Annotated in this window: 45 protein-coding genes, 2 pseudogenes and 2 riboswitches (1 of these 49 running past the window's edge); of the genes and pseudogenes, 20 read left to right on the top strand and 27 right to left on the bottom strand. The window is 70.3% G+C overall.

Going from position 1 to position 57,671, the window contains the following annotated elements; all coding sequences use genetic code 11:
• The 3 genes from ACZ5WE_RS26515 to ACZ5WE_RS26505 all read right to left on the bottom strand — a co-directional run.
• A protein-coding gene (locus ACZ5WE_RS26515) for a coagulation factor 5/8 type domain-containing protein (RefSeq protein WP_467693147.1) crosses the window boundary here: on the bottom strand, window positions 1–1,253 show its 5' portion. It extends 532 nt beyond the left edge of the window; the window shows 1,253 of its 1,785 coding nt (coding positions 1–1,253); the start codon lies at window positions 1,251–1,253; its stop codon lies off the left edge, out of view.
• Window positions 1,254–1,454: 201 nt separating this feature from the next.
• Complete coding sequence (locus ACZ5WE_RS26510; RefSeq protein WP_467693149.1) at window positions 1,455–2,123, bottom strand: trimeric intracellular cation channel family protein; 669 nt, start codon at window positions 2,121–2,123, stop codon at window positions 1,455–1,457.
• A 75-nt stretch (window positions 2,124–2,198) separates the two neighbouring features.
• Window positions 2,199–2,537, bottom strand: coding sequence for a hypothetical protein (locus ACZ5WE_RS26505; protein ID WP_467693151.1), 339 nt, complete (start codon window positions 2,535–2,537; stop codon window positions 2,199–2,201).
• Between the two features lie 20 nt (window positions 2,538–2,557).
• Here ACZ5WE_RS26505 and ACZ5WE_RS26500 point away from each other — a divergent pair, with 20 nt between their 5' ends.
• Window positions 2,558–2,803 carry a zinc ribbon domain-containing protein gene (locus ACZ5WE_RS26500; protein WP_467693153.1) on the top strand — a complete coding sequence of 82 codons (246 nt, stop codon included), beginning with the start codon at window positions 2,558–2,560 and terminating at the stop codon, window positions 2,801–2,803.
• Between the two features lie 57 nt (window positions 2,804–2,860).
• Here the strand turns inward: ACZ5WE_RS26500 and ACZ5WE_RS26495 are convergent, their stop codons facing one another.
• The 8 genes from ACZ5WE_RS26495 to ACZ5WE_RS26460 all read right to left on the bottom strand — a co-directional run bounded on the left by ACZ5WE_RS26495 (window position 2,861) and on the right by ACZ5WE_RS26460 (window position 12,114).
• Window positions 2,861–4,069: an ABC transporter ATP-binding protein gene (locus ACZ5WE_RS26495; protein ID WP_467693155.1), complete on the bottom strand. Its 1,209-nt coding sequence runs from the start codon at window positions 4,067–4,069 to the stop codon at window positions 2,861–2,863.
• Between the two features lie 47 nt (window positions 4,070–4,116).
• The gene (locus ACZ5WE_RS26490) at window positions 4,117–5,214 is read right to left on the bottom strand and encodes an ABC transporter ATP-binding protein (protein WP_467693157.1); all 1,098 of its coding nucleotides are present in this window, start codon (window positions 5,212–5,214) and stop codon (window positions 4,117–4,119) included.
• Window positions 5,211–6,212, bottom strand: a complete 1,002-nt coding sequence (locus ACZ5WE_RS26485; protein ID WP_467693158.1) for an ABC transporter permease — start codon at window positions 6,210–6,212, stop codon at window positions 5,211–5,213. The genes ACZ5WE_RS26490 and ACZ5WE_RS26485 overlap by 4 nt, the downstream gene beginning before the upstream one ends.
• 132 nt (window positions 6,213–6,344) lie before the next feature.
• A complete protein-coding gene (locus tag ACZ5WE_RS26480) occupies window positions 6,345–8,114 on the bottom strand; it encodes an ABC transporter substrate-binding protein (protein ID WP_467693160.1) in 1,770 nt (589 codons plus the stop codon).
• A 101-nt stretch (window positions 8,115–8,215) separates the two neighbouring features.
• Window positions 8,216–9,220 (bottom strand): ABC transporter permease, encoded by a 1,005-nt coding sequence (locus tag ACZ5WE_RS26475; RefSeq protein WP_399396277.1) that lies wholly within the window; start codon window positions 9,218–9,220, stop codon window positions 8,216–8,218.
• 376 nt (window positions 9,221–9,596) lie between these two features.
• A complete protein-coding gene (locus ACZ5WE_RS26470; RefSeq protein WP_467693162.1) occupies window positions 9,597–10,370 on the bottom strand; it encodes an enhanced serine sensitivity protein SseB C-terminal domain-containing protein in 774 nt (257 codons plus the stop codon).
• Window positions 10,371–10,509: 139 nt separating this feature from the next.
• On the bottom strand, window positions 10,510–11,337 hold the full coding sequence (locus ACZ5WE_RS26465; RefSeq protein WP_467693164.1) for an enhanced serine sensitivity protein SseB: 828 nt from the start codon (window positions 11,335–11,337) through the stop codon (window positions 10,510–10,512).
• 102 nt (window positions 11,338–11,439) lie between these two features.
• Window positions 11,440–12,114, bottom strand: a complete 675-nt coding sequence (locus ACZ5WE_RS26460; protein WP_467693230.1) for an AAA family ATPase — start codon at window positions 12,112–12,114, stop codon at window positions 11,440–11,442.
• Window positions 12,115–12,268: 154 nt separating this feature from the next.
• Window positions 12,269–12,374: riboswitch (glycine riboswitch) on the top strand.
• Window positions 12,375–12,508, top strand: a riboswitch (glycine riboswitch).
• 35 nt (window positions 12,509–12,543) lie between these two features.
• Here ACZ5WE_RS26460 and gcvT point away from each other — a divergent pair.
• From gcvT to ACZ5WE_RS26440, 4 genes are all read left to right on the top strand, one after another.
• Entirely contained in the window at window positions 12,544–13,677 is a 1,134-nt protein-coding gene (gcvT, locus tag ACZ5WE_RS26455) for a glycine cleavage system aminomethyltransferase GcvT (protein ID WP_467693165.1), read from the top strand.
• A 58-nt stretch (window positions 13,678–13,735) separates the two neighbouring features.
• Window positions 13,736–14,113, top strand: a complete 378-nt coding sequence (gene gcvH / locus ACZ5WE_RS26450) for a glycine cleavage system protein GcvH (RefSeq protein ID WP_467693166.1) — start codon at window positions 13,736–13,738, stop codon at window positions 14,111–14,113.
• Window positions 14,114–14,136: 23 nt separating this feature from the next.
• On the top strand, window positions 14,137–15,399 hold the full coding sequence (gene glyA / locus ACZ5WE_RS26445; protein ID WP_399396283.1) for a serine hydroxymethyltransferase: 1,263 nt from the start codon (window positions 14,137–14,139) through the stop codon (window positions 15,397–15,399).
• Between the two features lie 191 nt (window positions 15,400–15,590).
• Entirely contained in the window at window positions 15,591–16,961 is a 1,371-nt protein-coding gene (locus tag ACZ5WE_RS26440; protein WP_467693232.1) for an L-serine ammonia-lyase, read from the top strand.
• Window positions 16,962–16,994: 33 nt separating this feature from the next.
• Here the strand turns inward: ACZ5WE_RS26440 and ACZ5WE_RS26435 are convergent, their stop codons facing one another.
• Window positions 16,995–17,657, bottom strand: a complete 663-nt coding sequence (locus ACZ5WE_RS26435) for an N-acetyltransferase (RefSeq protein ID WP_467693169.1) — start codon at window positions 17,655–17,657, stop codon at window positions 16,995–16,997.
• An 81-nt stretch (window positions 17,658–17,738) separates the two neighbouring features.
• Between ACZ5WE_RS26435 and ACZ5WE_RS26430 the strand changes: the two genes are divergently transcribed.
• Entirely contained in the window at window positions 17,739–17,969 is a 231-nt protein-coding gene (locus ACZ5WE_RS26430; protein ID WP_467693234.1) for an EF-hand domain-containing protein, read from the top strand.
• An 89-nt stretch (window positions 17,970–18,058) separates the two neighbouring features.
• Here ACZ5WE_RS26430 and ACZ5WE_RS26425 read toward each other — a convergent pair whose 3' ends face one another.
• Window positions 18,059–18,859 carry an ABC transporter ATP-binding protein gene (locus ACZ5WE_RS26425; protein WP_467693170.1) on the bottom strand — a complete coding sequence of 267 codons (801 nt, stop codon included), beginning with the start codon at window positions 18,857–18,859 and terminating at the stop codon, window positions 18,059–18,061.
• Window positions 18,856–20,562, bottom strand: coding sequence for a 2-isopropylmalate synthase (gene leuA / locus ACZ5WE_RS26420; RefSeq protein ID WP_467693172.1), 1,707 nt, complete (start codon window positions 20,560–20,562; stop codon window positions 18,856–18,858). Before leuA ends, ACZ5WE_RS26425 begins: the two co-directional genes overlap by 4 nt.
• A gap of 305 nt (window positions 20,563–20,867) precedes the next feature.
• Between leuA and ACZ5WE_RS26415 the strand changes: the two genes are divergently transcribed.
• Complete coding sequence (locus ACZ5WE_RS26415) at window positions 20,868–21,560, top strand: FadR/GntR family transcriptional regulator (RefSeq protein ID WP_467693174.1); 693 nt, start codon at window positions 20,868–20,870, stop codon at window positions 21,558–21,560.
• Window positions 21,561–21,582: 22 nt separating this feature from the next.
• On the opposite strand, the gene ACZ5WE_RS26410 is transcribed toward ACZ5WE_RS26415, so the two are convergent.
• Both ACZ5WE_RS26410 and ACZ5WE_RS26405 read right to left on the bottom strand, forming a co-directional pair.
• Window positions 21,583–22,710 carry a CU044_5270 family protein gene (locus ACZ5WE_RS26410; protein WP_467693176.1) on the bottom strand — a complete coding sequence of 376 codons (1,128 nt, stop codon included), beginning with the start codon at window positions 22,708–22,710 and terminating at the stop codon, window positions 21,583–21,585.
• On the bottom strand, window positions 22,707–23,384 hold the full coding sequence (locus ACZ5WE_RS26405) for an RNA polymerase sigma factor (RefSeq protein WP_467693178.1): 678 nt from the start codon (window positions 23,382–23,384) through the stop codon (window positions 22,707–22,709). Before ACZ5WE_RS26405 ends, ACZ5WE_RS26410 begins: the two co-directional genes overlap by 4 nt.
• A gap of 120 nt (window positions 23,385–23,504) precedes the next feature.
• Here ACZ5WE_RS26405 and ACZ5WE_RS26400 point away from each other — a divergent pair.
• A pseudogene (locus tag ACZ5WE_RS26400) lies at window positions 23,505–24,209 on the top strand (NADPH-dependent F420 reductase); the annotation flags it as partial.
• 29 nt (window positions 24,210–24,238) lie between these two features.
• On the opposite strand, the gene ACZ5WE_RS26395 reads toward ACZ5WE_RS26400, so the two are convergent.
• From ACZ5WE_RS26395 to ACZ5WE_RS26365, 7 genes are all read right to left on the bottom strand, one after another.
• The gene (locus ACZ5WE_RS26395; protein WP_467693180.1) at window positions 24,239–24,790 is read right to left on the bottom strand and encodes a glycoside hydrolase family 25 protein; all 552 of its coding nucleotides are present in this window, start codon (window positions 24,788–24,790) and stop codon (window positions 24,239–24,241) included.
• Window positions 24,791–24,876: 86 nt separating this feature from the next.
• Window positions 24,877–26,064, bottom strand: a complete 1,188-nt coding sequence (locus tag ACZ5WE_RS26390; protein ID WP_467693181.1) for a YncE family protein — start codon at window positions 26,062–26,064, stop codon at window positions 24,877–24,879.
• Window positions 26,061–26,843 (bottom strand): polysaccharide deacetylase family protein, encoded by a 783-nt coding sequence (locus tag ACZ5WE_RS26385; RefSeq protein WP_467693183.1) that lies wholly within the window; start codon window positions 26,841–26,843, stop codon window positions 26,061–26,063. The genes ACZ5WE_RS26390 and ACZ5WE_RS26385 overlap by 4 nt, the downstream gene beginning before the upstream one ends.
• 371 nt (window positions 26,844–27,214) lie before the next feature.
• Window positions 27,215–27,718, bottom strand: a complete 504-nt coding sequence (locus tag ACZ5WE_RS26380; RefSeq protein WP_467693185.1) for an ATP-binding protein — start codon at window positions 27,716–27,718, stop codon at window positions 27,215–27,217.
• Between the two features lie 287 nt (window positions 27,719–28,005).
• Complete coding sequence (locus ACZ5WE_RS26375) at window positions 28,006–28,776, bottom strand: enoyl-CoA hydratase/isomerase family protein (RefSeq protein ID WP_399396298.1); 771 nt, start codon at window positions 28,774–28,776, stop codon at window positions 28,006–28,008.
• Window positions 28,777–28,840: 64 nt separating this feature from the next.
• Entirely contained in the window at window positions 28,841–30,085 is a 1,245-nt protein-coding gene (locus tag ACZ5WE_RS26370; protein WP_467693187.1) for a L,D-transpeptidase, read from the bottom strand.
• Window positions 30,086–30,242: 157 nt separating this feature from the next.
• Entirely contained in the window at window positions 30,243–31,442 is a 1,200-nt protein-coding gene (locus ACZ5WE_RS26365) for a L,D-transpeptidase (RefSeq protein WP_467693189.1), read from the bottom strand.
• 221 nt (window positions 31,443–31,663) lie between these two features.
• On the opposite strand from ACZ5WE_RS26365, the gene glgX reads away from it, so the two are divergent.
• The 10 genes from glgX to ACZ5WE_RS26315 all read left to right on the top strand — a co-directional run bounded on the left by glgX (window position 31,664) and on the right by ACZ5WE_RS26315 (window position 50,371).
• Window positions 31,664–33,994 carry a glycogen debranching protein GlgX gene (glgX, locus tag ACZ5WE_RS26360; RefSeq protein WP_467693191.1) on the top strand — a complete coding sequence of 777 codons (2,331 nt, stop codon included), beginning with the start codon at window positions 31,664–31,666 and terminating at the stop codon, window positions 33,992–33,994.
• 76 nt (window positions 33,995–34,070) lie between these two features.
• The gene (locus tag ACZ5WE_RS26355; RefSeq protein ID WP_467693193.1) at window positions 34,071–35,024 is read left to right on the top strand and encodes a LysR family transcriptional regulator; all 954 of its coding nucleotides are present in this window, start codon (window positions 34,071–34,073) and stop codon (window positions 35,022–35,024) included.
• A gap of 172 nt (window positions 35,025–35,196) precedes the next feature.
• A complete protein-coding gene (locus tag ACZ5WE_RS26350; RefSeq protein WP_467693195.1) occupies window positions 35,197–36,558 on the top strand; it encodes an alpha-lytic protease prodomain-containing protein in 1,362 nt (453 codons plus the stop codon).
• 203 nt (window positions 36,559–36,761) lie between these two features.
• Window positions 36,762–38,654, top strand: a complete 1,893-nt coding sequence (locus tag ACZ5WE_RS26345) for an ABC transporter ATP-binding protein (protein WP_467693196.1) — start codon at window positions 36,762–36,764, stop codon at window positions 38,652–38,654.
• On the top strand, window positions 38,651–40,591 hold the full coding sequence (locus tag ACZ5WE_RS26340) for an ABC transporter ATP-binding protein (protein WP_467693198.1): 1,941 nt from the start codon (window positions 38,651–38,653) through the stop codon (window positions 40,589–40,591). The genes ACZ5WE_RS26345 and ACZ5WE_RS26340 overlap by 4 nt, the downstream gene beginning before the upstream one ends.
• Before the next feature lie 99 nt (window positions 40,592–40,690).
• Entirely contained in the window at window positions 40,691–41,002 is a 312-nt protein-coding gene (locus tag ACZ5WE_RS26335) for a trypco2 family protein (protein ID WP_467693200.1), read from the top strand.
• A 5-nt stretch (window positions 41,003–41,007) separates the two neighbouring features.
• The gene (locus ACZ5WE_RS26330) at window positions 41,008–45,201 is read left to right on the top strand and encodes a trypsin-like peptidase domain-containing protein (RefSeq protein ID WP_467693202.1); all 4,194 of its coding nucleotides are present in this window, start codon (window positions 41,008–41,010) and stop codon (window positions 45,199–45,201) included.
• A gap of 108 nt (window positions 45,202–45,309) precedes the next feature.
• A complete protein-coding gene (locus tag ACZ5WE_RS26325; RefSeq protein ID WP_467693204.1) occupies window positions 45,310–45,999 on the top strand; it encodes a DUF4232 domain-containing protein in 690 nt (229 codons plus the stop codon).
• Between the two features lie 367 nt (window positions 46,000–46,366).
• Window positions 46,367–48,424, top strand: a complete 2,058-nt coding sequence (locus ACZ5WE_RS26320) for a M4 family metallopeptidase (RefSeq protein ID WP_467693206.1) — start codon at window positions 46,367–46,369, stop codon at window positions 48,422–48,424.
• 312 nt (window positions 48,425–48,736) lie between these two features.
• Entirely contained in the window at window positions 48,737–50,371 is a 1,635-nt protein-coding gene (locus ACZ5WE_RS26315; protein WP_467693207.1) for a M4 family metallopeptidase, read from the top strand.
• 81 nt (window positions 50,372–50,452) lie between these two features.
• Here ACZ5WE_RS26315 and ACZ5WE_RS26310 read toward each other — a convergent pair whose 3' ends face one another.
• The 4 genes and pseudogenes from ACZ5WE_RS26310 to ACZ5WE_RS26295 form a co-directional block, all read right to left on the bottom strand.
• Complete coding sequence (locus tag ACZ5WE_RS26310) at window positions 50,453–50,755, bottom strand: hypothetical protein (RefSeq protein ID WP_467693235.1); 303 nt, start codon at window positions 50,753–50,755, stop codon at window positions 50,453–50,455.
• A gap of 55 nt (window positions 50,756–50,810) precedes the next feature.
• Window positions 50,811–51,278: pseudogene (locus ACZ5WE_RS26305) on the bottom strand (SUKH-3 domain-containing protein); the annotation flags it as partial.
• Window positions 51,279–51,411: 133 nt separating this feature from the next.
• Complete coding sequence (glgP, locus tag ACZ5WE_RS26300) at window positions 51,412–54,042, bottom strand: alpha-glucan family phosphorylase (protein WP_467693208.1); 2,631 nt, start codon at window positions 54,040–54,042, stop codon at window positions 51,412–51,414.
• A 129-nt stretch (window positions 54,043–54,171) separates the two neighbouring features.
• Window positions 54,172–54,618 (bottom strand): nuclear transport factor 2 family protein, encoded by a 447-nt coding sequence (locus ACZ5WE_RS26295; RefSeq protein WP_467693210.1) that lies wholly within the window; start codon window positions 54,616–54,618, stop codon window positions 54,172–54,174.
• A gap of 297 nt (window positions 54,619–54,915) precedes the next feature.
• Here ACZ5WE_RS26295 and ACZ5WE_RS26290 point away from each other — a divergent pair, with 297 nt between their 5' ends.
• Both ACZ5WE_RS26290 and ACZ5WE_RS26285 read left to right on the top strand, forming a co-directional pair.
• Window positions 54,916–56,130: a S8 family peptidase gene (locus tag ACZ5WE_RS26290; protein WP_467693211.1), complete on the top strand. Its 1,215-nt coding sequence runs from the start codon at window positions 54,916–54,918 to the stop codon at window positions 56,128–56,130.
• A gap of 327 nt (window positions 56,131–56,457) precedes the next feature.
• On the top strand, window positions 56,458–57,671 hold a 1,214-nt coding region (locus tag ACZ5WE_RS26285), incomplete at its 3' end, for a maltotransferase domain-containing protein (protein WP_467693213.1).

The following is a 57,671-nucleotide window of genomic DNA, read 5'->3' as shown; positions in this document are numbered from 1 at the left end:
GTCGCCTTGCCCACGGCCGCTCCCCCGACCCGGAAGTACACGTCGTGCAGCGAGGTCGGATTGGCGGCGTGGTCCGCGTCCGCGCCCTCGCCGCCGACCTCCATGAGCGTGTCCGAGTTCGTGGTGCCGGCGTCGAAGAGGACGCCCGCCACCTTCACACCGTCCACGTCGGCGACGGTCATCGCCGTCACCCCGCCGTCCGGGATGAAGGTGGCGAGCCCCAGGCCGAGTACGACGGTGTCGGGCCGCGTCACCTTCAGGGTCTCGTCGAGGTGGTAGACCCCGGGAGTCACCAGGAGGTTCTTGCCGTCCGCGAGCGCTCCGTTGATGTCGGCCGCGCTCGCCCCCGGCTTCACGATGTGGAAGTCGTCGATCGGCAGCGACTCACCGGCCGGGGCACCGCCGGACCAGCTGGTGCCGCTACTGTCCTTGCGCACACCGGGCACGAACACCTTGTAGGCGTCGCCCTCGTCGACGTACAGGAAAGGCTTCTCGCGCGACACGGGGGTCTGGTCGACCCTCGTATAGGGCGGGGTGGGGAAGTTCCCCTCGGGTGCGTTCTTCGCGCCGACGAAGACCATGTTCCAGTTGGAGCCCTGCCAGCCGCCCCAGTCGGTGTTGCGGGACAGCCACTGCTGCTGGGAGCCGGAGTTGACCTGTCCGTCGACCTTGGTGTCGGCGAGGAGTCCGCCACTGGACCAGCCGCCGTCGTCGAGCTGCAGATCACCCTTCAGGTGCATGCGCCGGTAGGGCGCTGCCTGCGAGACGGCCCAGCGGTCGGCGCCGGCGTTGGGCGTCACGGCGAGGTTCTCGGCGCCGCGCCAGAAGTTCTGGGTGGCATTGCCCTGGAACCAGTCGGCCTCGGCGTGCACCGCGCCCTTGATGTCCGTGTCGTCCGGGGAGAGGCCGAGCCCGGCGATCTGCGTGTAGAAGCCGATGTTCGCGTCGACGTCGTCGTACGTACCGGGCTTGAAGAGCAGCGCGCGCCGCTCGCCGCCGAACTGATTGGTCTCCTGTTGCTCGAAGACCTCGTCGAGGCGGCCCTGGATGGTGTCGTGCGACATGGACGGGTCGAAGACGTCGACGTTCGGGCCGAGGTCGGGGGCGTCGGCGGCCACGACCGCGGTGGTGCGCTTCGGCTTCGCGGAGTCCTGACCGGCGTCGGCGCTCTGGACGCCGACGAGCGCGAGGGTGCCCGCGGCGAGGGCGGCGGCGACGGGGAGAGACGCTATGAGCCGGTTTCTCTTCCTCATGGAGTGTTTCCTCATGAGCCTTCCAGACGTGGGGGGTGTGGGGGGGAGGGAAGGTTGGTCCAGACTTAATTCAGTGCTTGAGTTAACTCGTGAGGAAGTAACGCGTCAAGGGGTCAGGAGGGGCTGATGGTGTTCAACTAGTGAAAAAGTGCGAGCAGTTGGCGATACGGCAGCACCAGCGCGGCGGCACCAGCGCCACCCCTACGACACGTCCTCCACCTCCACCGCCGTCGACCGCCGATGCCAGGCTCGCGGCGCGCGCCAGTGGTAGCGCAGCGCGAGCAGCCGCAGGACGAAGGTCGTGATCACGGCGAGGGTGCTGGTGAAGGCGTTCACCAGGTCGTAGTTGATGCAGAGCGCGACCATCGCGGAGCCGACGATCGCCGGCACGGCGTACAGGTCGCGGTCCCAGCGCACCAGCGAGGGCACTTCGTTGGCGATGATGTCGCGCAGCACGCCGCCGCCCACCGCGGTGGCGAGCCCCAGGGCCGCCGACGCGGTGAGGCCGAGGCCGTACTCGTACGCCTTGGTTGTGCCGGTGACGCAGAAGAGGCCGAGGCCCGCGGCGTCGAAGACGTTCACCGCGAGTTGGGTGCGCTCCACCTCCGGGTGCAGGAAGAACACCAGGGCCGCGGCGAACAGCGGCGTGATGAAGTAGCCGAGGTCGACGAAGGCGGCGGGCGGCACCGCCCCGATGACCACGTCACGGAAGATCCCCCCGCCCAGGGCGGTGACCTCGGCGAGCACGACGATCCCGAAGACGTCGAAGTTCTTGCGTACGGCGAGCAGGGCGCCGGAGATCGCGAAGACGAAGATCCCGACGATGTCGAGCGCGTGCTGGACGGAGGGACTGAACAGATCCTGGATCACGCGACATTCTTACCTGCCCGCCGCCGCGGGCCTCGCCAGGGCGGCACTGCGCGGCAGCAGCGGCGCCGGAGGCGGCTACGTCGCCCCGACAAGGCGTTCGCCGCGTTCTTCCGTCGGGTCACGTCCGGTGAGGCGGCCGGGTATCCGCGTTTTCGCGGGGCGAACTGGTTCGACACGGTCGACTTTCCCCAGGACGGCGACGGATGCCGCTGGGATTCCACCCCACACGACCCGACCACCCGCGTCCGGATTCAGGGCGTAGGGCACGTGAAGGTCAACCAGCACCGGCCGGTGGTCGGCAAGGTCAAGACCATCAGCGTCGCCGACCTGCACCGCACGGTCCGCCGCCAGCGCCTGGACCACGCGCACAAGACCGCGCTTGACCTGGTGCGCACACACGACGTCATCGCGCACGGAGACCTCAAGATCCCAACATGGTCGAAGTCCCCGCCGCGCAGGCCGGACTCAACCGTTCGACCAACGATGCCGGTTGGAGGGTGTTCCCCACGCAACACCTCCCGCACCTGCCCCCCCCCTGCGGGCACATCGCCAAGGAGAACCGGCCCAGCCAGGAGGCCTTTCACTGCGTGTCGTGCGGCCACACCGCTCATGCGGACACGGTGGGCGCACTCAACGTTCTACGGGACGGGCTGGTCCGTCGCAAAGCCCAACCGGCCTAGCGAGAAGCCCCCTCCCCGCGGGAGGGGGCGGACTCACGAGTCGTCCCTTCGCGCAGGCTACTTGTCAGTTGACGCCTGACCCTTGGCTTCCGCTTCAGGCGCGTCCTTCGAGGCCTCGCCCTTCGCGACGGTCTTCTTCGGGGCCGCGGCCTCCTCGGCCGTCTCCTCCGCCTTGCTCACCACCGACACCACCTCGATCGCCTCCCGGGCGACCTGCAACAGCTTGGTGTCGCCCGGCTGCTGGTCCTCGGCGTTCTCCGGGTGGTGGCACGCCACCTGGTGGCCCGTGGCGAGGGGGATCAGCGGCGGCTCCGTCTTCGCGCAGATCTCCGTCGCCTTCCAGCAGCGCGTGTGGAAACGGCAGCCGGTGGGTGGGTCGATCGGCGAGGGGACGTCACCGCGCAGCAGGATGCGCTCGCTCTTGACGCCGCGCCGCTTGGGGTCGGGCACGGGCACGGCCGAGAGCAGCGCCTTGGTGTACGGGTGCATCGGCGTGGAGTAGAGGTCCTTGCGGTCCGCCAGCTCCACGATCTTGCCGAGGTACATCACCGCGATGCGGTCCGAGACGTGCCGGATGACCGAGAGGTCGTGCGCGATGATCACGTACGTGAGACCGAGCTCGTCCTGCAGGTCGTCCAGGAGGTTGACCACCTGTGCCTGGATGGAGACGTCCAGGGCGGAGACGGGCTCGTCGGCCACGACCAGCTTGGGCCGCAGGGCGAGCGCACGCGCGATGCCGATGCGCTGGCGCTGACCGCCGGAGAACTCGTGCGGGTAGCGGTTGTAGTGCTCGGGGCTGAGCCCCACGCGCTCCAGCATCTCCTGCACGTGCTTCTTCAGGCCGCCCTCGGGCTTGACGCCCTGCAGCTTGAACGGCGCACCGACGATCGTGCCGATGGTGTGCCGCGGGTTCAGCGACGAGTACGGGTCCTGGAAGATCATCTGCACGTCGCGGCGCAGCGGCCGCATCTTGCCGGTGTTCAGGTGCGTGATGTCCACGCCCTCGAACTCCACGCGCCCCGCGGTCGGTTCGAGCAGGCGGGTGATCAGACGGCCCATCGTCGACTTGCCGCAGCCGGACTCGCCCACGACGCCGAGCGTCTCACCGGGCCGCACGTCGAAGGAGAGTCCGTCCACGGCCTGCACGGCCGCCACCTGGCGCTGCAACAGCCCCTTCTTGATGGGGAAGTGCTTCACCAGGCCGTCGACCTTGAGCAGCGGCTCGCCGGACTCGGCCGAGCCCTTCGTCTGCGCAGGGATCGTCATCTCCTGGCCCTTCGCCTGATCTTTCGTGGCGTCTTTCGTGTCGTCTTTCACAGCTTCGGCGCAATCTCTTCGGTCCAGATCCGGGTGCGCTCGTCCTGCGACATGTGGCAGGCGGAGAAGTGACCCGGCGCCACCTCGCGCAGGTCGGGGCGCTCGCGGCGGGTGATCTGGTCCTTGGGGATGTCGGCGTAGGGGCAGCGCGGGTTGAAGGCGCAGCCCGTAGGCAGGTTGATCAGGCTGGGCGGGGAGCCCTTGACCGGCACGAGACGGTCCATCTCCTCGCGGTCGATGCGTGGCATCGACCCCAACAGGCCCCAGGTGTAGGGGTGCTGGGGCTCGTAGAAGACCTTCTCCGCGGTGCCGCGCTCGACGCAGCGCCCGCCGTACATCACGAGCAGCTCGTCCGCCATCTCGGCGACCACGCCCAGGTCGTGCGTGATCATGATGACCGCGGAGCCGAACTCCTTCTGCAGATCCCGGATGAGGTCGAGGATCTGCGCCTGGACGGTGACGTCGAGGGCGGTCGTCGGCTCGTCCGCGATGAGCAGCTCGGGGTTGTTCACCAGGGCCATCGCGATCATCGCGCGCTGGCGCATGCCGCCCGAGAACTCGTGCGGGTAGCTGTCGGCCCGCTTGTCCGGCTGGGGGATGCCCACCCGGTCGAGCATCTCGATGGCACGCTTGCGGGCGACCTTCTTGTCCACGTCGTGGTGGACCCGGTACGCCTCCATGATCTGCTTGCCGATGGTGTAGTACGGGTGCAGCGCGGACAGCGGGTCCTGGAAGATCATCGCCATGTCGCGGCCACGCAGCTTGCGCACCTGGTTGGGGTCCGCGGTGAGCAGCTCCGTGCCGTTCAGCCAGATCTCGCCGGAAAGGCGCGGCTTGCGGCTGCCGTACTGCCCTGCGGTGTGCAGGCCGAGGATGCCCAGCGAGGTGACCGACTTGCCGGAGCCGGACTCGCCCACGATGCCGAGGGTCTTGCCCTTCTCCAGCTGGAAGCTGAGCCCGTCGACGGACTTGACCAGGCCGTCGTCGGTCGGGAAGTGCACCTTCAGGTCGCGTACTTCGAGGAATGCGGTGGGAGCGACCGAGTCGGCGACGGGTTCTCCGACCGCCGCTCCGGTCTTGTGCAGTTCGGTCATCCCAGCCTCACTCGCGGGTCGATGACGGCGTACAGAAGGTCGACGACGAGGTTGGCCAGGGCGATCGCGAGCGATGCGCACAAGGTGACGCCGAGGATCACCGGCAGGTCCTTGTTGCTGATGGCCTTGACCGCCTCCAGGCCGAGTCCCGGCAGGTTGAAGGTGGATTCGGTGAGCACGGCGCCGCCCATGAGCACACCGAGGTCGAGCCCGAAGACCGTGAGGATCGGCGTCATGGCGGAGCGCAGCGCGTGCCGCCTGATGACGGTGGCCTCGCCGAGCCCCTTGGCGCGCGCGGTGCGGATGTAGTCCTCACCGAGCACTTCCAGCATGGTGGCGCGGGTGAGTCGCGCGTACATGGCGGCGTTGAGGAACGCGAGCACGATCCACGGAAGGATCAGCGTTTCAAACCAGATGTTGATCGGGTCGTCCGTGGTGAGGGTGTCCTCGATCTTCACCCAGCCGAGCGTGTGGACGAAGAGCCCCATCGCGATCATGCCGGTGAAGAAGACCGGCAGGGAGACGCCGCCGAGGGCGGTGATCATCGCGGAACGGTCCCAGATGGTGCCGCGCTTGAGCGCGGAGAGCACGCCGGTGGCGACACCGGCGACCAGCCACAGCACACAGGCACCGGCGGCGAGCGCCGCGGTGACGGGCAGGGCGTCCTTGAGGGTCTCCCAGACGGGCGCCTCGGTACGGAAGGAGTACCCGAAGCAGGGGGCCGGGCAGTGGGTCACGTCGGCCCCGTTGGCGTAGTCACGCCCCATCGGGATGCCCTTGACGAAGTCCCAGAACTGGACGAGCAGGGGGTCGTCCAGGCCCAGTTTGATCCGGATGCCCGCGAGCTGCTCGGCTCCGGACGACTTACCGGCGAAGAGGACGGCGATGTCCTGTCCCGCCCACTTGGGCAGCATGAAGAAGACGGTGAAGGTCGCGAGCAGTACGACCAGCACCATGACGACAACGGCGATCAGGCGCCGGATGAGATAAGCAAGCACTGTGCGCGGCCCGGCGGTGGCCGGGGCCCCCTTGTGAGGGGTCCCGGCCACCGCCCGGGGCCATCACCTGCCCTTCGGACTGGCGGGATTCGGCGGTGGGACTGCCTTGCGGCGGCTGCCTTGCGGCGGGGACTACTTCTTGTCGCTCACACCGAGCGAGACGTAGTCGTAGCGACCGCTGTACGCGGCGGACGAGTAGACGTTGGTCGCCCGCGAGGAACGCCAGCTGATGTTCTTCTCGTAGATGAAGGGCATCCAGTAGGCCTTGTCGACGATCTCGTGGGCCAGGTCGGTGTAGATCTCACCGGCCTTGTTGGGGTCGACCGTGCCGATCGCGTCGTCGAAGTACTTGTCGATCTTCGGCTCGTCGATCTGCGACTCGTTGTAGTTGCCGTTCTCGTTGATGAAACGGCTGTCGAACAGCGGCTGGGCGTAGCCCTGGCCGGTCGGGAAGTCAGGACCCCAGCCCGCCATCGTCATGCCGATGCCGCGCTTCTTCACCACCGAGGGAGAACCGGTGATGCTGGAGGAGTCCGCGCCGTCGATCTGGTCGACGTCGGCGTTGATGTTGACCTTCTTCAGCTGCTCCTGGAGCGCCGTGGCGGCGTCCACCTCGCCCGGCTGGTTGGTGCGCGCCGAGATCTTGGTCGAGAAGCCGTTCGGCTTGCCGCACTCCTTGAGCTGGGCCTTCGCCTTGGCGGCGTCCGGCTTGCCCTTGCGCTCCTTGATGCCGTACGGGTCGTAGTCGTCGTGACCCTTGATCGACTTCGGGAAGACGTTGGTCGCGATCTCACCGGCGGCGACCTCGCCACCACGGGTCTTCTGCAGGCTCGCGAAGTCCGTGGCGTAGAAGACGGCCTTGCGGCAGGCCTCGTTGTCGAACGGCTTCGTCTTGGTCACCAGGGCGACGTAACGGACGAAGTCCGTCTGCATGTTGTCGACGTTGCCCTTGTGGTCCTGAATGGCGGTGGTACGACCCGACTGGGTCATGCCGGTGCCGTTCATGTCGACGTCGTAGTCGCCTTCCATCAGGCGCTTGTCGTTCTCTTCGAGGTTCGCCGAGATGGTGACCGAGATCTTGTCCGGCAGGGCGGGACGGACCGGGTCGGACGACTTCTTCCAGTTCTTGTTGCGGACCAGCGTGATGCTCTTGCCCGCGCTGTAGTTCTGGAACTTGTACGGGCCGGAGGAGAACGGGCGCTGGGTGTACTTGGCGCCGGTGTCCTCGGACTGCTTGACCGGGGTGCCCGACGGCATCGCGAGCATCTGCTCGAAGTCGCCGTTCTTCTTGGGCAGCTTGAAGATGATGGTGTTGTCGTCCGGCGTCTCGACCGCCTTCAGACCGAGCTTGTCCTTCGACTTGTCCTCGTATGGGCCCTTGTACTCGCCCTTGGGGTCAAGCGTGGACTTCAGGTAGCCGGGACCACCGGTGATGACCTTGGTGGCCCAGATGCGCTCGATGCCGTACTTGATGTCCTTGGAGGTCAGCTTCGAGCCGTCCTCCCAGGTGAGGCCGTCACGCAGCTTGTACGTGTAGGTCTTGCCGTCGTCGCTGATCTTCGCTGTGGACTCGGCGAGGTCGGGGACGAGCTTGTTGGACGCGGCACCGGGCTTGGTGTCGTACGTGATCAGCGTGCGGGTGTAGAACCGCATGAAGTCCCACGTCATGCCGTAGTAGGCACGCTGCGGGTCGGCCGAGTCCAGGTCCTGCTTGGCGATGAACTTGAGCGTTCCGCCCTTCTTCGCCGACTTGTTCGCGACCTTGCCGATGGCCGCGTTGTAGCCGGCGCCCTTGCTGTCGTCGTCGTCGCTGCCGCCGCCGCACGCCGTGGTGGTCACCAGCGCCGCCACGACGAGGGCCGCGCCTGCGGTCAACCGTCGTTTAGAGGAACCTGTGGGCATTTCTCGCATCCTCCGAGATTCGCGGTCCTTGGCTTTGACTGCCTGAAGAACCATGGGAAGAGCCACCTGACGCTGCGGCAGGGGCAAGTCAGTGGAGCTGTTTACCGAGTTCCCTTGGGGTCCAGGGCGTCGCGCAGCCCGTCACCGAAGAGGTTGAAGGCAAGCACGGTCACGAAGATCGCCAGGCCGGGGAAGACCATGAACATCGGGTCGTGCTCGTACGTCGCCAGCGCGTCCCGGAGCATGCCGCCCCAGGAGGCGGTCGGCGGGCGTACACCCGCGCCGAGGAAGCTGAGCGCCGCTTCGGTGAGGATGTTGGTGGGGATCATGAGCGTCGCGTAGACGGTGATCGGCGCGACGAGGTTCGGCAGCAACTCACGGAAGAGGATGTGCCGTTGACCGCCACCGAGGCTGCGGGCCGCTTCGACGTACTCGCGTTCGCGCAGGCTGAGGGTCTGGCCCCGGACGATGCGCCCGACGTAGGGCCAGCCGAAGAAGCCGATCACCAGGATCAGTACGGCGATGCGGACGCCGCTGCCGGTCAGACCGAGCAGGTCGTCGGGGAGGACCGAGACCAGGGAGATCACGAAGAGCAGCTGCGGGAAGGCGAGCAGCACGTCCATGACCCGGCTGATCGTCGCGTCGACCCAGCCGCCGAAGTAACCGGCGATGATGCCGAAGAAGGTGCCGAGCACCACGGCCACCACCGCGGCGAGGAACGCCACGAGCAGGGAGATCCGGGCGCCGTAGACGATCCGGCTGAAGACGTCGCGGCCCTTGTTGGGCTCCACCCCGAAGAGGAAGTCCGAACTCATGCCGCCGAACGCGCCCTTGGGCAGGTTCGTGAGGTCTTCCAGCTCGTCCTGATGGAACTCGTTGGGCGGGTGGCCCAGCAGGGAGACGATCAGGGGCGCGAAGACGGCGACAAGGACCAGGACGAGCACGGTGATGCCGCCGGCCAGGGCGACCTTGTCCCGCTTCAGGCGGTTCCAGGCGATCTGCTTGAGGGACCGCCCCTCGACCTTCTTCACCCCTGCATCAGCTGCGGGAGCGACGTCCGCTGTCGGGTCCGCGTCCGCAGGTGTGTCATGCAATGGTGCCGTCATCGTGGCAGGGACCCCTCTCAACCGGTGGTGACCGGCCCGCACTTGCCGCTGTAGCGACGTGATCAGTCCGTCGTACACAGGGGCGAAGCGCCCCTGGTGCGGGAGTCTTCATCGGGGTCGCGATCTGTTACCAGACTTGTCGGGGAATGGATGCGCAACCGTGATGCTGATCGAGGTGTTCCGTTATCCGGACGCACGTGAACGAGGGGCGAACACGGGGCAGTTGGGTCGCAAGGTGCCACGGGAGCCCATAGACCCCCTCCGCCATCAGAACGGACATCGTGACGGTCAGGGCAGGTATACGAGCCGCGGTGGCCGGTTCAGGGCCCCGCCGGAAGGGGCCGCGGCGCTGCCTGAGTACTGGTTGAGCGCTGCTTCAGTACTGCGCGGGGTAGCCGTACCCGCCCGCGGGAGCCGGGGCCGGCTGGGCCTCGCGGTCGTAGAACGGGCGGGCGTTGGCGCGCAGCCACATGGCGACCGGGTCGTATCCGTCGGACATCGCGACGGTCGACACGGGCAGGCCGTCGGGGACGGCGGCGATCGACTGCTGCATCATCGTGCGCACCCCGTCGACCGAGGCCGGCGAGGTGTCGTACACATCGAGGCCGATGGCCAGGTACGGGGCGCCGAGCGCGGGCTGCACCCAGGCGCGGCGCAGTGAGCGGACGGCGGGGGTGCGGTGCGCGTTCTGCGTGAGCAGGGCGTAGAACTGGGGGATCTCGATGGCCGGCTCGGTGAGCCGGAGCGGTCCCGCGGGCAGCAGGTCGAGGCCCGACGCGATGCGCCGCAGGTCGAGCCAGGGGATGCCGACGCCACCGCCGGGGGCGTGGGGGTTGAGCCAGAGGCCGTAGTGGTCGGGGTAGAGGGTGCGGGAGATGTCGAGTCCGCTGACCACTTCGTACGAGCGGTTCCAGCCACTGGCGGAGAGCTCCTGGGCGGAGGTCACGCAGGGCGCGTACCCGAGGCCCTCGACCTCCATGTTCCCGTACTGGGCGTCGGGGGATCCGGCCTGGCCGTGCCAGAGCAGCATCCACACCTGGTCGGCGGCGAGCGCCCGCAGGAGCGCCTCGTAGGCGTCATAGCGCCCCGGCGTCACCTGGCGCAGCATGTGCTCGACCTGCCCGGCCGCAGCCGTGCCCGACGCACTCACCCTTAACCGCCCCTTCGCGATGACCCGATGACCCTACGACCCGCCGACCCGGCGGACCCGGGTCATGAAACCAGCTTAAGCGGCGATCCTGACGCCGACTTGACGTACGGCACCCTCACACACGGACCTGCACATGTCCTTACACCTGTCCGTGCCCGTGTCCGTGCCCGTGTCCGTGCCCGTGTCCGGGAGCCCGGCCGAAGAAGGGCCGCACCCGCTCGCGCATCCAGTCGCCGACCGGATCCTGGGCGACGTCCAGCAGCACCAGGTTCACCGGCCAGGCCACCGGGGCCCGGCCGAGCGCCCGCCCCACCGCCTCCATCGGCAGGTCGCGCGCGTCGCCCTCCCAGGAGGTCAGTTCGACGCCGATGAACAGCGCGGGCGCGTCGCCCTCGACGCTCGCCAGGCAGCGGCGGGCGCTCAGGACGACCCCGGTGGCCTCGAACTCGTGGGCGGCGGCGGACAGGAAGTCCACCGGGTCCTCCTGCCAGTCCGGTTCGAAGAGGCGTACGCGGCCGCCGCTCGCGGGGCCGTCCAGCGGGGTGCGCCCGGAGCGGCAGAGCTCGGCGACGGCGGGCGGCGGCAGGGGCACGCCGACCGTGCCGTCCGGGTTGACTGCGATGCCCAGCTGCGGGGGCAGGCCGCGCGCGAACTCCACGGCGGGCGCCACGGTGCAGCCCATCCGGCCGCCGGTGGCGTGCTGGAACTGCTGCTCGGAGCTGAAGACGGGGACGTAGGCCTGGCCTTCGATCTCCAGCGTGGGCAGGTCCAGGGTGCCGCTGTCCGGGGCGCCGCCGTTCGGCAGCGGGACCCAGACGTGGCTGCGGCCGAGCACCTCGACGATGCGGGCCCCCGCAGATGTGTGGGGTGCGTCGGGCGTGCCCAGGGATGCCGCGAGTACCTCTTCGAGTTCGTTGCCCGGCCATCCTCCGTAGGGATGGGCGTGTGCCTGCGCCGGAATGTCCATCTGTCCAACCCCTGCTCTGTCCCGCTCTGCCTGCGGCACGACCCTAACGTGGCGGACGGCTCGTGACGGACGGCTCACGGCGGGCGGCTCACGGCGGGCGGCTCAGCGTCCGAAGCCGATGCCCCGCAGCACCCCGGCCGCCGTCCGGTCGAGGAGCACGGCCGAGCCGCAGCCGCGCGGCAGGTCGCCCCGCTCGGCGGCGCCGACGAGTCGGCCGACCGTTCTGCGGTGCCGCGCGAAGGCGTACCGCGACACGCCGCGACCGCGCGAGAGCTGCCCCTCTATGGCGGTGTCCGGCGGCACGTCGAGCAGCAACAGGTGCAGGGTCGTGCCGCGCCGCGCGGCCTCGCGGGCCAGCCAGCGGCGCACCCAGGCCTGGGTACCGCAGTCGTGCACCACGACGCCCTCGCCGGAGCGCAGGGCTCTGCGCAGGCCCGCATAGTGCGCGAGGCGGACCAGGGGGCGGTACACCGCGTACGGCAGCAGGCTCGGCATGCGCCGGGCCCAGCGGTCGCGGGTGTCCTGCGAGTCGATGCGCGGGCCCGCGACGGCTCTGCGCATCAGCGTGGACTTGCCGCTGCCGGGCAGCCCGGAGACGACGATCAGATCGCCCTCGCCGAACGTGAGGCGGTGCGGGCTGTGACCGGTCCGCTGCCGCAGGTCGCGGACGACGGCCGCCGGCAGGGCGCCGCAGCCCTCCCTGGAGGGGGCGGCTGCCTGTTTGGGCAGGGCCACCCCTGTGTTGGTCGCGTAGACGCTCGTCCTGCGCACCGTGATCGGCCTCCCCATAGCTGGTCACGTACCTGCTTACCGCAGCTTCCCCGGCAAGTGTAAAGAGAAGGTAATGCGGCACAAGGGCATTACTGGACTGGCACTGCCCTGTGACGTAGGCGCGTGCAATGATGTGCGCGCAAACTCCATACAGGCCGTTTGAATCCGCGCGGGAGAGTTCCCGGCAGCCGTCGTACGACGCGCCGGGGCGCCGAAGGAGCAAGTCCCTCCCTTGAATCTCTCAGGCCCCGTACCGCGCGGGCGAGGCACATCTGAAAAGCGGGCCGCCTGTGCGGCTCCACCCAAGGTGCAAGTCATGACCCTCCCCCTGTACGAGCAGTACGGGACGTACGAGCGGGTCGTGGTGAACCTCTCAGGTTTCGATGACAGATGGGGAGGATCGACCTCGCCCGTCATGCCCTGGGAGTTCCACGAATGAGTACCGCCCCCCGTCTGACCGCACTCGATGCCGTGCATCGCGCGCTCGGCGCGACCATGACCGACTTCGCGGGCTGGGACATGCCGCTCCGCTACGGCAGCGAGCGCGACGAGCACATCGCCGTGCGCACGAAGGCCGGTCTCTTCGACCTCTCCCACATGGGCGAGATCACCGTGGCCGGCCCCGAGGCCGTGGACTTCCTGAACTTCGCGCTGGTCGGCAACATCGGCTCCATCGGTGTCGGCCGCGCCCGCTACACGATGATCTGTGCCGAGGACGGCGGCATCCTGGACGACCTGATCGTCTACCGGCTCGGCGAGACCGAGGCCCCCGAGTACATGGTGGTCGCCAACGCCTCGAACGCCCAGGTCGTGCTCGACGCGCTCACCGCCCGCGCCGACGGCTTCGACGCGGAGGTACGCGACGACCGCGACGCGTACGCCCTGCTCGCCGTCCAGGGTCCCGAGTCCCCCGGCATCCTCACATCACTCACGGACGCGGACCTGGACGGTCTGAAGTACTACGCGGGCCTGCCGGGCACGGTCGCGGGCGTGCCCGCGCTGATCGCCCGCACGGGCTACACCGGCGAGGACGGCTTCGAGCTGTTCGTCGCCCCCGGCGACGCCGAGAAGCTGTGGGGCGCGCTGATGGAGGCGGGCGAGCCCGTCGGCCTGGTCCCCGCCGGGCTCTCCTGCCGCGACACGCTCCGCCTTGAGGCGGGCATGCCGCTGTACGGGCACGAGCTGACCGCGGACCTGACGCCCTTCGACGCGGGCCTCGGCCGGGTCGTCAAGTTCGAGAAGACCTCGCAGTCCGACACCTTCGTGGGGCGCGCGGCGCTCGCGGCCGCCGCCGAGCGCGCCGAGGCCGCTCCCCCGCGGGGGCTGGTCGGCCTGATCGCCGAGGGCCGCCGCGTCCCGCGCGCGGGCTTCTCCGTGGTCGCCGACGGCAAGGTCATCGGCGAGGTCACCTCCGGCGCCCCGTCCCCGACGCTCGGCAAGCCGATCGCCATCGCGTACGTCGACGCGGCGCACGCGACCCCCGGTACCGAGGGTGTCGGCGTGGACATCCGGGGCACGCACGAGCCGTACGCGGTCGTGGCGCTGCCGTTCTACAAGCGCCAGAAGTGATACCCCGCACAACAGCGTCGTTCACCAGCACTCCCCCGCGTACAGGAGAATTCAGGTCATGAGCAACCCCCAGCAGCTGCGGTACAGCAAGGAGCACGAGTGGCTCTCGGCCACCGAGGACGGTGTGGCGACCGTCGGCATCACGGAGCACGCGGCCAACGCGCTCGGTGACGTCGTCTTCGCCCAGCTCCCCGAGGTCGGTGACACGGTGACCGCGGGCGAGTCCTGCGGCGAGCTGGAGTCGACCAAGTCGGTCAGCGACCTCTACGCCCCGGTGACCGGCGAGATCGTCGCCGCCAACCAGGACGTCGTCGAGGACCCGTCGCTGGTCAACTCCGCCCCGTTCGAGGGCGGTTGGCTGTTCAAGGTGCGCATCACGGATGAGCCGGACGACCTGCTCTCCGCCGATGAGTACACCGCCTTCACCGCCGGCTGACCCATACCGATAGGGATCGTGTGATGTCGCTTCTCAACACCCCTCTCCACGAGCTGGACCCGGACGTCGCCGCCGCCGTCGACGCCGAGCTCCACCGCCAGCAGTCCACCCTGGAAATGATCGCCTCGGAGAACTTCGCTCCGGTCGCCGTCATGGAGGCCCAGGGCACCGTCCTCACGAACAAGTACGCCGAGGGCTACCCCGGCCGCCGCTACTACGGCGGCTGCGAGCACGTGGACGTCACCGAGCAGATCGCGATCGACCGGATCAAGGACCTGTTCGGCGCCGAGTACGCCAACGTCCAGCCGCACTCCGGCGCCTCCGCCAACCAGGCCGCTCTCTTCGCGATCGCCAAGCCCGGCGACACGATCCTCGGCCTGGACCTGGCGCACGGCGGCCACCTCACGCACGGCATGCGCCTGAACTTCTCCGGCAAGCAGTTCAACGTGGTCGCCTACCACGTCGACGAGGCCGGCCTGGTGGACATGGCCGAGGTCGAGCGCCTGGCCAAGGAGAACAACCCGAAGGTCATCATCGCGGGCTGGTCGGCCTACCCGCGTCAGCTGGACTTCGCGGAGTTCCGCCGGATCGCCGACGAGGTCGGCGCGTACCTGTGGGTCGACATGGCGCACTTCGCCGGGCTCGTCGCGGCCGGTCTGCACCCGAACCCGGTGCCGTTCGCCGACGTGGTCACCTCCACCACGCACAAGACGCTCGGCGGCCCGCGCGGCGGCGTCATCCTGGCCCGCAGCAAGGAGTTCGCGAAGAAGCTGAACTCCGCGGTCTTCCCCGGCTTCCAGGGCGGCCCCCTGGAGCACGTGATCGCCGCCAAGGCCGTCTCCTTCAAGGTCGCGGCGAGCGAGGAGTTCAAGGAGCGCCAGCAGCGCACCCTGGACGGCGCCCGCATCCTGGCCGAGCGCCTGGTGCAGGACGACGCGAAGGCCGTCGGCGTGGACGTGCTGTCCGGCGGCACGGACGTGCACCTGGTCCTGGTGGACCTGCGCAACTCCGAGCTGGACGGCCAGCAGGCCGAGGACCGCCTCCACGAGGTCGGGATCACGGTCAACCGCAACGCGGTCCCGAACGACCCGCGCCCCCCGATGGTCACATCGGGCCTGCGGATCGGTACGCCCGCGCTCGCGACCCGTGGCTTCCAGGAGGACGACTTCCGCGAGGTCGCCGACGTCATCGCCGAGGCGCTGAAGCCGGGCGACGTCGACACGGAGTCGCTCAAGGCCCGCGTGTCGGCCTTGGCGGCCAAGCACCCGCTGTACCCCAACCTGTAGCGGTTTCGTACGCTTTCCTTCGTACGAAACTTCGGGGCACCGCGCACACTGGACAGTGAAGACAGTGAGTGCGGTGCCCCGGCTCATGCCCCGCGTTCGCGCATTACCCGCACAGCCAATCGCAGCTTTTCGTAGTTCTCTGCACCACCCCGGCAGACAACGGCGTCTACCAACCACCATTGGAGTTTCTCGTGGCCCTCTCGGTCTTCGACCTGTTCTCGATCGGCATCGGCCCGTCCAGCTCCCACACGGTCGGTCCCATGCGCGCCGCCCGCATCTTCGCGAGCCGCCTCAAGAACGAGGGCCTGATGGCCCACACCACCGCGATACGGGCCGAGCTCTACGGCTCGCTCGGCGCGACGGGCCACGGCCATGGCACCCCGAAGGCGGTTCTGCTCGGCCTGGAGGGCGAGTCCCCGCGCTCGGTCGACGTGGAGTTCGCCGACGACCGCGTCGAGCAGATCAAGAGCACCGGCCGCCTCAACCTGCTCGGCATGCACGAGATCGACTTCGACTTCGACGAGGACCTGGTCCTGCACCGCCGCAAGGCCCTGCCGTACCACGCCAACGGCATGACGATCTTCGCGTACGACCATGAGGGCGGCCTCGTCCTGGAGAAGACGTACTACTCCGTGGGCGGCGGCTTCGTGGTCGACGACGACGCCGTGGCCGGCGAGAACCCGATCGTGCCGGACGACACGGTCCTCAAACACCCCTTCCGCACCGGCGACGAGCTCCTGCGCCTGGCCGAGGAGACCGGCCTGTCCATCTCCGCGCTGATGCTGGAGAACGAGAAGGCATGGCGCACCGAGGAGGAGATCCGCTCGGGTCTGCTCGACATCTGGGGCGTCATGCAGTCCTGCGTCTCGCGCGGCATGTCCCGCGAGGGCATCCTGCCGGGCGGCCTCAAGGTCCGCCGCCGCGCGGCCAACTCCGCACGGCAGCTGCGTGCCGAGGGCGATCCGCTGGCACGCTCCATGGAGTGGATCACGCTGTACGCGATGGCGGTGAACGAGGAGAACGCCGCGGGCGGCCGGGTCGTGACCGCCCCGACGAACGGCGCCGCGGGCATCATCCCGGCGGTCCTGCACTACTACATGAACTTCATCCCCGGAGCCGACGAGGACGGCGTGGTCCGCTTCCTGCTCTCGGCCGGCGCGATCGGCATGCTCTTCAAGGAGAACGCCTCGATCTCCGGCGCCGAGGTCGGCTGCCAGGGCGAGGTCGGCTCCGCCTGCTCGATGGCGGCGGGCGCCCTCGCCGAGGTGCTCGGCGGCTCCCCCGAGCAGGTCGAGAACGCGGCCGAGATCGGCATGGAGCACAACCTCGGCCTCACCTGCGACCCGGTCGGCGGCCTCGTCCAGATCCCGTGCATCGAGCGCAACGGCATGGCGGCCGTGAAGGCCGTGACCGCGGCGAAGATGGCGATGCGCGGCGACGGCAGCCACAAGGTGTCCCTCGACAAGGTCATCAAGACCATGAAGGACACCGGCGCCGACATGAGCGTGAAGTACAAGGAGACGGCTCGGGGCGGGCTCGCGGTGAACATCATCGAGTGCTGAGCCCCGGCCACGGCCGCAGGCCACCGGCAGCCCTCACCGAGCGATGAACAACGCCTCCGCGCCCACCGGCCGGTAGCCGGCCGCCTGGAAGGCGCGCACGCTGCGGGCGTTGCCCGGGGACTGCTGGGCCCACACCGGCGCCGCGCCGGGCACCAGGTGCCGGGCCGCGCGTGCGAGCGCCCGGCCGAGCCCCCGGTGGCGTACGTCCTCGTCGACCTCGATCGCCGCCTCCCAGCGCCCGGCGAGTCCGCGCCCGAGCACCAGTACCCCGCTGCCGCTCGCGGTGGCCCACACCCGCACGTCGTCGCGGCGCTTGCGGGCCCTGACCACCCGGGGGTGGTCGGGGTCGTCGAGCTCACGGAGGCCGAGGTCCGGGTCGGGGCCGCCCGGCAGGGCGTCGGCCACGGTCAGGAGGTCGGTGGTGTCCGTCGCGCGTCCCGTCCGCTCCAGGAAGGCGGCGAGGAACCGGGGGTTCATCGTGGCGGCCAGCGGATCGCAGTCGAGTGCGGCGAGGGTGGCGTGCACCCACCGCGGGTCCTCGTCGGTGAAGACCACCGAGTGCGCGGTGAAGGCGATGACACCCGCGTCGCGGTGGCAGGGCTGCGGCACGACGGTGGTGGTGCCGTCGGGCGGCGGGAACCGGCCTGCGGCGGCCGCGTCGAGGATCGCGCCGAGCGTGGCAGGGGTGCTGGCCATGGGCGTACTCCTTGTGATCGCGTCCCCGGACGGCCGATACCCTAGCCCCCGTCAGTAGTGCACGAAGAAGGGGTGGACCCGGTGGCGGACATCGAGGAAGCGCGCAAGACGTTCGAGCGGTTCGACGCGGACGGCGACGGCTTCATCACGGCGGCCGAGTGGAAGTCGGCCATGGCGAAGATGGGGGACTTCTACGTCACCGAGACCGTCGCCGAGGCCGTGATAGGCACGAAGGACACGGACAAGGACAAGCGCCTGTCCTTCGACGAGTTCTGGGCGAGCCTGAACAAGCTGAACAAGCTGAACAAGTAGGCGGAGTACGACGCGGAAGGGGCCCGGCACGCACGTGCGCCGGGCCCCTTCCGTTCCGCGTACGTGCGCGGCTGAGCGGCGTGATCAGATCAGCGGGGGCGCCGCGCCGCCCGTACGCTCCACCGCCCCTCCGTGCGCTCAAGGCGCACCGGGTGGTCGAAGCACTTGCTGATCTGGTCGCTGGTCAGCACGTCGTCCACGGCACCGGAGGCGAGCGCGCGCCCGTCGCGAAGGAGCAGCGCGTGCGTCGTACCGGCCGGAAGCTCCTCCAGGTGGTGCGTGACCAGGACCGTGGCGAGCTCGGGATGGCTCTCGCGCAGGGTGTCCAGGCTGTCGAGGAGGCGCTCTCGGCCCGCGAGGTCGAGCCCGGTGGCCGGTTCGTCGAGCAGGACGAGCCGGGGCCTGGGCATCAGCGAGCGCGCGATCAGGGTCCGCCCGCGCTCGCCCTGCGAGAGCGTGGGCCAGCGCGCGTCCGTGCGGTGCGCGAGGCCGAGCATCGCGATCAGCCGGTCGGCCTGCTTCTCCTGCTCGGGTGTGGGGCGCCAACGGGGCATCGGTTCCACGCTGTTGGTCAGCCCGGTGAGGACGACCTCGCGCACCCGCAGGGGCGAGCGGAGGGGGTGGCGGGGGTTCACATGGCCGACGTACGCGCGCAGATCGCGCAGGTCGACCCTGCCCAGGCGGCGGCCGAGCACCTCGACCGTGCCGTGCGTGGGGTGCGTGACGGCCCCGCAGAGGCTGAGCAGGGTCGACTTGCCGGCGCCGTTCGGGCCGAGCAGCGCCCAGTGTTCGCCGCGGCGGACGGTGAGGGTGACCTCTTCGAGGATGGGGCGCCCTTCGCGGACGACGGTGACGTCGTCGGCGTGCAGGACGGGGACGCCTGGGGTCATCGGGTGACCGCCGCCCGGTTCACCGCGGCGAGCACGGCGTGCACGGAAGCGGTCAGGACCGAGGTGTCCAGGCCCGCGCCCCACCGGACGACGCCGCCCACCCGGCACTCCGCGTACGCGACGGCCTCGCTGGCGCCGCCCGCCTCGGTGGCGTGTTCGGAGTAGTCGAGGATGTCGACGGTGATCCCCGCGGCGGCGAGCGCCTCGACGAAGGCGGACAGCGGGCCGTTGCCCGCGCCTTCGAAGTCCCCTGCGCGGTCGCCTGCTTGGAGGGTGCAGATGAAGCGGTGGGCGCCGTCCGGGGCACGGTCGGTGGTCCAGGAACTCAGCTCGACATCGCCGCCGCACGGCCCCGGCGTTACGTAGGTCGCTCGGAACAGCTCGTACAGCTCCTTCGCGCTCGCCTCCTGACCGCTGTCGTCGGTGGCGTCCTGGACCACGCGTGAGAAGTCGGGGCGCATGCGCTGCGGCAGGTCCAGGCCGTACCGGGTCTGCAGCAGATACGCCATTCCGCCCTTGCCGGACTGGGAGTTGACGCGGATGACGGCCTCGTAGCTGCGGCCGATGTCGGCGGGGTCGATGGGCAGATACGGCACGTCCCACGGCGCCTCGCTCTGCTTGACGCCCAACTCGGCGGCACGGCTCACATGTTGGGCGAGCCCCTTGCTGATGGCGTCCTGATGGGTGCCGGAGAAGGCGGTGTGGACGAGGTCGCCCGCGTAGGGGTGGCGGGGGTGCACGGGCAGCCGGTTGCAGTGCTCGACGACCTCGCGCACGGCGTCGATGTCCGAGAAGTCGACCATGGGGTCGACGCCTTGGGCGTACAGGTTCAGGGCCAGGGTCACCAGATCCACGTTGCCGGTGCGTTCGCCGTTGCCGAAGAGGCAGCCCTCGACGCGCTGGGCGCCGGCCAGGACGGCGAGTTCGGCGCAGGCGACACCCGTGCCGCGGTCGTTGTGGGGGTGGACGGACAGGATGACGGAGTCGCGCCGGGCGAGGTGCCGGTGCAGGTACTCGATCTGGTCGGCGTACACGTTCGGGGTCGCGATCTCGACGGTCGCGGGCAGGTTGTGGGTGACGGGGCGTTCGGGGCTCGCGTCCCACAACTCGGTCAGCCCGTCGCAGAGTTCGAGTACGTAGTCGGGCTCGGTGAGGTTGAAGGTCTCCGGCGAGAACTGGAACCTGATGTCCGCGCCCGGCCGCGCGTCCGCAAGCCGCGCCATGTGGGTGGCGGCTTCCGTGACGACGTCACGCACCTGCGCGCGCGAGCGCCCGAGCACCACGTCGCGCCAGACGGGCGAGGTGGGGATGTAGAGGTGCACGACAGCGCGGGGCAGTCCCCTGATCGACTCGAAGGTGCGGTCGATGAGTTCGGGCTTGGCGGGGGTGAAGACGACGATGCTGACGTCATCGGGGATACCGCCGCTCGCGCTGAGCGCGGCGAGGTCGCGCACGAAGTCGAAGTCCGCGCGACTGGCCGACGGATAGCCGACCTCGATCTCCTTGAACCCCATCGAGACCAGCAGATCGAAGAAGCGCCGCTTGCGGACGGGGTCCATCGGCTCGGCGAGCGCCTGATTTCCGTCACGCAGGTCGACGGGGACCCAGAGGGGGGCACGCTCGATGCGGGCGCTCGGCCAACCGCGGCCCCGCGAGGGGACGCTGACGCGCTCCTGGTAGGGGCGGTAACGGTGGTGCGGCATGGGGCTGGGGCGCTGGGGGTTCCACTGGTACGCGGGAGGAGCGGAAGGAGCGGAAGGATACGCAGGGGATTTCACGGTGGCCTCTCGGCTCGGTCGGTGAGCCGACCGGCAGCACGGCACCCCGCGGCGGGGTGCCGGTCGCTTCAGGCCCCGCCGCGGCAGCCGAGAAGAAGGAGACCGCAGAAGATCACGGGGCTACACTAGGCACACGTCAGCTCCTCAGACAAGTACTCCTCAGGCAAGTGTTCCCCCAGTAATCCCGCACTCCTCCGACAAGCGCACCTCAGACAAGTAAGGCCACCCGCATGCCGCTCGGCTCCCTGCGCCCCAGCCCGCTGGTCGAACAGGCCACCAATCGCCTGCGCGAACAGATCACCGGCGGCCAGTGGCCCATCGGCAGCAAGCTCCCCGGCGAGACGACCCTGGCCCAGGAACTCGGCATCGGCCGCTCCACCGTCCGCGAGGCACTGCGCTCGCTCGCCGGGGCCGGACTCGTCAGGTCCCGGCAGGGCGCCGGCGTCTTCGTCATCGCGACACAACCGCTCGCGGACTGGCCGACGCGCCTGCGGCAGGCGGCCGTCGCGGACGTGTACGAGGTGCGGATGCTGGTGGAGGTGCAGGCGGCACGCCTCGCGGCGATGCGGCGCACCGACGAGGACATCACGGCGATGCGGGCCGCACTCGCAGGCCGCAGGGCCACCGCATCCGCGAGCGACGCCGCCTTCATCGACGCCGACATCGCCCTGCACGCGGCAGTCGTGGCAGCGGCCCACAACCCCGTCCTCACAGACCTCTTCGCGGAGTTCGCCCCCGTACTGCGGGAGGGTCTGATCAACCTCCTCGACCTGATCGACGTACGCACCGAGGAGACCAACCACGGGGACGCCGCGCATGCCGCCCTCGTACGGGCCGTCGAGGCGAAGGACGCGGAGGAGGCGGCACGCGTGGCGCAGGCCGAACTGCAGGACACCCTCGGCCGGTTGACAGCCCGCGTCTAGGCGCCCGCGCCCAACTCCGTGCTCAGCCGCGGTCGCTCGCGGGCTCGGGCTTCATGCCGCGACGATCGACGACGGCCCGCTCCAGAACCGCGTGGCTGCCGTACAGGACCTCGGGATTCCCTGCCTTGCCCGGCTTGCCGCCCGGCTTGTGGTTCTTCGTCATGTAGCCGCGCGAGCCGAGGTAGGCGAAGGTCTTCTTGTCGAAGATCCATTCGCTGCGCGTCGCGAACGCCGACTCCTCGATGGTGATGCCGATCCCGTGGCGGCCCGCCGCGTCCACCGCGTCGGGCACCACGACCACTCCGGGGAGCTTGGCGACCGCCTTGTAGAAGGCCGCGGCGTTCTGGGGCGGCATGACCGACCCGCCGACCAGGTCACCGATCCGGTCGAAGACGGCCTGCGCCTTCGTCTCCCGCTCACCGGTCACCTCCGTCTCGGCGTACAGCTTCTTCAGAAGGGCGTCGGGGTCCGTGGGCAGCGAGGCGAGCCAGTCGTACGTCGGGCGGTCGGGCCCCTCCGGTATGGCACCGGTGTCATCGGAACCGTCTACCGCGGATGCCTCGATGGGCACGTCCTGCCCGGCCATCGGCGCCCCCTTCCCGGTCGCCCGGATCATGCCGACATCCGTGACGGGAGCGGGATTCTGGGACAGCCAGACCTCCTCCTTGTACGGAGTGCCGAGCTTCACCGGGCCGTCGATCTCGCCCTCGTTGCCCTGGACAAGACTGCGCGTGTAGACGAACTGACTGTCCTTCACCGGCTTCGTCCCGGACTTCAGGGACGCGGTGGCGATCCGGTCGAGGGTGACGGCCGCGCCGGCGGTGGCGCCCCGGCCCGCACCCATGTCGCGTACGCCGTCGCTGCCGCCGGAGGGAAGTGTGACGGCCAGGATCCCGGCCACCGCGAGCGCGGCGGCGGCCGGCATCAGCACCGCGGGACGCAGCGGCCCGCGGCGGGGCGATGCGGGGGCGCTCCCACCCCGGGTGTCGTGGGCGGTGTCACGGTCGATCTGCTGCATCAGGGTGTCCTTGTGGTGAAGGTGACGCCCCGGCGGAAGTTCCCATTCGTCCTCGCCCGACTCCGGCAGCAGCCCGGCCAGTTCATCGGCCTCGGCTCCGGCCTCTCCCCGGGGCGGGGTGGCGGCGTTCATCGGAATTCCTCCCGCAGGGGCAGGGCCGCGAACGCGGCCTCACTCTCTACCTCTCCGCGGCCACGGAGAGGTTCCGTCACGTTCTTCACTTCCGCCGCACCAGTCCCGTCGACCCCGCAGGTCCCGTCCTCGCTGAGCCGCCGCAGCCGCGCACGAGCCCGCGACAGCCGCGACCGCACCGTGCCGACCGGGATGCCGAGCGCCTCGGCGGCCTGCGCGTAGTCGAGCCCCGACCAGACGCACAGCACGAGCACCTCACGCTCCTGGCGACGCAGCCTGCGCAGCGCGCCGTGCACCGCCGCGAGCCGCCGCGCGTCGTCCATCCGCCCCGCCGACTCCTCGGCGAAGTCCGCCACTTGGGGCGGCGACGGCTGACGGGACAGGAAGGCGAGCCGTCGGCGCAGGCCCCGGTTGGCGTTCTGCGCCTTGTGCGTCGCGATGCCGAGCAGCCACGGCTTGAGCGAACCGCCGTCCGGCTCAAGGCGGTCGCGAGTGCGCCAGGCCGCCAGGAAGGTCTCGGACATGACCTCTTCGGCGGTCGACCAGTCGCCGGTCAGCCTCAGGGCGTGGTTGTAGACCGTCCGCGCGTACGCCTCGTACAACTCACCGAACGCCTCCCGCTCACCTGCCCGGATACGTGCATGGATGCCATCTCCCAGTTCACTAGGCCTCACACCACGTATCTCTCCGCACTCCCGGACGAGTTCCTGTGCCCCTCGTCACACAGCTGCTCCCCTGATCCGCCCGCTCTTCGCTCACTCTCTCAGCCGGAATAACGCGGCCGATCCGGAGGTTGGCTCCGTTACGACACCGGCGAACCTACCCCGGAAGGGTCAGTCATGAAGATCGGCATCATCGGCGCGGGCAACATCGGCGGCAACCTCACCCGTCGCCTCACGGCCGTCGGCCACGACGTCTCCGTGGCGAACTCCCGCGGCCCGCACACCCTCACGGCCCTCGCCGACGAAACCGGCGCCAAGGCCGTGACGGTCGAGGAGGCCGCACGCGACGCGGAGGTCGTCGTCGTGACGATCCCCCTGAAGGCCGTACCGAACCTGCCGTCCGGCTTCCTCGACGGCGCCGCCGAGAACGTCGCCGTCATCGACACCGGCAACTACTACCCCCAGCAGCGCGACGGGAAGATCACCGAGATCGAGGAGGGCCTGACCGAGAGCCGCTGGACCGAGCGGCAGATCGGCCACCCGGTGATCAAGGCCTTCAACGGCACCTACGCCCACGACATCCTCGACAAGCCCCAGCCCAAGGGCGCCCCCGGCCGCGTGGCCCTCCCGGTGTCCGGCGACGACGAGGCCGCCAAGAAGGTCGTACGCGATCTCCTCGACGAGATCGGCTTCGACACCGTCGACACGGGCGGCCAGGACGAGTCCTGGCGCCAACAGCCGGGCACCCCGGTCTACGGCCTGGCCAAGGACACCGAAGCGGTCACCAAGGCACTGGCCGAGGCCTCCCCGGCACGCACGGCGGAGTGGCGTGCCTGAGATCGCCGCCGGTCACGCGGCGGGGGTGGCTACGGCTTGGCCCACTCCCGCAGCGCGTCCTCGCTCGCGAAGTCCGCGACGTTCTTGTCCAGCGGCGTCGACGTGTACTGGTGGATGCGCCACTTCGCCTGGATGCGGGGCTTGCCCGCCGTGACGTAGTCGGCGATCCAGAGGCCGTCGCCGGCGTAGGACGTGGTGTCGTGGTTGAGCCAGAAGTCCCTGTTGCAGTACAAGATCGTCCGGTGGCTCGGCCGCAGCCGCTTCACCTCGCGGATGAACCGGTCCTTCTCCGCGTTGCTCGCGCGGGTGCGGTCCCCCGTCCACTCCCAGTCCACCGCAAGCAAGTCCCCTGATTTCTCAGGGGCCTTGCTGACGAAGTACTCCGCCTGCGCCGTGATGTTCCCCGGCCACAGGAAGTGGTAGAAGCCGACCACGCAGCCGCCGTCCCGTGCTCGCTTCGTCTGGGCCGTCAGCCTGGGGTTGACGTACGAACGGCCCTCCGTCGCTTTTATGATGACGAAGGAAATGCCGTCCGTGTCGAATGTGGATTGGTACGAGCTGACGTCGATGCCTTTGAGCACGGGCGGCCTCCTGAGCGGCAGAGGGGAGGGCGGCTGGAACTACCCTTGTCGTGCCCGGTGGCCGCTGTGGTCAACCGTTGAACAGCTCAGCGGAAGATCCCCGTGTGGCCGAGCGAGTAGCGGCCGGGCTGCGGGTAGACCGCGAGGCCGTGCGGGCCGCCGCCGACGGGGATGCGGGCGGTCTGGACTCCGGTGCGGGTGTCGATGGCGTACACCTCGGAGTCGTAACGCCCCGACAGCCAGAGGGTTTTGCCGTCCGCCGACACGCCGCCCATGTCGGGGCTGCCGCCCTGGGGGAGCTTCCACTTCTTGGTGAGCTTGTTCTTGGGGAAGTCGAAGACGGAGACGGTGCCCTCGCCGCGGTTGGACACGTACATCTCGCGCGAGTCCCGGCTGACGTACAGGCCGTGGGTTCCCTTGCCGGTCGGCAGGAGCTTCGGCTTGTCGAACTTGTCGCCGCTCAGGACCCACATGCCGTCGGCCATCATGTCGGCGACGTAGAAGGTCTTGCCGTCGGGTGAGATCTTCACGTCCTGCGGCATGGCGCCCTCGAAGGGCAGCTTCTGCTGGGCGACCACCTTCATCTTCTCGGTGTCGACCTTCAGGAGTTCGCCCGAGAACTCGCAGGAGACGATGAAGTAGCGACCGTCGGCGGAGAAGTCGGCGTGGTTGACGCCGTAGCAGCTGACGGGTTCGGTCTTGACCTTCTTCATGGTGTGCGGGTCGCGGAAGACGAGCTCGCGGTCCATCGAGGCCATCACGATCGCGTGCTTGCCGTTGGGCGTGAAGTAGAGGTTGTACGGGTCGTGCACGTCGACGGGCTTGCCCGCCTTGCCGGTCTTGGGGTTGATGGGGGTGAGCGTGTGGCCGCGGTTGTTGTTGACCCAGAGCGTCTTCATGTCCCAGGAGGGGACGACGTGCTGGGGCTGGATCCCGACATCGATCGTGTCGATCACCTCGTACGACTTGGGGTCGATGACCGAGACGGTGTTGGAGTTGGTGTTGGGGACGTAGATCCGGGAGGGGAAGTCCTTGACGACCGGGGAGAGTTTGCCCGGGCGGTCGGCCGCGTAGACGTCCTTGGGGTCGAGGACGGGAGGCATGCCGGGCAGTCCGGGCGGAGCCTTTGACTTGGCGGGTTTCTGGACGCCCTTGGTGCTCAGGGCTTCGTTCTCGCGGGCGTCGCTGCCGCAGCCGGCGAGCGCGGCGACGACGACGGCACCGGCGGCGATGACCGCTCCGGTGCGCCGGGTGAGGTTCAGGTGCAGGGTCATGAGGTCAGCAACTCCGTGGTCGTCACCGCACGCAGGTCGCGGCGGTCCAGTTCTTCCAGGACGGCGGGGAGCGCGGCGACCGTGTCCGCGTACCCGAAGTGCAGGCTCACGACGGAGCCCGCGCGTACCTCTGAGGTGATCTTGCGGGTGACGGCGGGGGCGCCCGGCGAGGTGAAGTCGAGGGAGTCGATGTCGTACGAGAGCACGTGCGGGTAGCCGACGCTGCGGGCGAGGCGGGCGACGAGGGGGGTCGCGGTCTCGGCGCGCGAGGGGCGGAACCACGTGCCGATGGATCCGGTGAGGCGGCGCAGGCGGTCGGCGCAGCCGGTGATCTCCGCGTAGGCGTCGGCCTCGGGCAGTTCGTTGATGGCGCGGTGGTGGTGGGTGTGGTTGCCGAGGTCGTGGCCGCCGTCGAGGATGCGGCGGGCGAGTTCGGGGTGTTCGTCGAGCCAGCTGCCGACGGCGAGGACGGTGATCCTCGCGTCGGCCTTCTCGGCGATGGTGAGCAGCGACCGCGCGGTGGCGGGGTCGCCCTGGCCGTGGAAGGTGAGGGCGACCTGGGGCCGGTTGCGGGGGCTGTGCGCGATCTGGTCGGGCAGGCCGGGGAAGCGGCGGGGTGCGGGGGCGGCTCGGGGTGTTCTCGCGGCAGGATGCCGGGCGGCGGGGGCGGCCTGGTCCGCGGGGGCGGCTCCGAAGGAGGAGCAGCCTGCGGTCAGCGCGCCCGCGACGGCCAGTCCGGCGCCCGCGCGCAGGGCTCCACGGCGGTCGGTCTCGGTCACCCGACCATTTAATGGGTAAAGACGGCAAAAGCCGCTTATTGCCCGCAGATGAACCCTGCGGGTCGGGGTCGGGGGGCTCGCGGCCACCCCGCCATCCCTTGCGGATCACCTGTCACAGCCAGAACTTAACCAGCGTTTACCAGGCAGGTGTCCCAGCTCACCAAGGATTCACCTTTGAACTGCCACACTTTGGACCCTTATGACCGGATAGGGGCTTTTGGATCGCTGGCCCCCGTCTGCCATAGTCGGAGCCACGACCCCCATTGACCCGGGCTCGGTCGTCATCAGCGCCCGTGGAACACACCCCTTTGTCCACGGCGCTCCGCGCAGGCCCCCGCAATGCCGGGGGCTTTCGCGTATCAGCGGCCACCTCAGCGGTCGGCGACCCGCATCTCGAACCACGTCGTCTTGCCGCGCGGCAGCAGATCCACGCCCCACCGGTCGGAGAGCTTGTCGACCAGGAAGAGGCCCCGGCCACTGAGGTCCATTTCCTGGACGGGCATCAGACAGGGCAGTCCGCGCGAGGGGTCGCGCACCTCGATCCTGATCCAGCCGCGCCGCCGCATCATCCGAAGGCCGAAGACGCGGGCGCCGGTGTGCCGCACGGCGTTGCCGACGAGTTCGGAGGTGAGGAGCACCACGTCCTCGGTCAGCTTCGGGGAGAGCCCCCAGTGCCGGAGCACCACGACCTGGGCGAGCCGGCGCGCGATGGCGGCGGACTCCGGACGCGACGGCAGCGGAACCTCCCCGTCCGTCGGATTGCCGAACAACTCGAGCGCCTTGAGCGCGTGTTCGTCCTCAACCGCCGGCGACCAGCGCGCCGCGGTCGCACTCCCGTGTCGCCGCGGCTGTTCGATACCCTCCAGCCCCGCCATGCCACCCATCATGGCCGCACGGAGCACCTTCCGTGGGCGTTCCGACGGAATAAGCCCCCCGGAACCATCCGTTCCGGGGGGCTGGGTAGGCATATGCCAGAGGCAGTAGGGCCCCTGTGACACCCCTGCTGACCTGCGATGACCACCCGCTTACGGATGATCACTTACGGCCGCGAAGAAGGCAGGCTTAAGGTTCTCTTAAGCCCGGCATAATCCGCTCCTTCGGGGGACACTTTGGCTGACGTGGCCTCAACTGACGGCAACCCGACGGGACTTCGGGTGCCGCTTCAGAGGAACTTCGCCTTGCCGGGACCCTCCTCGACGAAGCTGCGCATGCCCCGCTCGCGGTCCTCGGTGGCGAACAGACCGGCGAACCAGGTGCGTTCAATCGCGAGCCCGGTGTCGATGTCCGTCTCCAGGCCCGCGTCCACGGACTCCTTGGCGGCGCGCAGCGCCAGCGCGGGGCCCTGCGCGAGCCGCGCGGCCCACTGGTGCGCCTGCTCGTACACCTCGGCGGCGGGCACGACCCGGTCCACCAGGCCGATGGTGAGCGCCTCCTCGGCCTTGACCATGCGGCCGGTGAAGATGAGGTCCTTGGCCTTGGACGGACCGACCAGACGGGACAGGCGCTGGGTGCCGCCCGCGCCGGGGATCAGGCCGAGCAGGATCTCCGGCTGGCCGAGCTTGGCGTTGTCGGCGGCGATGCGGAAGTCGGCACAGAGGGCGAGCTCGCAGCCGCCGCCGAGCGCGTAGCCGGTGACGGCGGCGACGACGGGCTTGGGGATACGGGCGACCGCGGTGAAGGAGTCCTGCAGGGCCCGGGACCGCGCGACCATCGCCGCGTGGTCCATGGCCTGCATCTCCTTGATGTCCGCGCCCGCCGCGAACACCTTCTCGCCGCCGTAGATGATCACGGCGCGTACGTCGTCGCGCCGGGTCGCCTCCTCGGCAAGCTCCTTGAGCCTGTCCTGCAGGGCGATGTCGAGCGCGTTCATCGGGGGGCGGTCGAGGCGGATCGTGCCGACGCCTTCGGCGACTTCGAGATGCACAGATGTCATGCGGGGCACGTTAGCCGTGCCCCGCGTGACGGGGACATGCGGCCGGGTGATCCCGGCGGGCCGGTCAGGCCTTCCACTTCTCCCAGGACATGTTCCAGCCGTTGAAGCCGTTCTCGGGCTGGATCGTCTTGTCCGCGGAGTTCTTCACGACCACGAGGTCCCCGATGAGGGAATTGTCGAAGAACCATCCGGCGGGCGTCTTCTTGCTGTAGCCGCCGCGCACGTCGCTCAGGCCTATGCAGCCGTGGCTGGCGTTCGTGTTGCCGAAGGCGCCGCCCGACCAGTAGTTGCCGTGGATGAAGGTGCCCGACGTGGACAGGCGCATCGCGTGCGGGACGTCCTTGATGTCGTACTCGCCGCCGAAGCCGACGGTCTCACCGTTCATGCGCGTGACCTGGAGCTTCTCGCTGATGACCATCTGGCCGTTGTACGTCGTGGTGCCGGGGGCGCCCGCGGTGATCGGGATCTTCTTGATCTGCTTGCCGTCCCTGACGACCTTCATCTGGTGCGACTTGGCGTCGACGGTGGAGACCTGGCTGCGGCCGATCGTGAACTTCAGGGTCTTGGCCTGCTCGCCGTAGACCCCGGGCCGGCCCTCGACACCGTCGAGGTTGAGCTTGACGGTGACCTTGGTGCCCGCCTTCCAGTACTTCTCGGGGCGGAAGTCGATGCGGTCGTTGCCGAACCAGTGCGGCTCGACCGGCACGGACGGCTCGGTCTTGATCTCGATGGCCTTCTCCACGTCCTCGGGAGCGGTGATGCCCCGGTTGAAGTGGACCGAGAACGGCATTCCGACGCCGACCTCCGAGCCGTCCTCCGGCGTGAACTGCCCGATGAAGGTGTTCTTCGGGGTCAGCGTCGTGAAGCTGGTGTCCTTGGCGGACTCACGTCCCTCGGAGTCCTTGGCTATCGCGTGGACCTTGTACTTCGTGGAGGCGGCCAGGTGGTGCGCCGGCGTCCAGGTCGCGCCGCCGGAGGTGATCTTGCCGGGGACCGGATTGCCCTTGCTGTCCTCGACCTTGACCTGGGACAGCTTGCCCTTGTCGGCGGCTATCTTCAGGGCACCGCTGGTGGCCACCGAGTCGGCGCCGTCCTTCGGCGCTATGGCCACCACGGCCGTCGACGGCGCGTTCTTGTCGGCCGCCCTGCCCTTGCCGTCGCTGCCGGAGTCCGAGCCGCCGCCCCCGCCGCATGCCGTGACCAACAGCAGCGTCACACCCGATGCCACCGCAAAGAGGCCCTTGGCCCCCCGTCGTCGTGCGCTCCCCCGCGCACCAACCGACGTCCCCGATATCGGTCGCCCGTTCAAGATGTGTCTCCCCTCGCACGGCCTGGTCAGGCCCGCACCCCAGTGCCTCAGCGCGCACAGACACGCGCCTGCGCTAGATAACCACACGGCCCTGACCGATGACTCCCCGCCAATGTCACTGTTCAGTCCCAACTGCGCATGTGGTGCGGGCCCTGCCTCAGCGGCCGTCCGCGGCCTTGGCCGCAGGCTTGGAACCGGGCGGCGCCGTCCAGTCCTTCCACTCCATGTTCCAGCCACCGAGCCCGTTGTCAGGAGCGACTTTCTTGTCATCGCTGTTGACGACTTCCACCACATCGCCGATCAGGGTGCGGTCGAAGAACCATCCCGCCGGGGTCTGTGAGCTGCCGCCCTTCACGTCGCGCAGCCCCACACAGCCGTGGCTGACGTTCGTGTTGCCGGGGGCGTCCGGCGCCCAGTAGTTGCCGTGCAGGAAGGTGCCGGACGTCGTCAGGCGGATCGCGTGCGGCACGTCGGGGATGTTGTACTCACCTCCGAAACCGACGGTGCGGCTGTTCATCCGGGTCACCTCCAGCATCTCGGTGACCACCATTTTCCCGTTGTACGTGGGGGTCTTGGGAGCCCCGGCGGTGATCGGCACCGTGGAGAGGACCTCGCCGTCGCGGCGTACTTCCATCGTGCGGTCGGCGGCGTCGACCAGGGAGGTCTGGCTGCGGCCGACCGTGAACGAGAAGCTCTTGTCCTGGAGGCCGTAGACGCCGGGGGCGGCCTCGACGTCGCGCAGGCGCAGGCCGACGGTGACCTTCGTGCCGGGCTTCCAGTACTTCTCGGGGCGGAAGTCCACGCGGGTCTTGCCGAACCAGTGCGGCTTCACGTCGACTTCCGGCTTCGTGGTGACGCTGATGGCGCGCTGGACGGCGTCGAGGTTCTCGATCTCCTGGTTGAACTCCAGGGAGACGATCATGCCGGTGCCGACGGTGGAGCGGTTCTCCGGTGACACGTAGGCGATGAACCGCTCGTCGGGGACGGCCGTCGTGAAGGTCGTGTGGCGGGCCGAGCGGCGGCCGTGGCCGTCGAGGGCGACGGCATCCACCTCGTACTTCGCGGCGAGCGCGAGGCCGCCCTCGTCCAGCGGCTTCCAGGTCATGCCGTCCTCGTCGATGCGGCCCGGCACCGGAGCCTCCTGCGCGTCCTGCATCCGGACGACCTTCACCGATTCGAGGCGTCCGTCGGGGACCTCGACCTGGAGCCGTTCGTCTGCCTTGACTTCCTTGCTGCCGTCGTCGGGCGTCACCCGGATCACGTCGGCGGGCGACCGCGGCTTGCCCATCAGCTGGTCGATGCCACCGCCGCCGCCGCTGCACCCAGCGGCCCCGGCAAGCAGTCCTGCCCATGTCATTACGGCGGCCAGCGCGGCCCCTGCGCGCCGAGCGCGCCTCGCTACCTGTCTCACGTCCGTCCCAACGACCGTCCCCCTCCTGGGGAAACGTGAGTGCGACGCACGCGCTGGGCAGAACAGTGGGGAGGACGGCACGGGCCATCGGGTCCACACGTGCCGTCCGGTCGGGTACGCCCCCGCCGCCGGGACGCGACGGGGGTAGAGCCGCAGGAGGCGAATGGGTGTCCAGCGCAGCCGAACAGGAAGCACTCCGGGGTGGGCGGCGCGGGACGGGCGCGGCCGCGGGGAACGGGAAGGCCACCGCCGTGAACGGAAGGTCGACGGAGGTGCGGGCCGCGCCGCGCGGTGCTCCACCGGCGCGCGCGCTGCCCGTGTGGCCGGGGGCGCCGACGCCGCTCGGCGCGCGGTTCAAAGGGGGTCCCGACGGGGTCGCGGGCACCAACTTCGCGTTGTGGGCGGGGGGTGCGGAGGCCGTCGAGCTCTGCCTGTTCGACGAGCGCGGCGTCGAGACCCGGACGTCGCTGACCGAGCTGACGCACGAGATATGGCACGGGTTCGTGCCGGGCGTCCGGCCGGGGCAGCGTTACGGCTACCGCGTGCACGGCCGCTGGGACCCGTGGACAGGCGCCCGCTGGAACCCGGCGAAGCTGCTCCTGGACCCGTACGCGCGCGCGGTGGACGGCGACTTCGGCACGCAGGGCCTGCCGCCCGAGGTGTACGGACACGTGCGGGACTGGCCCCAGCAGCAGGTCGCCGACACGGTGCGGGACGACCGGGACTCCGCTCCGTACGTCCCCAAGGGCGTGGTCGTGCACGACGACGCACCGGACGACGAGTGGGCCGACGACCGGCGCCCGAAGACTCCCTGGGCGGACTCGGTCATCTACGAGGTCCACGTACGCGGCTTCACCAAGCTGCACCCGGGGATTCCCGAGGAGCTGCGGGGCACGTACGCGGGGCTCGCGCATCCCGCGGCGATCGGCCATCTCCTGCGGCTCGGGGTGACGGCGGTGGAGCTGCTACCCGTGCACCAGTTCGCCCATGAGGACCATCTCCTGCGCAGGGGCCTGAAGAACTACTGGGGCTACAACTCGATCGGCTACTTCGCGCCGCACGCGGCGTACGCGGCGTCGGGCACGACGGGCGGGCAGGTCGGGGAGTTCAAGCGCATGGTGCGGGCGCTGCACGAGGCCGGGATCGAGGTGATCCTGGACGTGGTCTACAACCACACGGCGGAGGCGGGCGAGCTGGGCCCGATGCTCTCGCTCAAGGGCATAGACAACCGCGGGTACTACCGTCTTCAGCCGTCCGACGCGCGGCGGTACGCGGACTACACGGGCTGCGGGAACACGCTCCAGGTGGTGCAGCCGCACGTGCTTCGCCTGATCACGGACTCCTTGCGCTACTGGGTGACCGAGATGGGGGTGGACGGGTTCCGCTTCGATCTGGCGGCGGCGCTCGCGCGTTCGTTCCACGACGTCGACATGCTGTCCCCCTTCCTCGCGGTGATCGCGCAGGACCCGGTCCTGCGGCGGGTGAAGCTGATCGCCGAGCCGTGGGACGTGGGGTCCGGGGGTTATCAGGTGGGGGCCTTCCCTCCGCTGTGGACGGAGTGGAACGACCGCTACCGGGGCGCGGTGCGGGACTTCTGGCGTGGCGCGCTGCCCGATGTGCGGGATCTGGGCTACCGGCTCTCCGGGTCGAGCGATCTGTACGCCTGGGGCGGGCGCAGGCCGTACGCGTCGGTGAACTTCGTGACGGCGCACGACGGGTTCACGCTGCGGGACCTGGTGACGTACGAGCGGAAGCACAACGAGGCGAACGGGGAGGGGAACAGGGACGGTTCGGACGACAACCGGTCCTGGAACTGCGGCGTGGAGGGCGAGGACGCGGACGAGCGCGTGGCGGAGCTGCGACGGCGGCAGCTGCGCAATCTCCTGACGACGCTGCTGCTCTCGACGGGGGTGCCGATGCTCGTCGCGGGAGACGAGATGGGGCGTACGCAGGGCGGCAGCAACAACGCGTACTGCCAGGACAACGAGGTCAGCTGGGTGGACTGGGGGCTGCTCGACGATCCGGGGTGGGCGGCGCTGTGCGGTCTGACGTCCCGTCTGATCGCTCTGCGGCACCGGCATCCCGTGCTGCGCAGGCGGGCGTTCTTCTCGGGGCGGGCGCATTCGGCGGACGGGCTTCGGGATCTGGCGTGGTTCACGGCGCGCGGGAGGGAGATGACGGAGGGCGACTGGTACGCGCCCGCGGCGACGCTCGGCATGTATCTGTCCGGCCGCGACATTCCCGGACGTGACGCCCGGGGCGTGCCGGTCGTCGACGACAGTTTACTCGCGATCCTGCACGCGGGGGGCCGTGCGGCGAGTTTCGTGCTGCCGGGTGCGCCGTGGGCGCGGGCGTACGAGGTGGTGGTGGACACGTCCCTGGAGGAGCAGGGGGAGGCGCCCGGCACGGTGCTGCGCGCCGACGCGACGGTCACGGTGGTCGCGCGGTCGGTGCTGCTGCTGCGGGTACGGGACGACGTGGCGGAGGGCGGGAACTGACGGCGCCCGGCGAGCGGTCCGCATTGGTCCGAACCAGCCCATTGCAGCGCTCCCCCGCACGGGTCAAGCTCGGCCCATGGACCTGGAGTTGAGGCACCTGAAGACGATCCGGGCGATCGCCGACGCGGGCAGCCTGACCAAGGCCGCCACCGCGCTCGGGCTCGCGCAGCCCGCCCTGAGCGCACAGCTGAAGCGGATCGAGCGCGCCTTGGGAGGGAAGCTCTTCGAGCGGGGGCGGCACGGGGTGCGGGCGACCGCGCTCGGCGAGTTCGTGCTGGCCCGCGCCCGCGTCGTGCTCCCGGCGGTCAGCGGCCTGCGCGAGGAGGCGCTGCGGTTCGGCCGGGCCTGGGAAGGCGGCGCCGGATTCCGGCTCGGCGCGACGCACGGGCCGCTGCTCGGCGGCCTGGTGGACCGGCTCGCCGCCGCGTACCCGGGGGCGCGGGTGACGACGCACACTTCCTGGTCGGAGCGGGAGATCGCGTCCCGCACGGCCGATGGGCTCCTCGACTTCGCGCTGGTGGGGACGTGCGGGGCGAGCGCTCCGCCACACAACGAGCTCCTGGTGTGGCGGGAGGTCGCCCGTGACCCGGTGTTCGTCATGCTGTCCACGAACCACCCCTTGGCCGGCCGGCAGGAGATCGACCTGGCCCGGCTCGCGGACGAGGGGTGGACGGACGTGCCGGGTGACGGCTGCTTCGGGGACTGCTTCACCGCGGCGTGCGCCCGCGCGGGGTTCACGCCCACCAGTGTGTACGAGACGGACGTGGCGTCCTGTGTCCATCTGGTCCAGGTGGGCCGGGCGGTGGGCCTGTGCCGGGCGACGTTCCCACCGACGCCGGGCCTGGTGACCCGCCCTCTCTCCGGGGCGCCGCTGTACTGGCGGCACCTGCTGGGCTGGCACCCGGCAGCCCGGGCCCACGACACCGCCCCCGCCGTCTTCGCCCAGGCCCGGGCGGCGCACGCCGAAGCCACGGCCCGCAGCGAGAGCTACACGGCATGGCTGGCGGCGCCCTCGCCGCACTTTCCGTGACCGCACCCTTGCCCTTGCCCTTGCCCTTGCCCCCCGGCCTTCCATAACACCGAGGGCAGGGGTCAACTGACAGCTGATGGTGGGCTGTTGAGCGTTCTACGGTGTGGGCCATCCGGCTGGGCCGCCCCCTCATCGGTCCGCTCGTCCCCCTCGCAACCGAGGAGATGCCCCCATGCCCCCCATCCATCACAGACGCGCCGCGGCGGCGTGCGCCGTGCTCGGCGCGCTCGTCCTCGCGGGCCTGCCCGGCACCGCCAACGCCCAGGCCGATCCCGCCGTGTCCGCTTCGCCCTCCCCCGCCGAGACCGCCGCCGTCGACAGGACATCGCCCGAGGTCCTGAAGGCCATGCAGCGGGACCTCGGCCTCACGTCGGCGCAGGCCGAGACCCGATTGGTCAACGAGGCCGAGGCCGGCGCCGTCGCGGGAGCCCTGCGGGCCGCCATCGGCCGTGACTTCGCGGGCGCCTGGGTGCACGGCGCGACGTCGGCGCGGCTCACCGTGGCCACCACCGACGCCTCCGACGTCCCCGCGATCGAGGCTCGCGGTGCGCGGGCCGAGGTCGTGCGGCACTCCTTGGCCCAACTCGACGCCGCCAAGGCCCGGTTGGACCGCGCCGCAGCCAGGACCGCTACGCGCGACGCGCCCGTCTGGTATGTCGATGTGCGCTCCAACTCCATCGTCGTGCGCGCCGTACAGCCGGGTGCCGCCAAGTCCCTCGTCTCCGCCGCGGGGGTGGGTTCATCCCTCGTACGCACAGAGAGGACCCAGGAGCGGCCTCGCCCGCTCTACGACCTCGTGGGCGGCGACGCCTACTACATGGGGGGCCGCTGCTCCATCGGCTTCCCGATCACCAAGGGCACCCAGCAGGGCTTCGCCACGGCGGGCCACTGCGGGCGTGCGGGCACGGCGACCAGCGGCTACAACCAGGTGGCTCAGGGCACGTTCCAGGCGTCCGTCTTCCCCGGCAGGGACATGGCCTGGGTCGCCACCAACTCCCAGTGGACCGCCACCCCGTACGTGAAGGGCCAGGGCGGGCAGCGGGTCGGCGTCGGGGGCTCCACGCAGTCCCCGGTGGGTGCGTCGATCTGCCGCTCCGGCTCCACCACGGGGTGGCACTGCGGCACGATCCAGCAGCACAACACCAGCGTCACCTACCCCGAGGGCACCATCAGCGGCGTGACGCGCACGACGGTCTGCGCGGAGCCCGGCGACTCGGGCGGCTCCTACATATCCGGGAGCCAGGCGCAGGGCGTCACCTCGGGCGGCTCGGGCAACTGCTCCAGTGGCGGCACGACCTTCCATCAGCCGATCAATCCGCTCCTTCAGCAGTTCGGCCTGACGCTGAGGACCACGGGCGGCGGCGACCCGGGCCCCGGCGACCCCGACCCGGGCGGCACCTGGGCCGCGGGCAAGGTCTACGCCCCGGGTGACTCCGTCACCTACGGAGGGTCCACGTACCGCTGCCTCCAGGGACATCAGGCTCAGCCTGGGTGGGAGCCGCCGAACACGCCCGCGCTGTGGGCCTCCGTCTGATCGGTCGTCCGCTGACGGACGGCCGCAGGTGGCTGGTCGCGTAGTTCCCCGCGCCCCTTACGGGGCGCGGTCTCGGCACAGGGTGCCTCGCCGATGGGCGGGGCGCCGGGCACGGTCGGGCCCGGTAGTAGGACCAGCGGACGACCAGCAACGGGCCAAAACTCGGTGGGCTCTGTCAGTGGCCGTCCGTAGGCTCGCTCGTGATGCCGAAACCAGATGCACAGACCAAGGAAGCGGCCGAGGAGCCCTCCGGGGGACGGGCCGGCGGCGGGTCCGCGGCGCGGACGCTGCTGCGGCTGTGGCCGTATGTCCGTCCCGTGCGAACTCGCCTGTTCAGCGCGGCGTTTGTCGCCATCCTCGCCTCCTGTACGGGCCTGGTCTTCCCCCTCGTACTGAAGTGGCTCGTGGACGGGCCGGTGACGGACCGGGACCTGGGAGGGGTGTGGCTCGGGGCCCTGCTGCTGCTTCTGCTCGGTGTCGCCGAGGCGTTGCTCTTCGGTCTTCGGCGGTGGCTGGTGGCGCGGCCGCTCGCCTCGGTCGAGGCGGCGATGCGGGCTGACCTCTACCGCCATCTGCAACGGCTTCCCGTGGCCTTCCACGACCGGTGGGCCTCCGGCCAGCTGCTGTCGCGGGGCACCACGGATCTGATGCTGCTGCGGACGTTCCTCGCCTTCCCGCTGACGTTCCTGGTCGTGAACGGGACGACGATCGTGGTCGGCATGGCCATCCTGCTGGCGCAGGACTGGGCGCTCGGGCTCGTGCTGCTGTCGCCGCTGGTCCCGCTGGTGATCGTCTGCGCGTACGTCGAGGGCCGGTACATGGCCGTGGCGCGGCGGGCACAGGACCAGGTCGGTGATCTGACGACGGTCGTCGAGGAGAGCGTGCTCGGCATCCGCATCATCAAGGGCTTCGGCCGCCACCGCAGTCAGGCGCGCGCGTTCCACGAGCTCTCGCACACGCTGCGGGGCACGGAGCTGGCCAAGGCACGGCTGCTCGCGGCGATCAACGGGGTGATCATGGCGCTGCCCGAGGTCGCGATCGGTGCGGCGCTCGTCCTTGGGACGGTGCAGGTGGCGGACGGCGGCCTGTCGACGGGCACGCTGGTCGCCTTCCTCTCCACTGCGCTGGCGCTGCGCTGGCCGGTGGAGTCGATCGGGTTCCTGCTGGCGATGAGCCAGGAATCGGCGACGGCCACGGAGCGGTACTTCGAGGTGATGGACGCGGAGCCGGAATCCTCCACCGAGGTCGCGTCCCCCGGCGGGGGCTCCGTGGCGAGCGGAATCCGCTTCCACGGCGTGGAGTTCCGCTACCCGGACGCACCTGCCGACGCGCCGCCCGCGCTCGACCGCATCGACCTGCACATACACCCCGGCGAGACCCTCGCCCTCGTCGGCGCGACGGGCAGCGGCAAGACGACGCTGACGGCGCTTGTTCCCCGGCTGCACGAGGTGAGCGGGGGCCGCATCACGCTGGACGGCGAGGACATCGCGGAGATGGACCGGGAGCGGCTGCGCACACTGGTGGCGGTCGCCTTCGAGGAGCCGACGCTGTTCTCCGCGACAGTGGGCGAGAACGTACTCATGGGAGCCGAAGAGGCCGCGGGGGAAGCGGAGTTGGAGCGCGCCCTCGAAGTCGCCCAGGCGGACTTCGCCCACGCGCTCCCGCAGGGCACGGCCACGCAGGTCGGCGAGCAGGGCCTGAGTCTCTCCGGCGGCCAGCGCCAACGCCTCGCGCTGGCCCGCGCGGTGGTGGGCCGCCCGCGCTTCCTGGTCCTGGACGATCCGCTCTCGGCACTGGACGTCCACACGGAGGCCCTGGTGGAAGCGGCCCTGCGCCGCGTCCTGAAGGACACGACGGCCCTGGTGGTGGCCCACCGCCCCTCCACAGTGCTGCTCGCCGACCGCGTCGCCCTGCTGTCGGCCGGCAGGATCACCGCGGTGGGCACCCACCAGGAACTGCTGCGGGGAAACGCGGAGTACGCGTGGCTCATGTCGGGAGCGGGAGTCGCTCCCGCGACAGGAGAAGCGGACCGGGCGTCCGCGGACGGGCAGACGGAAGCGGACCCCACGTCCGCGGAGGGGGAGGTCGTGCGATGACCGCTTCGACACCGGCGTCACGGACCACGGCTCCGGACGAAACCCGCGCCCCCCGCGAGCAGCTACCCGGAGGGCCCGCAGCGAGCGGCGAGCGCGACGCGCCGGGTGGCTCCGGCGGGCCGGCGGGCGGCGAACCCACCGACCACTTCGACAAGGACGCCCTCCCCGCGCCCCCCGGCGCCACCTCCACCCTGCTCCGTTCGTTGCTCTCGCCTCTGCGCGGGCGCGTCGTTCTCGCGGCCGTGCTGCTTCTGCTGCAGCAGGCCGCCGTGCAGGGCGGGCCGCTTCTCGTCGCGTACGCCATCGACAGCGGCGTGCCCGCCGTCCGGGCCGACGACTACGGGCCCCTGATCGCCATCGGCGTCGGCTATCTGCTCTGTGCGGGCGCGTCCGGCGCGTTCCAGTACGCGTTCATCGTGGCCTCCGCCGGCGTCAACCAGGACGTGCTGCTCGATCTGCGCGGGCGGATCTTCCGCCATGCGCAGGCCCTCAGCGTGGACTTCCACGAGCGGTACACCTCGGGGCGGCTCATCTCCCGGTCCACCACCGACGTGGAATCGCTGCGGGAACTCCTCAGCGAGGGGCTGCAGGAGCTGATCACCGTCATCCTGTCCTTCGTCTACATCTCGGCGATGCTGCTCTGGCTCGACCTGAGTCTCGGCGCCGTGGCGGTGGTGTCCTTCGTGCCGCTCTACCTCCTCGTACGCCGGTACCAGCGTCGCGCGGGCCCCCTCTTCGGGAAGCGGTCCACGGCGATCGCCTCCGTCATCGTGAAGTTCGCCGAGACCATGAACGGCATCCGCCCGGTCCGCGCCTTCCGGCGCGAGCACGCCAACGAGGCGGAGTTCGGCGTGCTCAACCGCCACCACGAGCGGGCGAACGGCGACGCGATGCTGGAGATGGCCCGTTACGTGGTCGGCTCCCGGCTCGTCGCCAACACCGCCGTCGCCGGCATCGTCCTGTGGGGCGCCTACCGCGTCACCGACGGCACCCTCGCGCTCGGCGTCCTCGCGGCGGCGGTGCTGTATCTGCGGCGCCTGTACGACCCCATCGACCGGCTCGGGATGTTCCTGAACTCCTACCAGTCGGCCGCCGCCTCCCTGGAGAAGGTCGCGGGGCTGCTCGCCCAGACCCCCTCCGTGCCCGAGCCGCACCCCGACCGGGCCCGGCCACTTCCCGCCCTCGCCTCCGAACACCCGGGCCGCGAGGTGGACTTCGACGGCGTGCGGTTCGCCTACCGCACCGGCGGCGAGGTGCTCCCCCGCTTCGACCTGACGCTGCCCGCCGGGCAGACCGTCGCCGTCGTCGGCTCCACCGGCGCGGGCAAGTCGACGCTCGCCAAGCTGCTCGCCCGCTTCTACGACCCGACGGAGGGCCGGGTCCTGCTCGACGGGGTCGACCTGCGCGACCTCGCCAACGCGGAGCTCCGGCGCGGCGTGGTCATGGTCACGCAGGAGGCCTTCCTCTTCTCCGGGACCGTCGCCGAGAACATCGCCATCGGCCGCCCGGACGCCACCCGCGAGGACATCGAGCACGCGGCCAGGGCCATCGGCGCCCACGACTTCATCACATCACTGCCGGACGGCTACGACACCGACGTACGCAAGAGGGGTGGCCGTATCTCCGCAGGTCAGCGGCAGCTTGTCGCCTTCGCGCGGGCACTGCTCGCCGACCCGGCGGTGCTGATCCTCGACGAGGCGACCAGCTCGCTCGACATCCCGGGCGAGCGGGCCGTGCAGCGTGCCATGCACACGGTGCTGCGCGGGCGGACCGCCGTGGTGATCGCCCACCGGCTCTCCACGGTGGAGATCGCGGACCGGGTGCTCGTGATGGAGCACGGGCGTGTCGTGGAGGACGGCGCCCCGGCCGAACTCATCGCCGGGAGGGGGTCGTTCGCCGACTTGCATCGGGCGTGGCGGGACAGTGTGGTGGGGTAGGGCGCCGCGCGGCTTCCGTGGATGGATGCCGGTTCGCGTACGAACGAAAGCAGCGCCTGGCAGACTCGTGGACATCGACATACGTGGAGGCGGCACCTGATGAGCGACCCCGACGGCGTGCCCCTGGCCGAGTACATCCGCGTACTCCGCGATCAGTTGGAGACGGCGCAGCAGGAGGGCGCGGGCCGCGGGGTCAAGTTCGGTGTCGGCTCCGTGGAGTTGGAGTTCGAGGTCACGATGACGCGGGAGGCGGGCGGGCGTGGCGGGGTGAAGCTGTGGGTGGTCGAGGCGGGCGTCGACGGCAAGCGCGGCGGCGGCCGGACACAGCGTGTGCGGATGACCCTGACGCCCACCGACGACGCGGGACGGCCGCTGTCCGTCGGCGACCGGCTGCCCGACCTCCCGCGCTGAGGCCCGTGGTGGACTCGCTCACCGGGCGGTGCGCCGAGGTCATGGTCGAGCGGGACGGCGGCACCGGGTACGGCTCGGGGCTGCGGCTCGCGACGTCCCTGGTGGTGACGGCCGGGCATGTGGTCGAGGGCGGCGGGCCGGTCAGGGTGCGGCTGCCCGGGTGCTCCCCCGGTGAGATCGTCGTCACCGGCCGGACGGTGTGGCGAGGCGTCCGGCTCGATGTCGCGCTGGTCGAACTCGTGCCGGACACACCCCTCGACGGGGTCGCTCCGATGTCCGTCGCGGTGGTCTCGGACGAGGCCGACGGACGGCTTCCGTTCACCGCCATCGGTTTCCCTCGCCATCGGAGCTGGACGGACACGGACGCGGCGACCTGGCGTGACAGCGACCAGATCGACGGGGTGATCCCGCTCGGGTCGAGTGTGAAGCGGGGCCGCCTGCTGCTGAACCGGGCGGATGGCCGCCGCCTGGAGGCGCGCGACTGGAGCGGTTTCTCGGGCGCGGGTGTCGTCTGCGAGGGGTCGGCTGTCGGCGTCGTCGTGGAGTCGGCCCCCTCGGGCGGTCTCGAGGCCGTGCGGCTGGCAGCTGTGATCGGGGCGTACGAGCCGCGCGCGGAAGGTGAACGCGAGCCCGAGCCGAGTGCCGACGCCGCACGTGAGCTGCTGGCCTCGCACGGCGTCGTACCAAAGCATCTGCGCGGGCAGGAGCGGCGCCGTCCGGCCTACGAGGCGCTGCTGCGCCAGTACGCGGACCGGTGTGCCGAACTGACCGGCCGCGAACAGGAACTCGCCGGTCTGCTGGAGTTCGCGACCGGGCCGGACCCCTGTCTCATGCTCGTCGCCGGCCCGTGGGCCGGAAAGACCTCGCTGGTGACCCGCTTCGCCTCGGAACCCCACCCCGGCGTCGACGTGGTGTCGTTCGTGATCTCCCGGCGCGACGGACAGATGCGCGTCCAGCAGTTCCACCGGGCCCTGTGCGATCAACTCGCCTCGCTGCTGGGCGAGTTCCCGCCCGCCGAACCGGACGCGGCCGCCTTCCTCAGCCTCTGGGAGCGCGCGACGCGTATCCCCGGGCGTTCCCTGCTGCTGCTCGTCGACGGCCTGGACGAGAACGACCACCGCGAGCTGGCCGAGCCCAGCATCGCCGCGCAGCTCCCGACCGCTCTCGGCCGCGCGGCACACGTCCTGGTGACGAGCCGCCATTTCGACGTGCCGCTCGACGTGGACGGCAGCCACCCGCTGCGCACCTGCCGCCGCCAGGTCCTGACACCGTTCCCCGCGGCGGCGAGCCTGCTCCTGCGCGCCCGCCAGGAGCTGGATCACGTACTGGCCGAGCCGGCCCCGCGCACCGTCCTGACCACGTTGACGGTCGCCGGCGGCGCGCTGAGCGGCAGGGACATCGCCTCGATCACAGGCGGCTCCGCGCCGGCGATCCGCAGGATTCTGGAACGAGGGCTCTCCCGGGTGGTGGAGCCGCGCCCCGGTACGCCGACCCGGTACACCCTCGCCCACGACACCCTGGCCGCCGCCGTCCAGGAGGACCTGGAACCCGAGGAGTTCACCGAGGCCCGCGCGGACATCGACGGCTGGGCGCTCGGCTTCGCCGCGGCGGGCTGGCCCGACGACACCCCGGACTACCTGACCGAGGCGTACCCGACCCTCCTGCAGACCGAAGGCGCGGGACGGACGCTGGCGGCCCTGGCCTCCCCCGCGCGCCGCGTACTGCTGCGCCACCGGACCGACGGCGAGCTGGCCGCACTGTCCGAACTGTCGAACGCGGCATGGCTCCTGGAGGCGGCCCCCGACTGCGACCTCACCCTGCTGACGCGGGTGTCGCTGCTCCGTAAGCGCATCGAGGACGACAACTTCACCATGCCCTCCACGTATCCGCTGCTGCTGGTACGCCTCGGCCGAGCCGATGAGGGAATCCAGTTCGCCCGTACCCCCCAGAACGCCTACGTGCAGGCCGACGCTCTGCTGGTGATCGGCGAGCACCTGCTGGCCGGCCGGCCTGCCGAGGCGCGAAGCCTCATCCACGAAGCCATGGCCGTACCGGGACGGTTGCTCCTGGAGCGGATGCCGCACACGGTCCGCGCGGCCCTCGCGCTCGCGCGGCACGGCGAACCGGGCGCCGCCGATCTCGCTCGCGAAGCCATCACCGGGAGCGGCGACGAGCGAGGCTGGTCCCTCACCACCGCCGCCGAGGCACTGGCCGAGATCGATCCGGCGCTCGCTCGGCGTCTCATCGAGGAGGCCATCGCAGACGCCGACGCCGAGGACCGCCCCGACTTCTGCGGACTCCTCGCGCCGGCGTTCACCGTGCTCGGCGACCTCGACCGCCTCGTCCAGCACCTCGCCGACCTGGACCGGGACGGCAGGAAGCAAGCCCTCCTCACCGCCTGCGGCGAGCACTTCGCCAAGGGGGGCCGTCGCACCGTACCCGAGGTGCTCCTCACCGCCCTGAACGATGAGTTCACCGCCTCCGAGATCGTGGAGTCGGCCGCCTACCAGGACGAGGACACCGCCCGCCGCCTGCTCGCGCTGCCCGGCTTGTCCTCGCCCTCGGCCTCGCCCTCGCCCTCGCCCTCGGCCGACGTCGCTCCTGGTCCCGGGGTCGGTCCCGATCTCGGTCCCGATCTCGGTCCCGATCTCGGTCCCGATCTCGGTCCCGATCTCGTCGAGCTCGCGTATGCCGCCCTCGCCTCCCACGGCATCGATCCCAGGCGGCCCGGCCTCGGGTCCTCCGACGAGCTGCTCTCCGGAGCCACGACGTCCGCCCTGGCCAACGGCCACCTCTCGCTCGCCGTCTCCGTGGCCCGGGACATCACCACCCCCTCCCTCCGCGCGGGCCGCCTAGCGGAGATCGCCCTGGCGCTGCTCGACTCGGACACGCCCCAGGACGCCGCTCCCGTGGTGCGCGAGGTGGAGGCGGCTCTCGACGAGACCAGGAACACGCCGCCGCCCACCGTCCTTGCGGCCCTCGCCCGGGCCGCCGACGCCGCCGGAGAGACGGAGCTGGCCACTGAGGCCCTGGAACTGGCCCTTCACACGGTGCTGCGGGACACCGACGACGACCCTGTCGCGTGGGATGCGCGGGTTGTGGCAAGCGCGGCCGCCCGACTCGGCCAGCTCGACCACGCCCTGCGTATCGCGGCGGAGCACGAGGCGGATCAGCTCGACCGCCTCGACATCCTGCTGGACGCCGCCAGGGCCGTCGTCGCACACGGCGAGCGCCGCCCGACCGACCTCGACCTGCTCATCGCCGAAGTGACCGAAGGCATCGAGGAGTCGACGGACCCGAGCGCGGCCGGCTGGCTGACGCGCGTCACTCGCGATCTCGCCGCCCTCCATGTGCGCGCGGGGCACGTCGAAGCGGCCCTCGATGTGCGCGCGGGGCACGCCGAAGCGGCCCTCGATCTGGCACGCCCGCTCGCCGGGACCGACCTCCCCTGCCGCACACTCGAACTGCGTGCGCACCTGCTGTCGGACGACATCCCTTCGGCGATGTCCCTGATCCGTGAAACGGCCCTGCCCGTGCCCGGCGGTTCCCCGCAGGACCTGGCCCGCTCTCAGGAACTTGCGGCGGAGATGATCGTCGAGATGTGCGACGCCGGGCACCAGCCCCTGTGCCGCGACATCACGGCTCAACTGGCCGCGAGCGCAGACCTGGAGGTGCTGTCGGCCGAGGGCCTCTGGGCCCGTCCCTGGCTGACCGCGGCCTGCCGGGCCACCGGTCTCACCGAGGATGGCACCCGCCTGCTGGACACCTTGCGGAACGCCGTCCTGGTCACCGGCGCCGGCTACGGGACGAACACCGTGCCGCAGGAGGCAGTCGTCCGCCTGCAGCTGTGGGACCGCTACCACGCGGAAGCCCGCCGGCTGAGCGACGTGTTGTCCGATGGCGTCCTCACCGACCTGGTCAGGGCAATGCTCGACGCAGGCCTCGTGGCCGAGGCCCTCCCTCTCATCGACGATCTCCAGGACGACGACGCCGCCTCCTGTCTGGCCCTCGCCGCGGCCGTCACCTCCCCGCCGCGCGTCGACCTCGTCAAGTGCTCCCTGGCCCACGGATTCACCGAGGACGTCATCGCCCCACTGGCCGCCCTGGAGCCGGCGTGCCTGCGGGAAATCGCGGCCCAGCTCGAAGTGGTCCCGGCCGCCCGCGGAACGGCGCGTCAGCGAGACGTCAGTCAGGCATGAGCTGAACGCCAGCCACGGTGGACACAGTGGCGTCGACAGCGGGAACGACCAGCACGTTCCGCACCCAGCAGCCGTCCCGCACCCACCACCGCACGGGGGAACCTCAGCATGCGTACGATCCGGATCCGCGCCACCGGCCTCGCCGCCGCCACCGCCGCGCTCGCCCTGTCCCTGACCGCTTGTGGCGGCTCCGACAGCGCCGGCAGCGGCTCGAAGGCCGGGGGGAGCAGGAGCGTCACGACCGCCGAAGGCACGAAGAGCTCCGAGGAGGCGTCGGAGACGGCGACGACGGAGGTCTCGGCGGCGGCCGACAGCGCCAAGACGTCCGGTTCCGGCGCGGGCGAGGCGGCCCCGGCCCATGCCGCCAGGAGCCAGCCGTGCGAGGGCGACGCGATCTCTTACTCGGTAGTGCACCGCTTCCCCGCGGAGCAGGGCGAGCACCTCCTGATCACCGCGACGAACACCGACTCCACGTCCTGCTGGGTCACTTCGCTCCCCTCGGTGATGCTCGGCGACACCTCAAACGTCCTGCCCCACTCGTCCAAGGACGCCCCGGGCGGCACCGCCCGGATCACGGTCGAGCCCGGCGGCCGGGTCTACTCCGCCGTGGCGCTCTTCACCGACAACGACGGCACCCGCACGTCGGCGGACCTCTCCATCGCCCTGCGCGACCAGATCGGTGACACCGGCCCGGGCGTCGAGACGGGGGCCTTCGACGAGGAGGGCGCGTCGTCGGAGTTCACCTGGTCCGACGCCGAGGTCACCAACTGGAACACCACGAAGCCCTACGACTTCTGAGCAGCGGCCCCGCACACACCGGCCTGGAGCGACGCAGCGCTCCAGGCCGGCTTTCGTGTGCCTGCCCGGGGTGCGGAATCAGCCACGCCGCTCCGCGCGCCGGCGCCGGGCTCTCCTCGAACAATCCGGAGCCCTTCGCGTCGAGCGACCCCTCCGTATATCGAACGTGCCCCACCGGGCAGCGGACCATTTCCGGCCAACTCTTGACGCACTCCTGACAAACAGAGCGCACCGGTGCCACTCTTCCCCTCGATTCCCAGCTCCACGTTCCGCCCTGCTCCACGTTCTGCCTTGTTCTGCCCGGACGGCACGACCGCGCCGACCGGTCCCCCTGGCCGCGTATCCCGCGGCCACGCAGAAGGAGTCCGTGTTGAGAAGCACCTCTCACAGACCTGCCTCCCACAGACGCGCCACCGCCGCGGGCGCCCTGACCGCCGTCGCCGCCCTCATCGCGGTGGCCTTCCAGACGGGCCCGGCATCCGCCGACGACCCCGCGATATCGCAGGCCAAGACGCCGGCCGCCGCGAAGATAGGCAAGGCCGACCCCGGTTCCCTGCCCGTGAAGCTCACCCCCGCCCAGCGTGCGGCGCTCCTCAAGGACGCCAACGCCACCAAGGCGGACACGGCCAAGGACCTGGGGCTCGGCGCCAAGGAGAAGCTCGTCGTCCGTGACGTCACCAAGGACGGCGACGGCACGACGCACACGCGCTACGAGCGCACGTACGACGGCCTGCCCGTCCTCGGCGGCGACCTGGTCGTCGACGAGGCGAAGTCCGGGAAGACCGAGGGCGTCACCAAGGCCGCGAAGGCGGAGCTCAAGGGCGTCGACACCAGCGCCGACGTGAAGGCGTCGACCGCGGAGAAGCAGGCGCTCGGCGCGGCGAAGGCCGAGGGGTCGAAGAAGACCGACGCGGACCGCGAGCCGCGCAAGGTCGTGTGGATGGCCAAGGGCGAGCCGACTCTCGCGTACGAGACGGTGGTCGGCGGGCTGCAGCACGACGGCACCCCGAACGAGCTGCACGTCGTCACGGACGCGGCAACCGGCAAGAAGCTCTTCCAGTGGCAGGGCATCGAGAACGGCACGGGCAACACCCAGTACAGCGGTCAAGTCACCCTGGGCACCGCGCAGTCGGGGTCCAACTACACCCTGACCGACACCGGTCGCGGCAACCACAAGACGTACAACCTGAACCGCGGCACGTCGGGCACCGGGACGCTCTTCTCGGGCCCGGACGACGTGTGGGGCAACGGCCAGGCGTCCAACCTGGAGACGGCGGGCGCGGACGCCCACTACGGGGCCGCACTGACCTGGGACTACTACAAGAACGTGCACGGCCGTTCCGGTATCCGCGGTGACGGCGTCGGCGCGTACTCGCGGGTCCACTACGGCAACAACTACGTCAACGCGTTCTGGTCCGACGCCTGCTTCTGCATGACGTACGGCGACGGCGCGGGCAACGCCAAGCCCCTGACGTCCATCGACGTGGCGGCCCACGAGATGACGCACGGCGTGACGGCCGCCACCGGCAACATGACGTACAGCGGCGAGTCCGGTGGCCTGAACGAGGCGACGTCCGACATCTTCGCGGCGGCCGTGGAGTTCCACGCCAACAACGCGCAGGACAAGGGCGACTACTACGTCGGCGAGAAGATCGACATCAACGGCGACGGCACGCCGCTGCGCTACATGGACAAGCCCTCCAAGGACGGCGCGTCCAAGGACTCCTGGTACTCGGGCATCGGCAACATCGACGTGCACTACTCGTCCGGTGTCGCCAACCACTTCTACTACATGCTGAGCGAGGGCAGCGGCGCCAAGGTGATCAACGGCGTCTCGTACGACTCGCCCACCTCGGACGGCCTGCCCGTGGCCGGAATTGGTCGTGACAAGGCGTCGCTCATCTGGTTCAAGGCGCTGACGACGAAGTTCACCACGACCACCAACTACGCGGCGGCGCGCACCGGTACCCTCGCGGTCGCCGGTGAGCTGTACGGCACCAGCAGCCCCGAGTACAACGCGGTGGCTCACGCGTGGGCCGGCGTCAACGTCGGAGCGCGTCCCGGTGGCGGCGGTGGCACCGACTTCGAGAACACCACCGACGTCGCCATTCCGGACCGCGGCGCCGCCGTGACCTCGTCGGTCAACGTCACCGGCCGCACGGGCAACGCGCCCGCCGCGCTCAAGGTCGGCGTCGACATCGTGCACACGTGGCGCGGTGACCTGGTCGTCGACCTGGTGGCCCCGGACGGCTCGACGTACCGCCTGAAGAACTCGAGTGCGAACGACTCGGCGGACAACATCCAGGAGACGTACACGGTCAACGCCTCGTCCGAGGTGGCCAACGGCACCTGGAAGCTGAAGGTCCAGGATGTGGCCGCGCAGGACGTCGGCCGCATCAACAGCTGGAAGCTGACGTTCCCGTAGGCCCCGACCGGGCTTGAAGGGAGCACATGCAGACTGCGCCGCTCCGGGTGGATCAAATCCCCGGAGCGGCGCACCCATGCGTACGGGCTACCACGTGCGAGGACGCGTGCCGCCGCTCAACTCGCCGTTCGCATTGCGTACATGGACCATCGCTCAACGGACGATTTCTGGCCAACCTGCGGCCAGGTACCTGACATGAACCTGGCCCAACTGACACTCTTCCCTCGCACAGTCACACCAGTACACCCGCACCGCATCTTTCAGCCCGGACAGTCCCCCATGCCGTCCGGGCCCCCCACCGAAGGAGCATGCGTGACCCCCCACATATCCCGGAAGCGCTCAACGCTGGCCATAGCCACCGCTGTTGCCGCAGGAGCCCTGCTCGCGGGCGGCCTGACCACCGGAGCCTCCGCGCAGCCCGACCGGGCAGCCACGCCCTCCGGAGCGCCGATCGCACTCTCCTCCACGGCCCGCGCCGGCCTGTTGCAGGACGCGAACGCGGACAAGGCCGCCACCGCCGAGAAGATCGGCCTCGGCGCCAAGGAGAAGCTCGTCGTACGCGATGTCGTCAAGGACCGTGACGGCACCACGCACACCCGCTACGAGCGCACGTACGACGGCCTGCCCGTCCTCGGCGGCGACCTGGTCGTCCACGCCGCGAAGAGCGGCGCGGTCAAGAGCGTGACCAAGGCAGCCAAGGCCACCATCAAGGTCGCATCGACCTCCGCGAAGGTCGGCGCCAAGTCCGCCGCGAAGTCCGCCGAGTCGACGGCCGCCAAGTCCGGCGACACCAAGAAGGCCGACGCGCAGACCCCGCGCAAGGTCGTCTGGGCCGCGTCCGGCAAGCCGGTCCTCGCCCACGAGACGGTCGTCACCGGTGTCCAGAAGGACGGCACGCCCAGCAAGCTGCACGTCATCACCGACGCGGCCACGGGCAAGAAGCTCTTCCAGTACCAGGCCATCGAGAACGGCGCCGGCCACAGCCAGTACAGCGGTGACGTCGAGGTCGGCTCGAAGAAGGGCGCGAGCGGCTTCGACCTGACCGACGACACGCGCGGCGGCCACTCGACGTACGACCTGGCGCACGGTCAGAGCGGCGAGGGCAAGCTCGTCACGGACGACGACGACACCTGGGGCACCGGAAAGCCGGAGGACGCCCAGACCGCCGCCGTCGACGCCGCCTACGGCGCCCAGTTGACCTGGGACTACTACAAGGCCGTGCACGGCCGTGAGGGCATCAAGGGCGACGGCAAGGGCGCGACCTCGCGGGTCCACTACGGCAACGCGTACGTCAACGCCTTCTGGGACGACAGCTGCTTCTGCATGACGTACGGCGACGGCGAGGGCGACAAGAAGCCGCTCACGTCGATGGACGTCGCGGCCCACGAGATGACGCACGGCGTCACCTCCGCGACCGGCAACATGGAGTACAGCGGTGAGTCGGGCGGTCTGAACGAGGCCACATCCGACATCTTCGCGGCGGCGGTCGAGTTCAACGCCAAGAACGCCGAGGACGTCCCCGACTACATGGTCGGCGAGAAGATCGACATCAACGGCGACGGTACGCCGCTGCGCTACATGGACAAGCCCTCCAAGGACGGCAACTCCCTGGACAACTGGAGCGAGGACGCGGGCAACGTAGACGTCCACTACTCCTCGGGCATCGCCAACCACTTCTTCTACCTCCTCTCGGAGGGCAGCGGCGCGAAGGAGATCAACGGCGTCAAGTACGACTCCCCGACCGCGGACGGCTCCAAGGTCGAGGGCATCGGGCGCGACAAGGCCGAGAAGATCTGGTTCAAGGCCCTGACGTCGTACTTCACCACGACGACGGACTACAAGGCGGCCCGCGAGGGCACCCTGAAGGCGGCGACGGACCTGTACGGCGCTGACTCGGCCGAGGCCAAGGGCGTGGCGGCGGCCTGGGCCGGCGTCAACGTCAATTAACTCTCTTTGCCGGGGCGGCACCCGGGGGCTTCCTTCCCCTGGGTGCCGCGAGGGCGGCCAGCTGCTGACGCCCCTCGGCGGCTACCTCATTCCTTGGATCAACTTGCGCATCGCCTCGTCGCCGTTGTCCGCAAGTAGGTTCGGGTAATCCATACCGACGTAGACCTCACCGCCTTCGGTCATGCTCAGGTAGATCTCGAAGTCCCACTTGGCCAACAGAGGATCGATCCGGAAATCCCGCCCCCGCCCTCCGACTGACGCCAAGTCCTCCCGCCCGAGAGCCACTCCCCCGAACTCGGCAAGGAAGGTTCGCGCCGCGTCCTCTGTCCCCCCCGTCCCCGTCCACCGCTTCGTCGCCGAGGAGGTTACGGACAGGGCGGGCAACCCATGTCACTTCTCCCGGCTGGGACCCACTGCAGCGCGTGCCAACGAGCCTGTCCAGCGCCTCGTCCCCGGACGGCGCCAGCAGACGGATTTCCTCCTCACCGAGGTAGACAGCACCGTTCTCGGCCACAGCGAGATAGCTCGTACGGTTGTTGGCCTGCCCGACGGGGTACAGCGCGACTCCGGCTTCCGCGCTGTAGCGGTCAAAGGTCTCACGATCCCACTGCGCCCTGAGCGGATCCCCCCGGAACGGCGACTTCGCCGTATCCGGCCCAGCAGGCCACCCGTCATTGCGCTGTCCGCCGAATTCCGCGAGGAATCGCTGCGCGGCCTCATGCGCCACAAATCCACCACGCTCACGCAGGATGCTTTCCCAGGTGACCGTGGGCACCGAACGCTCCGGGTACCAGCCGGTTTTTCTGAGCACGCGGTCGGTCGATTCCGACCAGCGCGGGGCGGCACACGGAGCCTTGATCGTGTTGTGCGCCGCGTTTCCTTCCGCCCGCACATTGACTGCGGCCATTACGCCACCCTTCGGGTCGAGTCCCTGCTTCATGGCCTTGGACAGCGCCTCACGAAGGCGGATCTCAGCTCCCGCGGCCGCCCGGAGCATGGTCGACGGCAGACGGGCGGCCGGAAGCTGCTCACCCTTCGCCCTACCGCAACAACACCCCCGCAGCCTCCCCCGTCCCCTCCGACGGCACCGCGACAAGGCCCAGCTCGGCTCCGCTCGCCAGCAGGCGGTGGGATGGGAGGATGCGGACCGTGTAGCCGAACGGGCCCGTGCGGTCCAGGGACAGAGGGCCCTCGTAGAGTCGGCGGCCCTCCGCGTCGGGGCCGCCCACCGGCTTCAGCGGCACCGGGATAGCGTCGGCGATGACGTCCTCGGGGTCGACACGGCCCGCGATCGCCTGGACCTCCACGTCGTCCGGGGTCAGCTCGCCCAGATGCACGCGGACCCGCAACGAGAGCGTGGCGCCCAGCTCGGCGGTGGCACCCGTCGCCGACGCCTCGACGTGGTCGACGGCCACCCTCGGCCAGGCGGCACGCACCCGCGCCTTCCAGGAGGCGAGCTCCCCCGCGGCATCGGCGCCCAGCGTGCGGTGCGCCCGCGCGGCGGGAACGTACAGCTGCTCCACGTAGTCGCGCACCATCCGCCCCGCGAGCACCTTCGGCCCAAGACGGGTCAGCGTCCGGCGCACCATCTCGATCCAGCGGTCGGGCAGGCCCCCGGGTCCCTGTTCGTAGAAACGGGGCGTGATCCTGCGCTCGAGCAGGTCGTACAGCGCGGCTGCCTCCAGGTCGTCCCGCCGGTCGTCGTCCGTCGCCGCCCCGTCCGCCGTGGGGATGGCCCAGCCGAAGTCCGGCTCGAACCACTCGTCCCACCAGCCGTCGAGGACCGACAGGTTGAGGCAGCCGTTCAGCGCCGCCTTCATCCCGCTCGTCCCGCACGCCTCCAGCGGACGGAGGGGGTTGTTCAGCCAGACGTCGCACCCCGGATACAGCTTCTGCGCCATCGCCATGCCGTAGTCGGGCAGGAACACGATCCGGTTCCGCACCCGTGGGTCGTCCGTGAAGCGCACCAGCTCCTGGATGAGCCGCTTGCCCCCGTCGTCCGCCGGATGCGCCTTGCCCGCCACCACGATCTGGATCGGCCGTTCCGGATGCGTGAGCAGCTCCATCAGCCGGTCCCTGTCCCGCAGCATCAGCGTCAGACGCTTGTAGGAGGGGACCCGGCGCGCGAAGCCGATCGTCAGGACGTCCGGATCGAGTACGTCGTCGATCCATCCCAACTCCGCGCTCGCTGCGCCCCTTTGGCGCCATGACGCGTACAGCCGCTGCCTGACCTCCGTCACCAGCTGCCCCCGCAGCTCACGCCGCAGCTCCCAGATGTCCGCGTCCTGGATCTCGGCGACCGCGTCCCACCGGTCCGAGCCGCCCACCGACAGCGCGTCCTCGGTCTTCTGCGCGCCGATCTGGCGGGCGCCCAGACGGAAGACCTCGGGGGCGACCCAGGTCGGGGCGTGCACGCCGTTCGTCACGGAGGCGATCGGCACCTCTTCGGCGTCGAATCCCGGCCACAGGCCCGCGAACATCTCGCGGCTCACCTTGCCGTGCAGGGTGGACACGCCGTTGGCGCGGCGCCCGAGCCGCAGGCCCATCACCGCCATGTTGAAGAGGTTGGGCTCACCGCCGGGATACGTCTCCATGCCGAGCCGCAGTATCCGCTCGACGTCGATGCGGGGCAGCTCGGCGTCCGGGCCGAAGTGCCGGGCGACCAGCTCACGGTCGAAGCGGTCGATTCCGGCGGGGACGGGGGTGTGGGTGGTGAAGACCGTACCGGCCCGGACCGCCTCCAGTGACGCGTCGAACTCCACGCCCTGCGCGGCGAGTTCGTGGATCCGTTCCAGCCCCAGGAAGCCCGCGTGACCTTCGTTCGTGTGGAAGACCTCGGGCTCGGGATGACCGCTCAGCCGGCAGTACATCCTGATGGCGCGCACCCCGCCGATGCCGAGCAGCATCTCCTGGAGCAGCCGGTGCTCGCTGCCGCCGCCGTAGAGCCGGTCGGTCACCTCGCGGGCTCCGGGGTCGTTCCCCTCGACGTCCGAGTCGAGCATGAGCAGCGGTACGCGTCCGACACTGGCCTGCCAGACGTGCGCGCGCAGCGAACGCCCGCCGGGCAGCGCGATCGCCACCAGGCTCGGGGTGCCGTCCGCCTCGCGCAGGAGGGAGAGGGGCAGCTCGTTCGGGTCGAGCACCGGGTAGGTCTCCTGCTGCCAGCCGTCGCGGGACAGGGACTGGTGGAAGTAGCCGTGCCGGTAGAGCAGCCCGACCCCGATGAGCGGGAGCCCGAGGTCGCTCGCCGCCTTCAGGTGGTCGCCCGCCAGGATGCCGAGCCCGCCCGAGTACTGCGGAAGGGCGGCGGTGATACCGAACTCGGGCGAGAAGTAGGCGACGGCGCACGGCAGTTCACCGCCCCGCTCGGCGGCCTGCTCCTGATACCAGCGCGCCCCGGTGACGTACTCCCGCAGCCCGTCCGAGGCTTCGGCGAGGCGGCGCAGGAAGGGCCCGTCGTCGGCCAGCCGGGCGAGCCGCGCGGGCGGCACACTGCCGAGCAGCCGCACGGGGTCGCCGCCCGACGCGGCCCACTGCTCGGGGTCGACGGCCTTGAACAGTTCACGGGTTTCGGTGTGCCAGGACCAGCGCAGGTTGCGCGCCAGCTCCGAGAGCGGGGTGAGGGGTTCTGGAAGGGCGGGACGTACGGTGAATCGACGGATGGCCTTCATCACGGTGCACCTCTGCCGGAGCGTCTGACGGGGCGTATGCCAGGGCTTTCGTACCTCGCGTATCGCCGTACCGCACAGACGTTAGCGGTGCGCCGCCGCTGTCACCACGGCGCACGGGGAGCACGGCCCTCAAGGCCGTGCCATCGCCGCCACGATCGCGGCCGTGTCCCAGTAGAACGGCCGCACCCGCGTGATCCGCCCGTCCCGCACCGTGATCGTCTGCAGCACGGGAAAGGCGAGTTCGCGCCCCGTGGCGCGCGCCCTCGCGCGGACCTGGGTGTGGACGACCGCCGTCTCGCCCGTGGCCAGGAACTCCTGCTCGCCGATCTCGAAGGACTCCCACGCCTCGGCCATGGCGAGGAAGAAGCGGGTCATGCCGTCGTGACCGCGCCAGATGCCGCCGTACGGGAGTGCCTGCGCCTGGTGCATCACGACATCGGGGGCGAAAAAGGGGGCGAGCAGGTCGAACGTGGCCGTGCCGGGGCCACCGGCCGCCAGGTAGCGGGACTCCGCCTCGTACATGCCGGTCAGGACGGACAGGGAATCCGGTGCGGAAGCTTCGTGCTGGGTGGTCATGCCCTCAGCGTGGCCGCTTCCTCGCTGGTCGGCTGGCGGGAAACGGACGTCGCCCTGCCGACGGTCACCCCGTGGGCCCGCACCTATCGCAGGCATCCTGAATCCGTCCGGAAATCGGCGCAACCCTCACAGCACCCCCACGGGCGGTATGGCCGATTCCCCCACGCCGTGTGGTCTTGTAGGGCCTCACGCCGCACGAGAGGCTGCCAAGTGGCGCTCGTGGAGGATACGGGGAATCCGGCACAGACCGCTCCAACTCCGCGAGTCGCACGTCAAGTTGGGGAGGGAAACCAGCGTATGACTCTGTCGCGAACGAAGCGTCTGCGGTGGGCCGGAGCCGTCACCGCCGCCACCACGGCGGCGGTGCTTTCGGCCAGCACGCTGCCCGCACACGCCGCTCCCGCCGATGCCCCACTGGGGAAGATACTCGGCGCCGGGGAGCCCGGTTCCATCAGCGGAAGTTACATCGTCACGCTCAAGGGCGGGACCCAGGCCCCGTCGGACGCGGGCAAGGGCCTCGCCGCGAAGTACGGGGCGGAAATACGTCACACCTACAGCACCGCGCTCAACGGATACGCGGTGCAGGCCGGTTCGGACCAGGCCAGGAAGCTCGCAGGCGACGCGAAGGTCGCCTCCGTCGTCCAGGACAGCATCGTGTCCCTGGACCACACCCAGAAGAATCCGCCCTCCTGGGGTCTCGACCGGATCGACCAGCAGAATCTGCCACTCGACAAGTCCTACACCGGGCCCGGTTCATCGGGCCAGGGCGTGACGGCGTACGTCATCGACACCGGCATCCGCACGTCGCACCAGGACTTCGGCGGGCGCGCGAGCAGCGGCTGGGACTTCATCGACAACGACGCGACGGCGCAGGACGGCAACGGACACGGCACGCACGTCTCCGCGACCGTCGCGGGCCAGAGCCACGGCGTCGCCAAGAAGGCGGACGTCGTGGGCGTCCGGGTGCTCGACGACGCGGGGTCGGGGACGACCGCGCAGGTCATCGCGGGCATCGACTGGGTGACGAAGAACGCGAAGAAGCCCGCCGTCGCCAACCTCAGCCTCGGGGGCACGGCCAACGCCCAGCTGGACGCCGCCGTGCGCAACTCGATCGCGTCCGGGGTCACTTACACGGTCGCGGCGGGGAACGACGGGCTCCCCGCGTTCCTGTTCTCGCCGGCCCGCGTGAAGGAAGCGGTCACGGTCGGCGCGAGTGACGTCAAGGACGCCAAGGCGAGCTTCTCCAACTGGGGCGGCAGCCTGGACCTGTTCGCGCCGGGCGTCGGCATCGCCTCCGCGTGGAACACGAACGACTCCGCCACCAACACCATCTCCGGTACGTCGATGGCCTCGCCGCACGTGGCGGGCGCGGCGGCGCTCTATCTCGCCGATCACCCGTCGGCCACTCCGGCCGAGGTGAGCAAGGCGCTGTCCGACCGGGCGGCGCCGGGCAAGGTGACGGGCGCCGGCCTCGGCTCCCCGAACAAGTTGCTGCAGGTCAACAACCCGTAGCGCACGAGGCACCCCGGAACCGGCCCCGCCGCACTCGGCGGGGCCGGTTCTGCGTGCGCGCCCTTCATACGCGGCGCGGCCTTGCCTCCGGCGCCATCCCGAAGCACCCTCGATAGGACACCGTCTTGTTTTTGGGGCCTTACGCACCAGTAGTTAACAAAGCAGCCGATTGCCCACCCGAAGTTGGTGGGAAGGCTCCCCCGGTACGCACACGGCTCAGTACGGTCAGTCACGGCTCAGTACGGCCCCACAAGCGCGGCACGCAGTCGCTGAACCCCTCCACACCCCCGTATCCGCCCCACTTATGTAACGCGGACAGGAGCGGTCATGCCCTCAACTCGCCCGTCGGCGAAGCCCTCGGGAAAGTCCTCCACAAGGGTGCCGACATCCCCGGCACCACAGCAGGACCCGCAGGACCCGCAGGACCCGCAGGACCGGACAGACCCGCAGGACCAGCAGCACCAGCAGCACCCGCGCGATGCGCAGGACCCGCACCCGCACCCCGTCGCCCGTCCGGGCACCCTCACCGGCCGCGTACCCGTCCTCGACATCGCGCCCCTCGTGCACGGCGGCCGGCGGCCCGCGAAGGCTGTCGCGGGCGAGACATTCCAGGTAACCGCCACTGTCTTTCGCGAAGGGCACGAGTCGGTCGCCGCGAATGTCGTCCTGCGCGATCCGGAAGGGCGCCCCGGACCATGGACGCCCATGCGCGAGCTGGCCCCCGGCACCGACCGGTGGGGCGCGGACGTCACTCCGGACGCGGAGGGGAACTGGACGTACGCCGTCGAGGCGTGGGGCGATCCCGTCACCCAGTGGCGGCACCACGCGCACATCAAGATACCGGCGGGCATCGACACCGAACTCGCCCTGGAGGAAGGCGCCCGCCTCCACGAACGCGCCGCGGCCGAAGCCCCGGTGAGCAAGGGCCGTCGCGCCACCCTGCGCGCCGCCGCCGAGGCCCTGCGCGATGCGGAACGCCCCGTCGCGGCCCGGCTTGCCGCCGCCCTCACGCCGGAGGTGGACGCGGTCCTCGCCGAGCATCCGCTGCGCGAACTCGTCACGGAGTCGGAGCGGTTGCCGCTGCTCGTGGAGCGGGAGCGGGCCTTGTTCGGGTCCTGGTACGAGTTCTTCCCGCGCTCGGAGGGCGCCGTCGTCCGCGAGGGCGAGGCCCCGAGGTCGGGTACCTTCCGCACCGCCGCCGAGCGCCTCCCGGCCATCGCCGCGATGGGCTTCGACGTCGTCTACCTGCCGCCCATCCACCCCATCGGCACCACCTTCCGCAAAGGCCCCGACAACTCCCTGTCCCCCGGCCCGCACGACGTCGGCGTCCCCTGGGCCATCGGCTCCCCCGAAGGCGGCCACGACGCCATCCACCCCGACCTGGGCACCCTGGACGACTTCGACGCCTTCGTACGCCGCGCCACCTCCCTGCACCTCGAAGTCGCTCTGGACTTCGCCCTGCAGTGCTCCCCCGACCACCCCTGGGTGGACAAGCACCCCGAGTGGTTCCAACACCGTGCCGACGGCACCATCGCCTACGC

The sequence above is a fragment of the Streptomyces sp. NPDC033180 genome, from assembly GCF_055577645.1.
This window is presented reverse-complemented; position numbering and strand designations above follow the sequence as displayed.

Bases quoted from the DNA above. Each gene is read 5' to 3' on its own strand.
- gcvT (WP_467693165.1), top strand. From the start codon at position 12,544: ATGAGTACCGCCCCCCGTCTGACCGCACTCGATGCCGTGCATCGCGCG.
- gcvH (WP_467693166.1), top strand. From the start codon at position 13,736: ATGAGCAACCCCCAGCAGCTGCGGTACAGCAAGGAGCACGAGTGGCTC.
- ACZ5WE_RS26500 (WP_467693153.1), top strand. From the start codon at position 2,558: ATGGTCGAAGTCCCCGCCGCGCAGGCCGGACTCAACCGTTCGACCAAC.
- ACZ5WE_RS26435 (WP_467693169.1), bottom strand. From the start codon at position 17,657: ATGGCCAGCACCCCTGCCACGCTCGGCGCGATCCTCGACGCGGCCGCC.
- ACZ5WE_RS26425 (WP_467693170.1), bottom strand. From the start codon at position 18,859: ATGACCCCAGGCGTCCCCGTCCTGCACGCCGACGACGTCACCGTCGTC.
- ACZ5WE_RS26365 (WP_467693189.1), bottom strand. From the start codon at position 31,442: ATGACATGGGCAGGACTGCTTGCCGGGGCCGCTGGGTGCAGCGGCGGC.
- ACZ5WE_RS26465 (WP_467693164.1), bottom strand. From the start codon at position 11,337: ATGGACATTCCGGCGCAGGCACACGCCCATCCCTACGGAGGATGGCCG.
- ACZ5WE_RS26410 (WP_467693176.1), bottom strand. From the start codon at position 22,710: ATGAACGCCGCCACCCCGCCCCGGGGAGAGGCCGGAGCCGAGGCCGAT.
- ACZ5WE_RS26340 (WP_467693198.1), top strand. From the start codon at position 38,651: ATGACCGCTTCGACACCGGCGTCACGGACCACGGCTCCGGACGAAACC.
- glyA (WP_399396283.1), top strand. From the start codon at position 14,137: ATGTCGCTTCTCAACACCCCTCTCCACGAGCTGGACCCGGACGTCGCC.
- ACZ5WE_RS26490 (WP_467693157.1), bottom strand. From the start codon at position 5,214: ATGACCGAACTGCACAAGACCGGAGCGGCGGTCGGAGAACCCGTCGCC.
- ACZ5WE_RS26290 (WP_467693211.1), top strand. From the start codon at position 54,916: ATGACTCTGTCGCGAACGAAGCGTCTGCGGTGGGCCGGAGCCGTCACC.
- leuA (WP_467693172.1), bottom strand. From the start codon at position 20,562: ATGCCGCACCACCGTTACCGCCCCTACCAGGAGCGCGTCAGCGTCCCC.
- ACZ5WE_RS26375 (WP_399396298.1), bottom strand. From the start codon at position 28,776: ATGACATCTGTGCATCTCGAAGTCGCCGAAGGCGTCGGCACGATCCGC.
- ACZ5WE_RS26295 (WP_467693210.1), bottom strand. From the start codon at position 54,618: ATGACCACCCAGCACGAAGCTTCCGCACCGGATTCCCTGTCCGTCCTG.
- ACZ5WE_RS26480 (WP_467693160.1), bottom strand. From the start codon at position 8,114: ATGCCCACAGGTTCCTCTAAACGACGGTTGACCGCAGGCGCGGCCCTC.
- ACZ5WE_RS26325 (WP_467693204.1), top strand. From the start codon at position 45,310: ATGCGTACGATCCGGATCCGCGCCACCGGCCTCGCCGCCGCCACCGCC.
- ACZ5WE_RS26355 (WP_467693193.1), top strand. From the start codon at position 34,071: ATGGACCTGGAGTTGAGGCACCTGAAGACGATCCGGGCGATCGCCGAC.
- ACZ5WE_RS26415 (WP_467693174.1), top strand. From the start codon at position 20,868: ATGCCGCTCGGCTCCCTGCGCCCCAGCCCGCTGGTCGAACAGGCCACC.
- ACZ5WE_RS26390 (WP_467693181.1), bottom strand. From the start codon at position 26,064: ATGACCCTGCACCTGAACCTCACCCGGCGCACCGGAGCGGTCATCGCC.
- ACZ5WE_RS26345 (WP_467693196.1), top strand. From the start codon at position 36,762: ATGCCGAAACCAGATGCACAGACCAAGGAAGCGGCCGAGGAGCCCTCC.
- ACZ5WE_RS26475 (WP_399396277.1), bottom strand. From the start codon at position 9,220: ATGACGGCACCATTGCATGACACACCTGCGGACGCGGACCCGACAGCG.
- glgP (WP_467693208.1), bottom strand. From the start codon at position 54,042: ATGAAGGCCATCCGTCGATTCACCGTACGTCCCGCCCTTCCAGAACCC.
- ACZ5WE_RS26495 (WP_467693155.1), bottom strand. From the start codon at position 4,069: ATGACGATCCCTGCGCAGACGAAGGGCTCGGCCGAGTCCGGCGAGCCG.
- ACZ5WE_RS26335 (WP_467693200.1), top strand. From the start codon at position 40,691: ATGAGCGACCCCGACGGCGTGCCCCTGGCCGAGTACATCCGCGTACTC.
- ACZ5WE_RS26380 (WP_467693185.1), bottom strand. From the start codon at position 27,718: ATGGCGGGGCTGGAGGGTATCGAACAGCCGCGGCGACACGGGAGTGCG.
- ACZ5WE_RS26350 (WP_467693195.1), top strand. From the start codon at position 35,197: ATGCCCCCCATCCATCACAGACGCGCCGCGGCGGCGTGCGCCGTGCTC.